Origin of the sequence: Methylotenera sp. (assembly GCF_029945705.1) — a bacterium.
Classification (GTDB): Bacteria; Pseudomonadota; Gammaproteobacteria; order Burkholderiales; family Methylophilaceae; genus Methylotenera.
The window spans coordinates 1-57,671 of record NZ_JAQSDC010000001.1 but is presented as its reverse complement, the minus strand read 5'-3'; the positions used below and the strand labels follow the sequence as shown (position 1 = coordinate 57,671).

General features: G+C 42.4%; 54 protein-coding genes (1 of these 54 running past the window's edge). 27 read left to right on the top strand and 27 right to left on the bottom strand.

From position 1 onward, the window contains the following. The 7 genes from PSU78_RS00270 to PSU78_RS00240 form a co-directional block, all read right to left on the bottom strand. Window positions 1–299 carry the beginning of an ABC transporter ATP-binding protein gene (locus PSU78_RS00270; protein WP_300382552.1) on the bottom strand. Its footprint begins 619 nt before the window's first position, so 299 of the gene's 918 nt are visible here — the first part of the coding sequence; its start codon is at window positions 297–299; its stop codon lies off the left edge, out of view. Window positions 300–493: 194 nt separating this feature from the next. Beyond that, window positions 494–814, bottom strand: coding sequence for an STAS domain-containing protein (locus PSU78_RS00265; protein WP_300382550.1), 321 nt, complete (start codon window positions 812–814; stop codon window positions 494–496). A 15-nt stretch (window positions 815–829) separates the two neighbouring features. Then, window positions 830–1,447, bottom strand: coding sequence for a phospholipid-binding protein MlaC (locus PSU78_RS00260; protein ID WP_300382548.1), 618 nt, complete (start codon window positions 1,445–1,447; stop codon window positions 830–832). A 77-nt stretch (window positions 1,448–1,524) separates the two neighbouring features. Further along, a complete protein-coding gene (gene mlaD, locus PSU78_RS00255; protein ID WP_300382546.1) occupies window positions 1,525–2,073 on the bottom strand; it encodes an outer membrane lipid asymmetry maintenance protein MlaD in 549 nt (182 codons plus the stop codon). Window positions 2,074–2,109: 36 nt separating this feature from the next. Then, a complete protein-coding gene (gene mlaE / locus PSU78_RS00250) occupies window positions 2,110–2,916 on the bottom strand; it encodes a lipid asymmetry maintenance ABC transporter permease subunit MlaE (protein ID WP_300382544.1) in 807 nt (268 codons plus the stop codon). A 51-nt stretch (window positions 2,917–2,967) separates the two neighbouring features. Continuing rightward, on the bottom strand, window positions 2,968–3,768 hold the full coding sequence (locus PSU78_RS00245; RefSeq protein WP_300382542.1) for an ABC transporter ATP-binding protein: 801 nt from the start codon (window positions 3,766–3,768) through the stop codon (window positions 2,968–2,970). Window positions 3,769–3,935: 167 nt separating this feature from the next. Continuing rightward, the gene (locus PSU78_RS00240) at window positions 3,936–4,586 is read right to left on the bottom strand and encodes a prepilin-type N-terminal cleavage/methylation domain-containing protein (RefSeq protein ID WP_300382540.1); all 651 of its coding nucleotides are present in this window, start codon (window positions 4,584–4,586) and stop codon (window positions 3,936–3,938) included. Window positions 4,587–4,865: 279 nt separating this feature from the next. Here PSU78_RS00240 and PSU78_RS00235 point away from each other — a divergent pair, with 279 nt between their 5' ends. Then, on the top strand, window positions 4,866–6,599 hold the full coding sequence (locus PSU78_RS00235) for an ATP-binding protein (RefSeq protein ID WP_300382538.1): 1,734 nt from the start codon (window positions 4,866–4,868) through the stop codon (window positions 6,597–6,599). An 84-nt stretch (window positions 6,600–6,683) separates the two neighbouring features. Here the strand turns inward: PSU78_RS00235 and PSU78_RS00230 are convergent, their stop codons facing one another. Beyond that, complete coding sequence (locus PSU78_RS00230; protein WP_300382535.1) at window positions 6,684–7,349, bottom strand: c-type cytochrome; 666 nt, start codon at window positions 7,347–7,349, stop codon at window positions 6,684–6,686. A gap of 273 nt (window positions 7,350–7,622) precedes the next feature. Between PSU78_RS00230 and yihA the strand changes: the two genes are divergently transcribed. Then, complete coding sequence (gene yihA / locus PSU78_RS00225) at window positions 7,623–8,291, top strand: ribosome biogenesis GTP-binding protein YihA/YsxC (RefSeq protein WP_300382533.1); 669 nt, start codon at window positions 7,623–7,625, stop codon at window positions 8,289–8,291. 105 nt (window positions 8,292–8,396) lie between these two features. Here the strand turns inward: yihA and trmB are convergent, their stop codons facing one another. Both trmB and PSU78_RS00215 read right to left on the bottom strand, forming a co-directional pair. Continuing rightward, complete coding sequence (gene trmB / locus PSU78_RS00220) at window positions 8,397–9,137, bottom strand: tRNA (guanosine(46)-N7)-methyltransferase TrmB (RefSeq protein ID WP_300382531.1); 741 nt, start codon at window positions 9,135–9,137, stop codon at window positions 8,397–8,399. Window positions 9,138–9,164: 27 nt separating this feature from the next. After that, window positions 9,165–10,331 carry an SAM-dependent methyltransferase gene (locus tag PSU78_RS00215; protein ID WP_300382529.1) on the bottom strand — a complete coding sequence of 389 codons (1,167 nt, stop codon included), beginning with the start codon at window positions 10,329–10,331 and terminating at the stop codon, window positions 9,165–9,167. A gap of 43 nt (window positions 10,332–10,374) precedes the next feature. On the opposite strand from PSU78_RS00215, the gene PSU78_RS00210 reads away from it, so the two are divergent. The 5 genes from PSU78_RS00210 (at window position 10,375) to topA (ending at window position 15,618) form a co-directional block, all read left to right on the top strand. Beyond that, window positions 10,375–11,127, top strand: a complete 753-nt coding sequence (locus PSU78_RS00210) for a pteridine reductase (protein WP_300382527.1) — start codon at window positions 10,375–10,377, stop codon at window positions 11,125–11,127. 212 nt (window positions 11,128–11,339) lie between these two features. Continuing rightward, window positions 11,340–11,564: an AbrB/MazE/SpoVT family DNA-binding domain-containing protein gene (locus PSU78_RS00205; RefSeq protein ID WP_300382525.1), complete on the top strand. Its 225-nt coding sequence runs from the start codon at window positions 11,340–11,342 to the stop codon at window positions 11,562–11,564. Next, window positions 11,561–11,962 carry a type II toxin-antitoxin system death-on-curing family toxin gene (locus PSU78_RS00200; protein ID WP_300382523.1) on the top strand — a complete coding sequence of 134 codons (402 nt, stop codon included), beginning with the start codon at window positions 11,561–11,563 and terminating at the stop codon, window positions 11,960–11,962. Before PSU78_RS00205 ends, PSU78_RS00200 begins: the two co-directional genes overlap by 4 nt. A gap of 15 nt (window positions 11,963–11,977) precedes the next feature. Further along, a complete protein-coding gene (gene ttcA, locus PSU78_RS00195; RefSeq protein ID WP_300382521.1) occupies window positions 11,978–12,883 on the top strand; it encodes a tRNA 2-thiocytidine(32) synthetase TtcA in 906 nt (301 codons plus the stop codon). A gap of 140 nt (window positions 12,884–13,023) precedes the next feature. Beyond that, the gene (gene topA / locus PSU78_RS00190) at window positions 13,024–15,618 is read left to right on the top strand and encodes a type I DNA topoisomerase (protein WP_300382519.1); all 2,595 of its coding nucleotides are present in this window, start codon (window positions 13,024–13,026) and stop codon (window positions 15,616–15,618) included. A 93-nt stretch (window positions 15,619–15,711) separates the two neighbouring features. On the opposite strand, the gene pbpG is transcribed toward topA, so the two are convergent. Further along, a complete protein-coding gene (pbpG, locus tag PSU78_RS00185) occupies window positions 15,712–16,743 on the bottom strand; it encodes a D-alanyl-D-alanine endopeptidase (protein ID WP_300382517.1) in 1,032 nt (343 codons plus the stop codon). 202 nt (window positions 16,744–16,945) lie between these two features. On the opposite strand from pbpG, the gene gcvH reads away from it, so the two are divergent. Then, window positions 16,946–17,332, top strand: coding sequence for a glycine cleavage system protein GcvH (gene gcvH, locus PSU78_RS00180; RefSeq protein ID WP_300382515.1), 387 nt, complete (start codon window positions 16,946–16,948; stop codon window positions 17,330–17,332). Window positions 17,333–17,362: 30 nt separating this feature from the next. Here gcvH and PSU78_RS00175 read toward each other — a convergent pair whose 3' ends face one another. The 3 genes from PSU78_RS00175 to PSU78_RS00165 are packed head-to-tail and all read right to left on the bottom strand — an operon-like array spanning window position 17,363 to window position 20,922. Next, a complete protein-coding gene (locus PSU78_RS00175) occupies window positions 17,363–18,937 on the bottom strand; it encodes a hypothetical protein (protein WP_300382513.1) in 1,575 nt (524 codons plus the stop codon). 57 nt (window positions 18,938–18,994) lie between these two features. Next, the gene (locus tag PSU78_RS00170; RefSeq protein WP_300382511.1) at window positions 18,995–19,417 is read right to left on the bottom strand and encodes a DNA polymerase III subunit chi; all 423 of its coding nucleotides are present in this window, start codon (window positions 19,415–19,417) and stop codon (window positions 18,995–18,997) included. Window positions 19,418–19,425: 8 nt separating this feature from the next. After that, a complete protein-coding gene (locus PSU78_RS00165) occupies window positions 19,426–20,922 on the bottom strand; it encodes a leucyl aminopeptidase (RefSeq protein WP_300382566.1) in 1,497 nt (498 codons plus the stop codon). A 104-nt stretch (window positions 20,923–21,026) separates the two neighbouring features. Between PSU78_RS00165 and lptF the strand changes: the two genes are divergently transcribed. Then, complete coding sequence (lptF, locus tag PSU78_RS00160) at window positions 21,027–22,142, top strand: LPS export ABC transporter permease LptF (protein ID WP_300382509.1); 1,116 nt, start codon at window positions 21,027–21,029, stop codon at window positions 22,140–22,142. Between the two features lie 30 nt (window positions 22,143–22,172). Next, a complete protein-coding gene (lptG, locus tag PSU78_RS00155) occupies window positions 22,173–23,243 on the top strand; it encodes an LPS export ABC transporter permease LptG (RefSeq protein ID WP_300382506.1) in 1,071 nt (356 codons plus the stop codon). Here the strand turns inward: lptG and PSU78_RS00150 are convergent. Genes PSU78_RS00150 through PSU78_RS00135 form a run of 4 tightly spaced genes read right to left on the bottom strand, consistent with a single transcriptional unit; the run spans window position 23,191 to window position 25,200 of the window. Further along, window positions 23,191–23,658, bottom strand: a complete 468-nt coding sequence (locus PSU78_RS00150; RefSeq protein ID WP_300382505.1) for an RDD family protein — start codon at window positions 23,656–23,658, stop codon at window positions 23,191–23,193. The two genes, lptG and PSU78_RS00150, sit on opposite strands and share 53 nt — an antisense overlap. 39 nt (window positions 23,659–23,697) lie before the next feature. Next, window positions 23,698–24,159 (bottom strand): DUF3106 domain-containing protein, encoded by a 462-nt coding sequence (locus PSU78_RS00145; RefSeq protein ID WP_300382503.1) that lies wholly within the window; start codon window positions 24,157–24,159, stop codon window positions 23,698–23,700. Continuing rightward, complete coding sequence (locus PSU78_RS00140; RefSeq protein WP_300382501.1) at window positions 24,135–24,563, bottom strand: DUF3619 family protein; 429 nt, start codon at window positions 24,561–24,563, stop codon at window positions 24,135–24,137. The genes PSU78_RS00145 and PSU78_RS00140 overlap by 25 nt, the downstream gene beginning before the upstream one ends. Window positions 24,564–24,573: 10 nt before the next feature. Then, on the bottom strand, window positions 24,574–25,200 hold the full coding sequence (locus PSU78_RS00135; RefSeq protein ID WP_300382564.1) for an RNA polymerase sigma factor: 627 nt from the start codon (window positions 25,198–25,200) through the stop codon (window positions 24,574–24,576). Window positions 25,201–25,307: 107 nt separating this feature from the next. Here PSU78_RS00135 and PSU78_RS00130 point away from each other — a divergent pair, with 107 nt between their 5' ends. From PSU78_RS00130 to PSU78_RS00120, 3 genes are read left to right on the top strand one after another with little or no spacing between them, the layout of a single operon-like run. Continuing rightward, complete coding sequence (locus PSU78_RS00130) at window positions 25,308–25,541, top strand: PP0621 family protein (RefSeq protein WP_300382499.1); 234 nt, start codon at window positions 25,308–25,310, stop codon at window positions 25,539–25,541. A 24-nt stretch (window positions 25,542–25,565) separates the two neighbouring features. Next, window positions 25,566–27,209: a PAS domain-containing sensor histidine kinase gene (locus PSU78_RS00125; RefSeq protein ID WP_300382497.1), complete on the top strand. Its 1,644-nt coding sequence runs from the start codon at window positions 25,566–25,568 to the stop codon at window positions 27,207–27,209. A gap of 6 nt (window positions 27,210–27,215) precedes the next feature. Then, the gene (locus tag PSU78_RS00120; RefSeq protein ID WP_300382496.1) at window positions 27,216–28,625 is read left to right on the top strand and encodes a sigma-54 dependent transcriptional regulator; all 1,410 of its coding nucleotides are present in this window, start codon (window positions 27,216–27,218) and stop codon (window positions 28,623–28,625) included. A gap of 82 nt (window positions 28,626–28,707) precedes the next feature. On the opposite strand, the gene PSU78_RS00115 is transcribed toward PSU78_RS00120, so the two are convergent. Beyond that, window positions 28,708–29,709 carry a sodium:calcium antiporter gene (locus PSU78_RS00115; RefSeq protein ID WP_300382494.1) on the bottom strand — a complete coding sequence of 334 codons (1,002 nt, stop codon included), beginning with the start codon at window positions 29,707–29,709 and terminating at the stop codon, window positions 28,708–28,710. Between the two features lie 106 nt (window positions 29,710–29,815). Between PSU78_RS00115 and ampD the strand changes: the two genes are divergently transcribed. The 3 genes from ampD to PSU78_RS00100 are packed head-to-tail and all read left to right on the top strand — an operon-like array spanning window position 29,816 to window position 34,690. Next, window positions 29,816–30,385 carry a 1,6-anhydro-N-acetylmuramyl-L-alanine amidase AmpD gene (ampD, locus tag PSU78_RS00110; protein WP_300382562.1) on the top strand — a complete coding sequence of 190 codons (570 nt, stop codon included), beginning with the start codon at window positions 29,816–29,818 and terminating at the stop codon, window positions 30,383–30,385. Between the two features lie 35 nt (window positions 30,386–30,420). Then, window positions 30,421–31,563 carry an efflux RND transporter periplasmic adaptor subunit gene (locus PSU78_RS00105; RefSeq protein ID WP_300382492.1) on the top strand — a complete coding sequence of 381 codons (1,143 nt, stop codon included), beginning with the start codon at window positions 30,421–30,423 and terminating at the stop codon, window positions 31,561–31,563. A gap of 25 nt (window positions 31,564–31,588) precedes the next feature. Beyond that, window positions 31,589–34,690 (top strand): efflux RND transporter permease subunit, encoded by a 3,102-nt coding sequence (locus tag PSU78_RS00100; protein ID WP_300382490.1) that lies wholly within the window; start codon window positions 31,589–31,591, stop codon window positions 34,688–34,690. Between the two features lie 7 nt (window positions 34,691–34,697). On the opposite strand, the gene PSU78_RS00095 is transcribed toward PSU78_RS00100, so the two are convergent. After that, the gene (locus tag PSU78_RS00095; protein ID WP_300382488.1) at window positions 34,698–35,243 is read right to left on the bottom strand and encodes a GNAT family N-acetyltransferase; all 546 of its coding nucleotides are present in this window, start codon (window positions 35,241–35,243) and stop codon (window positions 34,698–34,700) included. 167 nt (window positions 35,244–35,410) lie between these two features. Between PSU78_RS00095 and PSU78_RS00090 the strand changes: the two genes are divergently transcribed. The 3 genes from PSU78_RS00090 to PSU78_RS00080 all read left to right on the top strand — a co-directional run bounded on the left by PSU78_RS00090 (window position 35,411) and on the right by PSU78_RS00080 (window position 38,503). After that, window positions 35,411–36,724, top strand: coding sequence for a YjgN family protein (locus PSU78_RS00090; protein WP_300382486.1), 1,314 nt, complete (start codon window positions 35,411–35,413; stop codon window positions 36,722–36,724). Window positions 36,725–36,732: 8 nt separating this feature from the next. Next, window positions 36,733–37,782 carry a M48 family metallopeptidase gene (locus PSU78_RS00085; RefSeq protein ID WP_300382484.1) on the top strand — a complete coding sequence of 350 codons (1,050 nt, stop codon included), beginning with the start codon at window positions 36,733–36,735 and terminating at the stop codon, window positions 37,780–37,782. Between the two features lie 184 nt (window positions 37,783–37,966). Then, on the top strand, window positions 37,967–38,503 hold the full coding sequence (locus PSU78_RS00080) for a phosphatase PAP2 family protein (protein ID WP_300382482.1): 537 nt from the start codon (window positions 37,967–37,969) through the stop codon (window positions 38,501–38,503). 76 nt (window positions 38,504–38,579) lie between these two features. Here the strand turns inward: PSU78_RS00080 and PSU78_RS00075 are convergent, their stop codons facing one another. Then, the gene (locus PSU78_RS00075; RefSeq protein WP_300382480.1) at window positions 38,580–39,440 is read right to left on the bottom strand and encodes a zinc dependent phospholipase C family protein; all 861 of its coding nucleotides are present in this window, start codon (window positions 39,438–39,440) and stop codon (window positions 38,580–38,582) included. Between the two features lie 181 nt (window positions 39,441–39,621). Here PSU78_RS00075 and PSU78_RS00070 point away from each other — a divergent pair, with 181 nt between their 5' ends. Beyond that, a complete protein-coding gene (locus PSU78_RS00070) occupies window positions 39,622–40,827 on the top strand; it encodes a glycosyltransferase (protein WP_300382478.1) in 1,206 nt (401 codons plus the stop codon). A gap of 25 nt (window positions 40,828–40,852) precedes the next feature. On the opposite strand, the gene PSU78_RS00065 is transcribed toward PSU78_RS00070, so the two are convergent. The 5 genes from PSU78_RS00065 to purM all read right to left on the bottom strand — a co-directional run bounded on the left by PSU78_RS00065 (window position 40,853) and on the right by purM (window position 46,885). Continuing rightward, window positions 40,853–42,094, bottom strand: coding sequence for a dicarboxylate/amino acid:cation symporter (locus tag PSU78_RS00065; RefSeq protein WP_300382476.1), 1,242 nt, complete (start codon window positions 42,092–42,094; stop codon window positions 40,853–40,855). 5 nt (window positions 42,095–42,099) lie between these two features. Beyond that, window positions 42,100–43,713 carry an RsmB/NOP family class I SAM-dependent RNA methyltransferase gene (locus tag PSU78_RS00060; protein ID WP_300382474.1) on the bottom strand — a complete coding sequence of 538 codons (1,614 nt, stop codon included), beginning with the start codon at window positions 43,711–43,713 and terminating at the stop codon, window positions 42,100–42,102. Between the two features lie 216 nt (window positions 43,714–43,929). After that, on the bottom strand, window positions 43,930–45,021 hold the full coding sequence (locus tag PSU78_RS00055; RefSeq protein WP_300382472.1) for a DUF3108 domain-containing protein: 1,092 nt from the start codon (window positions 45,019–45,021) through the stop codon (window positions 43,930–43,932). Beyond that, window positions 45,011–45,748, bottom strand: a complete 738-nt coding sequence (locus PSU78_RS00050) for a DUF3108 domain-containing protein (RefSeq protein WP_300382470.1) — start codon at window positions 45,746–45,748, stop codon at window positions 45,011–45,013. Before PSU78_RS00050 ends, PSU78_RS00055 begins: the two co-directional genes overlap by 11 nt. Before the next feature lie 87 nt (window positions 45,749–45,835). Then, window positions 45,836–46,885 carry a phosphoribosylformylglycinamidine cyclo-ligase gene (gene purM / locus PSU78_RS00045; protein WP_300382468.1) on the bottom strand — a complete coding sequence of 350 codons (1,050 nt, stop codon included), beginning with the start codon at window positions 46,883–46,885 and terminating at the stop codon, window positions 45,836–45,838. 95 nt (window positions 46,886–46,980) lie between these two features. Between purM and PSU78_RS00040 the strand changes: the two genes are divergently transcribed. The 3 genes from PSU78_RS00040 to PSU78_RS00030 are packed head-to-tail and all read left to right on the top strand — an operon-like array spanning window position 46,981 to window position 50,064. Then, window positions 46,981–48,075, top strand: coding sequence for an AI-2E family transporter (locus PSU78_RS00040; protein WP_300382467.1), 1,095 nt, complete (start codon window positions 46,981–46,983; stop codon window positions 48,073–48,075). Between the two features lie 53 nt (window positions 48,076–48,128). Continuing rightward, entirely contained in the window at window positions 48,129–48,734 is a 606-nt protein-coding gene (locus tag PSU78_RS00035; protein ID WP_300382560.1) for a DnaA/Hda family protein, read from the top strand. Between the two features lie 7 nt (window positions 48,735–48,741). After that, a complete protein-coding gene (locus tag PSU78_RS00030; RefSeq protein WP_300382465.1) occupies window positions 48,742–50,064 on the top strand; it encodes a hemolysin family protein in 1,323 nt (440 codons plus the stop codon). Between the two features lie 5 nt (window positions 50,065–50,069). Here PSU78_RS00030 and nhaA read toward each other — a convergent pair whose 3' ends face one another. Next, window positions 50,070–51,257, bottom strand: a complete 1,188-nt coding sequence (gene nhaA / locus PSU78_RS00025) for a Na+/H+ antiporter NhaA (RefSeq protein WP_300382463.1) — start codon at window positions 51,255–51,257, stop codon at window positions 50,070–50,072. A 149-nt stretch (window positions 51,258–51,406) separates the two neighbouring features. On the opposite strand from nhaA, the gene PSU78_RS00020 reads away from it, so the two are divergent. Genes PSU78_RS00020 through PSU78_RS00005 form a run of 4 tightly spaced genes read left to right on the top strand, consistent with a single transcriptional unit; the run spans window position 51,407 to window position 57,560 of the window. After that, a complete protein-coding gene (locus PSU78_RS00020) occupies window positions 51,407–53,014 on the top strand; it encodes an NAD(P)/FAD-dependent oxidoreductase (protein WP_300382461.1) in 1,608 nt (535 codons plus the stop codon). 28 nt (window positions 53,015–53,042) lie between these two features. Continuing rightward, window positions 53,043–54,539, top strand: a complete 1,497-nt coding sequence (locus tag PSU78_RS00015; RefSeq protein WP_300382459.1) for a phosphatidylserine/phosphatidylglycerophosphate/cardiolipin synthase family protein — start codon at window positions 53,043–53,045, stop codon at window positions 54,537–54,539. A gap of 32 nt (window positions 54,540–54,571) precedes the next feature. Further along, window positions 54,572–56,956 carry a PAS domain S-box protein gene (locus PSU78_RS00010; RefSeq protein WP_300382457.1) on the top strand — a complete coding sequence of 795 codons (2,385 nt, stop codon included), beginning with the start codon at window positions 54,572–54,574 and terminating at the stop codon, window positions 56,954–56,956. Beyond that, on the top strand, window positions 56,940–57,560 hold the full coding sequence (locus PSU78_RS00005) for a response regulator (protein ID WP_300382455.1): 621 nt from the start codon (window positions 56,940–56,942) through the stop codon (window positions 57,558–57,560). The genes PSU78_RS00010 and PSU78_RS00005 overlap by 17 nt, the downstream gene beginning before the upstream one ends. Window positions 57,561–57,671: the final 111 nt, after the last annotated feature.

The following is a 57,671-nucleotide window of genomic DNA, read 5'->3' as shown; positions in this document are numbered from 1 at the left end:
AATCGCAACATTTCTCGCACATTAAAGAATGGATCAAACACCAGCTCTTGCGGCACAACACCTAGTAATTGACGGGCTTGCTGATATTGATTTACCACATCAAAACCCATGACAGAAATATTACCTGCGCTTGGTTTGATTAAACCCGCAAGAATACTGATTAAGGTTGATTTGCCTGCGCCATTTGGGCCAAGTAAGGCAAAGAACTCACCTTGAGCTATCGTTAAATCAACGCCCTTTAAGGCTTGCAAGCTGCCAAAGCTCTTATGTATGCCATTAATTTGAATTGCAGGTTTCATTTTTTGACTTGGATCACAACTTAATAAATTAGGTTAACTTTGAATTCAAATTTTTTTGAATTCAATTTTATAGCCATCACTTAAATGAATTACGGCTTGTTCATGAACAAGCCGTAATGATTAACTACTATATGGTGATACTTTTAAAAATTACAACAAGTAAGCATTTAACGTGGTGTTGAATAAGCGTAGTCTTAATGAAAACTTAATGGAATAAAATCTTGTATGCCGTATAAGTCTGCCAAACTAGATAAATTTTCAGGTAAGTTGGTAAATTTAATTTTGCAATTTTCCGTTATAGCACGACGTTGCCACTCTAACATTAAGCTCAAAGCTGACGTATCTACATTATCCACTCCAGAAAAATCGACTTCAATTTCACCGTTCATTTTAAATGTAGCGCTAAGTTTTAGTATCAGATTTGCGTTATCCACCAACACATCACCTGACACATGCCATTTATCAGCAAGCTCTGTAATGCGTGCGGCAACATTAGGTTCTACCAATTCAGCCATATTTAGACTTTAAGCTTACTTAAGACCAGCATTTTTATTTTTATCAGCCAACTTAGTATTCAAGCTATCAAGCCCATTTTGGCGAATTTCACTGCTGAATTGACTACGATAATTAGTCACCAAACTCACATTCTCAATCACAATATCGTAGACCTTCCATGTTGACCCACTTTTTACGAGACTATAATCCACAGCGATTGGTTGCCCGCCTGATTGCATAATCTGAGTTTTCACAGTCACGTTTTTTGCATCTGGCTCAGTGCGCATTGCTTTATATTCAATTACTTGGTCTTTGTATTTACCCAGCGCTACAGAGTAAGTACGTAACAATAAGCTACGAAACTCTTTCTGAAAACTCGCTTGTTGCTCAGGCGTTGCAGCTTTCCAATTTTTACCAAGCACCATGCGACATACTCGATCAAAATCAAAGTTAGGCAAAATCTTTTCTTCAGCCACTGCGTATAATTTTTGCTGATTACCAGCTTGAATCTCTTTATCATTTTTAATGATAGCCAATACATCATCTGCGGTTTGCTTCACGAGCGCATCTGGCGCAACATCCGCACTAGCTAAGCCAGAATATAAACTGGCAAGAAAACTGAACCCTACTAAAAGCTTTGAAACTGATTTCATTTGAATCCTTTTTTGATTCGATATTTAATTTAAATTATAACCTGATGCGCTTTAATAGAATATCTCAGCGCAGCTCATTAGAACGGCGCATCACCTAATTCGGTTGACTTAGCCGCTGCTGGCTTAACTTCTGGCTCACTTGCAGGAGCTGACTGTTTCGCATCCTTATCGGTTTCTGAAGCTTTACTAAACAAGAATTGGCTAATCATTTTTTCTAGCACGACCGCATCTTGTGTTTTGGCAATTTTATCATTATTTTTTAGCACATCTTCGTCGCCACCAGCCTCTAAACCAATATACTGCTCACCCAACAAACCTGCCGTATAAATATTGGCGAAGGTATCTTTAGGAAAACTGTATCGTTTATCGATTTTAATTGTGACAACGGCTTCGTAAGTTTTGCTGTCAAATACAATACTATCTACTCGCCCCACTGCAACGCCCGCACTTTTAACGGGCGCATGCGGTTTTAAGCTTCCTACATTTTCAAAAGCTGCTGTCACACTATAAGTTTCACCAATTTTCCCAGAGGTTAAATTGCCAACTTTCATAGCAAGACCTAACAAGGCAGCAACACCCAGCGCCACAAAAATCCCTACCCATAAATCAATTTTAGTTCTATCCACTTATCATCCCCTCAATTTTTAGCTACTCTTTAAGCGCTATATCACCAGCATAAAAGAGGTTAAAACAAAATCCAAACCCAATACGGTTAATGATGAAATCACCACGGTACGGGTTGTCGCCCTGCTCACACCTTCCGCCGTTGGTGGAGCATCAAAACCTTCAAACAAAGCAATCATAGTGCAAGCTACGCCAAACACCAGACTCTTAATCACTCCGTTCACAATATCCGATTGGAAATCCACATTGGCTTGCATTTGTGACCAGAACGCGCCTTCATCCACGCCGATGAGTGGCACCGCTACGATATAGCCGCCCAATATACCAACCATAGAAAACAAGGCCGCCAAAATAGGCATAGAAATCACACCAGCCCAAAATCTAGGTGCAACCACTCGTGCGATTGGATTAACTGCCATCATTTCCATCGCTGATAGCTGCTCAGTAGTCTTCATTAAACCAATTTCAGCTGTAATTGCTGTACCGGCGCGCCCTGCAAACAGCAAAGCTGTGACTACAGGCCCAAGTTCGCGCACCAACGCTAGAGAGACCAAAACCCCAATGGCTTCAGATGATCCGTACTTCTGCAAAGTATTGTAGCCTTGCAAAGCCAGCACCATGCCCACGAAAAATGCCGACACAATAATAATCAACAGCGACATGACACCTGTTGAGTAAATCTCACGCATGGTTAGGTGAAATCGTTTAAAACTTTCAGCTGAATAAACAATCGTTAGAAAGAATAATCTAGCACCAGCCCCTAAACGCCAAATGCGCTCAACCATGCGATGACCTATACCTTGCAAGGTTTTAATAATACTAATGAGAGGCTTTGATTTGATCATTTAATTTAAGTTTTGCTAGCAGGAATTTACCAAGGATTAATTTACTTAAGACTAACTTTGTTTCATCAACTCAGATTGATAGTTACCGGCTGGGTAATGAAATGGTACAGGACCATCTTTATCACCATGCACAAACTGATGTACGTACGGCAACGTTGATTTCATCAAATCATCTGGGGTGCCTTCAGCGGTAACCACGCCATTGGCCACAAAATACACGTAATCCGCAATTAAAAATGTTTCTTTAACATCATGCGACACGATAATAGAAGTGGCACCTAAGGCATCGTTTAAGCTACGAATCAAACTACAGATAACGCCCATAGAAATCGGATCTAAGCCTGCAAACGGTTCATCGTACATCATGATCGCAGGGTCTAAGGCAATGGCACGCGCCAAAGCCACACGCCTTGCCATTCCGCCCGAAAGCTCTGCAGGCATGAGTGTATGTGCACCTCGCAAGCCCACTGCATTTAGCTTCATCAACACTAAGTCGTGAATCATAGAATCTGGCAAATCCGTTAATTCACGCATAGGGAACGCGACGTTTTCATAGACAGATAAGTCGGTAAACAACGCACCCTGCTGAAATAACATACCCATCTTACGGCGCAATTTAAATATACCATCACGGTCTTGCTTATGTACAACATCGCCATGAACACGCACTTCACCTTTTGAGGGCTTAATTTGACCGCCAATAAGACGCAACAAAGTTGTTTTACCGCTACCGCTGCCGCCCATAATCGCCACCACTTTACCGCGTGGAAACACCATATTGATGCCTTTATGCAGCAATCGCCCTTTGTACCCAAAGGAAAGATTATCAATTTCTACGATATTATTGGTCATGTGCAGCTAAATGGTATGTCTATTTTTGTTGGATTTTTTTCGAAGCCACCATTCTAAAACAATTTGGCGTGTAAGTAAGCAGTTAAATTGCCTTGTCATTTACATGAGGCTAATTTGGGGCAGTAAAAAGCCCACCTAGGTGGGCTTTTTAGAATCGGCAAGTTAGACTAAAACGCCATACAGATGGTATAAGCGGTACCATCAACTATTGCAGCAGTAGCTACAGACACTGTTGCTGGAGGTATAACGGCCCTCAAAGATCCCGTTGCAGTGTTACCATCATCTAAATTTGCATCAATCTGCTTAACCAATCTTCCTGTAATATTTTCGCTACATACGACATACAATCCAGTCATAGGGCTGGGGTCAACAATTGTTGTGAATCCATTTAAACTTTGTACGCCTATACGTCCACTTTCAGCATTTCGTGGCAAATACGCTGCATCAGCTACCGCAGTAGGGCCAGTTGCAAATCCAGCCAAGCGCACATGTTGCCAGAATAAAAATGACTCATCACTTGCTGTTATAGAATTCCAAGCACCATTTATTTGAGCGTTATTAAGAGACCCAGCAGGAGTTGTTGCAGGCGTACCATTATTAATATGGGTTGCAACGTTAGCATCATCGCCTGGGATTGCACGAAATTTATCCTGATACCCATAAATAAAAATTTGTACGTTTTTAAGATCACTTGCAATATTCTTAGCTTTAGCGCTATTAATCAATTCCTGCCCCTTTAATACACCGCCTAGCAGTAGGCCGATGATCACAAGTACGATCGCCAGCTCAATTAAAGTGAAACCTGTTTGTTTTTTCATTTAGTTCCCCGAACTATTAAAGTTATGTAAGTCATTTTAATTAAAATAAAATGCTTATCAGTTAGTAAGATACATGCAAATAACATACCAACTGGATTTAGCCTACTTTACTAGCGTTTTAGCTAATTTCGGCTATATTTGTTTAAAAATCATCTATTGAGCGTCGAAAACCTAACATGTCCGTTCAATTTTTAACGCTTTTTTGGTTGATTAAATTATTAAAAATCAGCATACAATAATAGCAAGCTGGATAATTTCGATCAATCATTGAGCCATTATATGCAAATACCACTCAAACCAGGCCTCAAATTAGTACAACATCTATTTAACGACTCTGACCGGTTAATGGCATTAATGATTTTATCGTTACATGCCTTATTAATTTGGGGTGACTCCATAGACCTGCATAGAGCGCTATTTTTATGTCATTACGGCTGCTTTTTGATGTGGCAGCCGGTGATGCGGCAAACCAAAACTTTATCATGGCAAGCAGCTTTTCTTATTGTAGTAGGTGCTGCAGTGGGTATGTTTTTTATCAACTGGTGGGTGATTGCTTTTTGGATAGCCAGTTTATTTGCATTAATTGGTGGACGCATTTTTTCAGAAGAAACCTCACGCGATAGGTTGCCTAATATATTGGCATCCAGCTACTTACTCGCAATTTTACTGTTGTGGGTAGTGCCTAAACTACTTAAGTCTAATGATGATTTAGCTGCCGCAGCTTTCATGCTTACCTATTTTCTGCCATTACTACCAGTGGCGATTTTATTCTTAACGGCTAAACATAAATCCAAAGCACAATCCGCCAATATTGATTTTTTCTACACCTTATTGATTTTTTTACTCTCCTCTATCGTCATACTCGGCAGCTTTGCGATTGGTGTTATTTGGAAAATTCACTACATTAAATTATTAATTGTAGTAGTCATGGGCTTAGCCGCCACATTGGTTGTTTTAAGCTGGCTATGGAATCCAAGCTCATCTTTTTCCGGTCTAGAACTGCTGATGTCCCGTTATCTACTCAGTATTGGCCTTCCATTTGAGCATTGGATAAGACAAATCGCAAAATATGCTGAATATGAATCTACTGCCGAAAAGTTTTTAAAAGCTGCCATGCGTGAGCTGGTTGAACTTAACTGGGCTAGTGGTTTGATGTGGGAAGTCGAAGGCTCGAAAGATCAAATAGGCGAGCCTACAGCGTTTATATCTACGTTCAATTTTCATCAACTACATTTAACGCTTTATTCGCGCTGGCAACTTAGTCCGGCTATGTATCTTCATGTGCAATTACTTACTCAAATTTTGGGTGAGTTTTATGAGGCGAAGCGTCGTGAAGAAATGATTGTGCAAAATACTTATATGCAGTCGCTGTATGAAACTGGTTCTCGCTTGACGCATGACATTAAAAATATACTGCAATCTATGGGTACGTTATCTGCCGCCGCTCAGCAGAGTAGCGACGACGGTAGCGATGACGCGAGACTAATCGAATTAGTCAAAAAGCAAATACCGCGATTAAGCCTGCGTTTGGCAAGCACTTTGACTAAGCTTGAACTGCCAAGTACAGAGAAAAAGAGCCAAGAAAAAGTAGCTAATTGGTGGAATGGCTTTAAACAAATTAACGAGGGTTTGCAAATATCGTTTGAAGCGCCGATCAACATGCCAAAAACCGACATTGACCCTGATGTGTTAGATAGCGTGGTGGATAACTTACTGCATAATGCTTTGGAGAAAGCGAAACTAGAAGCTAATACCATCATTAAAGTAAGCTTAATGCCAAGTAACCATTTTTGTTTAGAAGTGTCAGATTCAGGTACTGCAGTGCCTAAAAATGTCGTTGAGCGTTTATTCAAATCACACATAAGCTCAAAGAATGGCTTAGGTGTGGGGCTGTTTCACGCAGCGCAACAGGCGAAAAATGCGGGTTACGAATTAAGCCTTGTGGACAATCAGGATGGTGAAGTACGTTTTAGATTAGAGATGGTGGGGGAAGATAAAACTTTCACCTCTTGATTTTCTGAGATTGAAACAAAAAAGGCTTCATCACTCTGATGAAGCCTTTTCTATGTCAACCCCTGTGGGGGAGAATGCTTTTAATTAACGTAAACCTTGAATATAATCAGCTACTGCAGCCATTTCCGCATCTGTCATTTTTGTGGCAATAGTCATCATCATCGGTGCATTTGCACGTTCGCCTGTTCTAAAAGTTCTTAGCTGCGTTAATACGTAATCTGTATGCTGCCCACCTAAACGCGGAAATTGTTTAGGCAAGCCTGAACCAGTTGCGCCATGACACGCTGCACAAGCTGGCACGCCAGTGGCCGCGATACCACCACGATAGATTTTTTCACCCAATGAACCAGCGCCATTAGTTTTAGCTGCACCTAATTTAATTTTTTGATTTGAAAAATAAGCTGCAAGATTTTTCATATCTTCATCACTCAATGCCGATGCCATACCTGACATCACTGCATTCGCACGCTTACCTGATTTAAATTCAGTCAATTGCTTAACTAAGTACTCTGGATGCTGACCCGCCAATTTAGGATTGGCAGTAATCACGCTGTTACCATCAGTACCATGACAAGCAGAACACACAGCGCCAACAATCTGTTCAGCAGTTTTTGTGGTCGCTGGCGCAGATTCTGCTGGCTTTTCTGCGGTAGCTGCCGCATGTGCAGATAAACTAAATAAAGCACTAACCATTAAACCAGTTAAATTAACTCTTACTGAATTTAAGCTTAAAACATGACGAAATTGCATTACCGCTCCCAATTATCAAAAATACTTACGCAAGACTTACTGCATGCCGCTCAGATTTCCATTGGAATTCTGCGACTAATCTAAATTATTCAATCAATTAACGCGCTATTTTAGCGAAAATCGCCTATTCGTGATAGCATTTTTCACTATTGTTTATCGCGTTGCTAAATATAACATTAAGCCTATCCTCACTAAATTCTAAATAGCGGGATATAAGCAGTGCTGTATTGACGAAGATGACGCTTAAGTTACACCCAAAAGAATTGGATTTTCATGCCCTTGTTTCAAAATGCTGCTTTTTTTATTTCAGCACACCATTTACGCGATCTACCCCCTGCCAGCGGCATTGAAGTGGCTTTTGCTGGCCGTTCAAATGCTGGTAAGTCCAGCGCTCTTAATACGCTTGCCAATCACAATCGCCTAGCCTTTGTCAGTAAGCAACCTGGTCGCACGCAACTTATCAACTTCTTCACATTAGGCAATGATAGGCATTTAGTCGATTTGCCGGGTTATGGTTACGCTAAAGTGCCAGAAGCCATGCGTGCGCACTGGCAAAACGTGTTAGCTCGCTATTTAGGCGAACGTTCAAGTTTAGGCGGCTTAGTACTAGTGATGGATAGCCGTCACCCACTTACGCCTTTGGACCGCCAAATGTTGAATTGGTTTTGCCCGAGTGGTAAGCCTGTGCATGTTTTATTAACTAAATCTGATAAATTATCGCGTGGCGAAGCCTCACTTACACTCAATAAAGTACGCAAAGAGCTTATTGAAACTTGGGGTAATCACTACCATAGCGAATGTACCATTCAGTTATTCTCAAGCCTGAAAAAGCAAGGTGTGGAAGAGGCTGAAACAGTCATTGGTAAGTGGCTGTTTGCAGAAACGCCAGAGGATTTAGTGCGTAAGTCGTTTAATCTTGTAGATGATAAAGACGCAGAGTAAGTTTCCTGTAGGAGCGACGTCCTCGTCGCGATTAGCATGATGGCTTCGCGACGAGGGCGTCGCTCCTACAGGTGTTAAGCGCTAAGCTTTCTAACTAGCGATGCGTTACTTGCGCTTAAACACCATATCCCAAACGCCATGCCCTAGCTTTATTCCACGATTTTCAAACTTGGTGAGCGGTCTATAACTAGGCTTTTCAGCATAAGCTTCTGCGGTCTTTTTTAATTGCGTCTCTGCATTTAATACCTCTAGCACCCATTCAGCATACTCTTGCCAATCGGTTGCCACATGTAAATAACCACCAACTTTAAGCTTGCTGCACAGTAACTTTACAAAACCAGCCTGAATCAAACGACGTTTATGATGGCGCGCTTTATGCCAAGGATCTGGGAAGAAAATATGCACGCCATCTAAGCTGGCATCACTTAACATATTTTGCAGCACATCGACCACATCATGCTGAATAATTCGTATGTTAGTAAGCGCTGACTCTTCAATTAACTTAAGCAGAGCGCCAACGCCTGGTGTATGGACTTCAGCAGCTAGAAAATCACATTCTGGTAAAGTTTGGGCGATCTTTGCCGTAGTTTCGCCCATACCAAAGCCGATTTCCAATATTTTTTTACTATCTGCGCGGTTAAATTTCGCGCTTAAGTCGATGATTTCTGGCGCGTAATCAATACCAAATCTTGGTCGGCCGACCTCTAAAGCGTGCGCCTGCCCTTTGGTCACGCGACCTTGGCGCAACACAAAGCTGCGAATGCGACGACCTTTTAAGGCTTCTTTATCTGCATCTAAAGCAGTATCTAGAACTGGAGATTCTTCGGGTTGGTTTAATTTTGTCATAGTGCGCATTATATCAATGCTCATTCATTAAAGTGTATGAGATTTATCCCCTGAAACAAAACCGATCAAAGGCTCATCAATATTTTTACTCAAGGCAATCACCTTAAATAAGTCACCCATTTCTGCGGGAGATAATAACTTCTGCGCGGCAGTTGCAAGTGGCGCATAGCGAGCCATGTCATGCGGCGACACTTGTGACATTAGCTCTAATATACCGCAGTTCATTAAAAACTGCGCTTGGCTACAAAAACCACTCACCGCCAAACCATGATTCACGCCTGCATGAGCAATGCTAGTGAAATCAACATGCGCCGTAATGTCTTGTAAACCTACATTGAATAAAGGCTCACTATGCGCATAGTGCTGATAATGGCACATAAGCGTGCCTTGATTGCGCTGCGGATGATAATACTCGCGGGCAGAAAATCCATAGTCAATCATCAAAATAATGCCTTGTTGCAAACAATCAGCAAGGCTAGCCATCAATCCGCTGGCAGCTGGGCAAACTTCAGTCACATAGCCCTCTGGCAAATTGAGCTTGCTGACAACATCTAACAAACTTGACTCACTCAAAAGTTTATCTTGCCAAGCGAACTCCTCAGACTCAATGGCTATGCCGCGCTCATAAATATCATCATCTTTCACATGCACAATATGTACTGAAATCGCATCTAGCACTTCGTTACCGACAATCACGCCATTAAAACTTGAAGGTAACTCCCTTAGCCATTTCACGCGCTGAACTAAATTTTCAGGTAATCTCTTTTGCAAGGTTTCCAGCTGCACTTGGCGTAAGTGGTCACTTACTTCTAGGATGAAATACTTCGCTGGCGCGGCGCTCCTCTCTGCCAATGTTAGCAAAACATCTGCGGCTAATTTGCCTGTGCCTGCACCTAGCTCCAATATATTGCCATGCGTTAAATTCAACACTTGTAAGATTTGATTAGCAAGCGTTTGCGCAAACAGCGGCGAAATTTCTGGTGCAGTAACAAAATCTCCTCCTCCGTTTTTGCTGTCGCCAAACTTTTGGCTGCCTGCGCTGTAATAGCCTAAGCTGGGTGCATAAAGCGCCAATTGCATAAACTCTGCAAAACTTATCCAACCTTTTTGTGCATTGATGGTCTCTTGAATCAGCGTGATAAGTTGTTGACTATGTTTTTGGGCTTCAACTGAAGGTGTGGGTAATGTATTCATAGACTTAGATTATAATAGCTAACAATCAAGATTGGATTAATGCGTGGCGTCAAACAACATAAATAAAGTGGTACTCATTACTGGCGGGGCAAAGCGCGTAGGCGCGGCCATCTGTCGCAGCTTGCATGCGGATGGCTTCAACTTGATGATTCATTATAAAAGCTCGATCAAAGAAGCTCGCGCCTTGCAAGCTGAATTAAGCTTACAACGCCCAAATTCCGTAGCGATTATTCAAGGCGACTTATTAAATATCGCAAGCTTACCTAATTTAATTAGCGAAACCATTAGCCACTTTGGGCGCTTAGATGTGCTTATCAATAATGCATCCACTTATTACCCAACTGAAATCGGCGAGATTGATGAAGCTAAATGGCAAGACTTAGTAGGGAGCAATCTAAAAGCCCCGCTGTTTTTATCGCAAGCAGCCGCGCCAGAATTACGCAAAAACCACGGCTGCATTGTGAACATTACCGATATGCACGTAGAGCGCCCGAAAAAAGGCTACATTGTTTACAGTGTTGCAAAAGCTGGTTTAGTCACGCTTACCAAGTCTTTAGCGCATGAATTAAGCCCTGAAGTACGTGTAAATGCAGTTGCGCCAGGGCCTGTACAATGGCCAGAAAACAATCCTCAATTTGATGAGGTTTATCGTCAGCGGGTCATCAACCAAACACTACTTAAACGTGTAGGCGAGGCTGAAGACGTAGCGAAAGCGGTGAAATTTTTAGTCACAGATGCACCTTTTATTACAGGTCATGTGTTGGCTGTAGATGGCGGCAGGAGCTTGAATTTATAAAGTTAGCTGTTTTCGGCATTCTTTTTAGCTTTGTTAAAATCGAACAAAACTTAAAAACAACGCCAGTAGCAATGACGGAGTAACCACTAAATAGCTGTAGCACCATCATCCTGATAAATAGTTAAGCCTGCATATTAAGCAAATCACAATTTGCAACTCTTTCATTTAAGCGTATTATAACAACCGTTATAACAGAACATGGATTAAGCATCATGACCACTTTAAAACTCACTCAAATTGGTAACTCACTTGGCGTTATTTTGCCTAAGGAGATTTTAGCTAAGCTTAAAGTAAGCAAAGGCGATGAGATTTTTGTGACTGAAACGCCTGATGGCTTTAACATTACGCCGCATGATGCAACGTTTGAAAAGCAGATGGAAGCTGCGCGTAAGCTGATGAAAGAAAACCGCGCAGTATTACGTGAGCTGGCTAAGTGACCCGCCAGCAAAACCAATACTGGGTTTGGTTGCCACAAGCCATTATTTTAGCAGTACACGATGAGCAGTTAGCCGAGCACGGTGGTTTGAGTGGTGTGCGCGATGAGGGTTTGTTAATTTCCGCATTGGCTCGACCAGAGCATCTTGCGGCTTATAGCACACCTGACTTTGCTGAGCTAGCCGCATCTTATGGCTATGGCATTGCACGAAACCATCCATTTATTGACGGCAATAAACGTACGGCTTTTGTGGCAACTTTGCTGTTTTTACATTTTAATGGTTTTTCATTAAAGGCTACCGATACTGACAAAGTGCTAACAATGCTTAAAGTAGCTGCAGGCGAGATCACTGAGAGTGACTTTGCAAGCTGGCTACGCAGTCATTCACACAAAATTTAAAGCTAAAATATCCATATGATTAACCACTTACCAGCAAACCATTCCAATAACTTTATCAAGCTACGCAATAGCCTGATTAGCGCCACTGGCAAAGCGATTGGCGATTACAACATGATAGAAGAAGGCGATACCGTGTTGGTGTGCATGAGCGGCGGCAAAGACTCTCACGCCATGTTAATGATTCTGCTAGCTTTGCAAGAACGTGCGCCGATTAACTTCAAACTCATTGCCATGAATTTGGATCAAAAACAGCCGGGCTTCCCTGCTGATATTCTGCCTGCCTACTTTGAAAAGCTTGGCATTGATTACCGTATTGTAGAAGCGGATACTTATTCGATTGTAAAAGAGAAGATTCCTGAAGGCGCAACCACTTGTAGTTTATGTTCACGCTTACGCCGCGGCATTATTTACACCACGGCAAAAAAACTGGGCGCCAATAAAATTGCACTTGGGCATCACCGTGATGACATTGTAGAAACCCTGTTTTTAAATATGTTCTTTGGCGCGAAATTAAAAGCCATGCCACCAAAACTTTCAACCAATGACAAACAAAATATCGTGATTCGCCCATTGGCGTATTGCAGTGAAAAAGATATTGCCAGCTACGCGCGCCAAATGGAGTTCCCAATCATTCCGTGTGACTTATGCGGTAGCCAAGAAAATCTACAACGCCAAAAAGTAAAAGATATGTTGCAAGTTTGGGAGCGCGAACAACCAGGTCGTATCAACAATATTTTCCGCGCGATTGGTAATGTTGAGCCTTCACATCTGGCAGATTTTAATTTATATGATTTTAAAGGCTTGAGCCAAGCCAAGCCCGAAGATGAGGATCCGCTTTTTGGTGACATTGCTAAAGAAAGTGAAGCATTAAGCTTAAATAGCACTGACGGCACACGAATCGAATTTATTCGAAACACATAATGTTACAAATTATTCGATAAATTTGCGTAGTATGTGCGGTAAGTTGTTGTCTTATAGCCATTTACCTTGCTATTATCCGAGTTGTTAGCTTAGCAATTCTATAATTTAGCCCATTTAATCACTCATTCTTCTAGGCATGCATGTCCAAACTGTTAATTGTTGAATCTCCTTCTAAAGCAAAAACGCTCAAGAAATATCTTGGAAGCGACTTTGAAGTGCTCGCCTCTTACGGACACGTGCGCGACTTGATTCCGAAAAATGGTGCGGTTGATACTGCCAATGATTTCGCCATGAAGTACGACATCATCGAACGCAATAGCAAACATGTAGACGCGATTGCCAAGGCTGTAAAAAGTGCTGATAGCATCTATCTCGCAACCGATCCAGACCGTGAAGGTGAAGCGATTTCTTGGCATATTGCCGAGATTTTAAAGTCGAAGAACTTACTTAAAAACAAAATTATGAAACGCGTGGTGTTTCATGAAATTACCAAAAGTGCTGTTGAACATGCAATTGCCGAGCCACGTGACATTTCTATGCCTATGGTCAATGCCCAACAAGCACGCCGTGCTTTAGATTACTTAGTCGGCTTTAATTTATCTCCTTTATTGTGGAAAAAAATCCGTCGTGGATTATCTGCAGGACGTGTACAAAGCCCTGCGCTACGCTTAATTGTTGAGCGTGAACTTGAAATTGAAGCGTTTAAATCTCAAGAATACTGGTCTATTCATTTAGACGCTTTAAAACATAGCCATGGTTTTACGGCAAAACTTATACAACTTAACAATCAAAAAGTTGAGCAATTCACGGTCATTAACCATGATCAACAGTCTGATATTGTTGGCAAATTATTACTCGCCAGCGCAGGTAAAACAACTGTTTCACGTGTTGAGAAAAAACAACGTAGTCGCAGCCCTGCAGCACCCTTCACAACCTCTACTCTGCAACAGGAAGCCGTACGTAAATTAGGCTTTACCACTTCACGTGCCATGCGCGTTGCGCAGCAACTCTATGAAGGTATGGATGTTGGTAGCGGCACAGTGGGTTTGATTACTTATATGCGTACCGACTCATTTAGCATTGCGGCTGAGGCAGTTACGCAAATACGTGACTACGTGAAAAAGAATTTTGATGCAGAATATTTACCTAAAGCTGCCATCCAATACAAAACCAAATCAAAAAGTGCGCAAGAAGCCCATGAGGCGATTCGCCCAACCGACATCAGCCGTACGCCTGCTAGCGTTCGCCAATATTTAACTGACGAGCAATTTAAACTGTATGAAATGATTTGGAAGCGCGCCTTGGCTTGTCAAATGGCACCTGCTAAATTTGATGCAGTTAGCGTAGATTTAAGTTTAGGCTCTGACGCCAACTTATTCCGTGCCTCTGGTCAAACCCTGGTGTTTCCGGGCTTTATCGCGGTTTATATGGAAGGCACAGATGATGAGGAAGAAGAAGGCGAAAGCAAACTACCGCATCTTGAAACTGGTGAAGTGCTGACGGTTGAAAAAATCTACGGTGACCAACACTTTACTGAACCGCCACCACGTTATGGTGAGGCTAGCTTAGTCAAGATCTTGGAAGAATACGGCATTGGCCGCCCTTCTACTTACGCCAGCATCATTAGTACACTGCAAGATCGCGAATATGTATTGTTAGACAAGAAGCGCTTTACGCCGACCGATGTTGGACGTGTGGTGAATAAGTTTCTCACCGAGCATTTCACCAAATATGTAGATTACGGCTTTACCTCCAACCTCGAAGACGCGCTTGATAGCGTTGCTGAGGGAGAGCGTGAGTGGTTACCGCTCATGGCAGAGTTTTGGCAAGGCTTCAACCAGCAATTGCTGAGCAAAGCCGATGTAGAGCGCCCAGGTAATGAGTTGATTGATGAAGCTTGTCCTAAATGTGGCAAGCCATTGCAAAAACAACTCAGCCGTTTTGGCACATTTATTGGCTGCACAGGTTATAACGACGAACCTAAATGTGACTACAAACGCAGCTTAAATGGCGCAGCACAAGTGGGTAGTGACCCAATCATTATTGGTAACGATGACGAATCAGGCAAAGAAATTATGCTGATGAATGGTCCATACGGCCCCTATTTACAGCTTGGTTTAGCCATTGAGGGTGACAAAAAGAAACCAAAACGTGTCAGCGTACCCAAAGAGATTTCACTTGCTGATATGAATTTAGAAACCGCTAAAATGGTGCTATCTTTACCACGCGACCTAGGCTTGCATCCAGTCACCAATAAAAAAATTGTGGCGAACATTGGTCGTTTCGGCCCATATGTGAATCATGACGCTAAATTTAAATCGATTCCGAAAACAGACAGTGTATTCACTATTGATTTAGTTGGCGCAGTTGCATTGTTAGCGGCAGCTCACACTGGCCCAGCGCCGTTAGCCACGTTAGGCAACCATCCGACAGAAGATGGCCAAATTGAAGTGTTTGCGGGCCGTTATGGGCCTTATGTGCAACATGGCAAGATTCGTGCAACGTTGCCAAAAAGCGTAGAGCCTGAATCACTTACTTTGGATGAAGCTTTGGAATTATTGATGGCTAAAGCGCAAAAAGAAGCGCCAGCTAAAAAAACGGCTACGAAAAAGCCAGCTGCGAAGAAACCACCAGTAAAGAAACCTGCTGCGGCTAAAAAACCAGCGACAACTAAGACTGCCACCAAGAAGCCTGCTGCCAAAAAGACGGCTCCAAAGAAAGTTAGTGTTCAATAATATATGAACTCAACAATCTAAACGTTAATTAACTCACGACAATAAAAAAGCGGCTTTTCAGCCGCTTTTTTATTGTCGTATCAAATGTTATATTTAGCCGCTAACATTCTCGCCCAATGATCCATTATCATTATATTCTATCCATTTACGTATTCTATTCGCATCGCCAATACGTGACTGTTTACCTGCTGAATCCAACAATACAATAATCATAGGCTGACCAGAGATTTCCGCTTGCATCACTAAACAACGCCCCGCTTCATTGATAAAACCAGTTTTAGACAAACCAATCACCCAGTCACTACCACGCACTAAGGAGTTGGTATTCACAAAATTGATTGGATTTTCACGACCATACAATGTTATTTCTTGTGAGGCAGTAGTAGTCACTTGGCGAATTTCAGGGTAGTGGTAGGCTGCATTCACCATTTTCACTAAATCTTCTGCAGTGGAAACATTATTACTATCTAAACCTGTCGCATCATAAAAGCGTGTAGATTTCATGCCCAACACTTCAGCTTTACGGTTCATCGCTACCATAAATGCACCAATACCACCTGGGTAATTACGTGATAATGCAGAAGCGGCACGATTCTCTGAGGACATCAGCGCAAGTTGCAAAAGCTCGCCACGGGTTAGCTGTGTGCCTACATTTAATCTAGAATGTGTACGTTTTAGATAGTCTACATCTTCATCACCGATAAACAATAAATCATCCATTGGCAAATGTGCATCTAACATTACCATTGCCGTCATCAACTTAGTAACAGAGGCAATCGGTGTAGATTGACTGGTATTCTTTGCATAAATAACTTCACCAGTAAGCTGGTTAATCACTAGTGCTTTAGATGAAGCTAGCTCTAATGGTCCGCTTCCATCATAGGCACGTGGCACCACCATGTTCACTTTTTGAACATGTACTCTTGATTTTTTAACACCAGCAACATTTCTATTCAGCTTATATTTTGCAAGGTCATAATTAGCAGCCTTGTTTTTTTGATATTTGGTATTAGAGACTTTAATGTGCGATACCACATGTTTATGCGATTTTTTGGCAGCCGCATACGAAAGCATGGGCGACAGGCTTAGCGCTAAGGCGGTATAAAGTAGTATAAGTTTGCGCATAAATAAATTAGTTTCTTTTACGTCATAGAGTTACGAGATAATTCTATATAAAAACTTTAGCTTTGTCATTAAAAATTTTCATCTTTAATAATACGCTTATTTAACTGTTCATTATGCATGAATTTCATTTTCACAAATCGATTATTAGCAATATAATCACAGGCTTATTCATCATTTAGCAATTATACTCAGAGCACCCAAAATGCAAATCCCAAAGACTATTCTATACAGCAACGAACATTTATGGACTAAAGCATCGGCTGATGGCGCATGGGAGGCTGGCATAACAGACTACGCACAGGATTTACTAGGTGATATTGTGTTTATAGAAGCCCCTGCAATTGGCACTAAGCTTGCGGCTGGAAAGCCTTGCGGTCTGGTTGAGTCAGTCAAAACTGGTTCCGATTTACATGCGTTGGTTGATGGAGAAGTCATTGAAATCAATCAAGAGTTGATTAACTCACCAGAGTTAATCAATGAGAAACCATATCAAGCATGGATATTTAAATATAGGCCAACTTACGATGACGTGAGCAAAACACTTTTATCGGCTGAGGCATATCAAGCTTTACTTGACGGCGTTGCCTAGTTCTTTTAGTTAATGCCAGTCACCAAAAGTCTATTTACTGAAAATAAGACGCACCGAATCTAATAACTTTTCTATTTCAGCCTTAATATTTGCACTGACTTGCTGCTCTATTCTTGGCACTTCAACGCTCAGTATTTCCTGAACTTTATTGGCTAACGCTTGCTCGACTTCAGGCAGTTCTGCATTCAATGTTTGTTTGAAATCTTGCTTGCTTGCATCTGCCATCTCGACCAAATCTTGTTTTAAACTTGCAGTTAAATCACTTGTTAAACCTTGATATAGCAATGGGAACGCTTCGCTGACTTCTTTATCTAGTTGCTGCTTAGACCTCAGTTGCAACGCATCCAAATAAACCGTTAACTCAGTATGCGACTGTGCGGTCAAGCCTTGGTAAATCGTAGACAACTCGTGCGCCAGATTATTCTGATGCTCAGTTAAAATATCTTCGTGCAGACGAGTTATTTTATCTTGTAATGCATGGCTGGCATCTTCTACCGTTTTGGTTTCTAACCCAGATAAAGTAATCTGCAATTTTTCCGTTAGTGAGTCTTGCAACATAGGCAAGGCACCGATGAGTTTAGCTTGCACTTCAGCAATACCCTGCGCCTGCATTTGCACTAAAGCACTATGTAAATCAGATTTCACGCTAGTTGCTGCCTGAGTCGCATGTTCAGTCGTTGCGACCTCTATACTTTTTAAAGTTTCTTGTACCTGACTCGTCAGCACCTGCTCCATAGCTGGCAATGATGCAGCAAGCTTACTCTGCACTTCAGCAATACCATCTGCATGCATCTCAACCAATGCGCTTTCCAAATCAGATTTTGCTAGGTTAGCACTTGCTTGCAACACCTGAGTCGCGCTTTCAAGTGCATTGCTTTCTAAATGCGCTAAATTTATTTCAAATTGCTTAGTAACCGCTTGCTCCATCAATGGCATAGCTTGGTTAAGTTTAGTTTGAACTTCATCCAGGCTTCTAGCCTGCATTTCACTTAAGATACTGGCTAAGTCTGCTTTGATAATGTCGGCATTGGTATGCATCATTTTAGGAATTTCTGTGGCTAAATCAGCTCTGACTTTATGCACATATACCGCACTATTGTCCATTACAGCCTGCTGTGCACTTGCGACGGCTTGGCTAACTTCCTGCGCTACAGTATCTTTAATTTGTTCAACCGAAATTTGCTGCGCTTGAACAATGGCCGTATGAATTGTTTCCATCAAACTGGCATGACTAGCTTGCTGCGAGGTATTAAGCTCTTCGTTGATATGCTGTATTAGTCTAGCACTTGCCAACTCTTGAATCGCATTAGATTTATTGTCTAATTGCTGCGATTGCAGTTCATACTGCTCTTTGAGCGCATCAGCAAGAAAATTCTGACTCGTTTTTTGTATCTCTGCTGACTCATTCAAAAAATCATCATGCATACGTTTTTTAAACTTATGCATGATAGATTGTTCAATCTCCTCCTCAAGCTGCAGCTTTAATTGCGGTCTAATTTGAGCAGTTAGCTCTGCAATCAAATCAGCGGTGATATTGATCGATTTAATAGATTGTGCAGATTTGACGTGCACTTCTGTTAATAAGGGAATATCTTCTTCTTGCATAATTAAGCCTAATGAAAATTAGATTGAGCACTCATCAACGATTAACGAAACCACAGCTTAAACAGCTGCCGCATCCGTTGATTTTACATCATAGCCACGATCTTTATAAAATCTAAAACGCGCTCTTGCCGCAGCTTTATCGGCCTCATCGCTACCGACTAACTCGACCAAATATCTAAATCGACTAAAAAAAAGTGGTTGTGCCGTTTGCAGATTAATTAACACATCATCTTGTAATAAGTTTTCACCCTGAGCATCAATCACAATAGGCGAAAATTGACTATGTGCTTCACTCACATGGCTGTTTGCCAAAAAACTGCTGGATGAATGTGTCCATAGTAAATTCTGCATCTCACTACTCATGGCGTCGTTTTGCGTATAAATTGTCAGTTGACGACCTTTCGCAAGCGCCTTTTCACAGAGCTCTACAGTTTTTGCAAACTTACTAGAAACATTAAAATAGAATTCAACACGAGTCATGGTTGATGCTATTTTTTAGAGCTGTTTGCTCTATTCACTAAAAATGCAGTTAACAGCGGTACAGGACGACCTGTACCGCCCTTTTCTTTACCAGACTTCCAAGCAGTGCCCGCAATATCCAAGTGCGCCCAATCATACTTCTTAGCAAATCGTGATAAGAAACAAGCTGCGGTAATACTACCTGCCGCACGACCGCCAATATTAGCCATGTCGGCAAAATTACTATCAAGCAAAGGTTGATAATCATCCCACATCGGCATGTGCCATGCACGATCCAGCGCGGTTTCACCCGCTTGCAATAGCTCGCTTGCCAAGTCATCATTGTTACTGAACAAACCACTTGCATGGTGACCTAGAGCAATGACGCAAGCACCTGTCAATGTTGCAACATCAATCACTGCACTTGGTTCAAAACGTTCAACATAGGTCAATGCATCGCATAAAATCAAACGGCCTTCAGCATCGGTATTCAACACCTCAATGGTTAGACCAGACATACTGGTTAATACATCACCAGGCCTTGTTGCACGGCCATCTGGCATATTTTCACAAGTAGGAATAACGCCAATTACATTCAATGGTAAATCCATTTCTGCAATGGTTTTGAATGTACCCAGCACGCTTGCTGCGCCGCACATATCATACTTCATCTCATCCATTTCAGAGCCTGGTTTCAATGAAATACCGCCAGTATCAAAAGTAATACCTTTGCCCACTAGCACGACAGGCTTTTGATCTTTTTTGCCCTTTAAGTGCTGCATGATAATAAACTTAGGTGGCTCTTCACTGCCTTGCGACACGGCTAAAAATGAACCCATGCCTAATTTTTTAAGTTCATCGCGCTCTAGCACTTTAACTTTGAAATCATGCTTCTTACCCAACGACTGCGCTTGTTCTGCCAAGTAGCTCGGGGTGCAAACATTTGGCGGCAAGTTGCCTAAGTCTTTCGCAAAACTCACGCCAGAAGCCAACGCCAAGCCATTCGCTAGACCAGCTTTTGCCTCTTTCACATCATCAGCGGCGACATGAATGTTTAGCGTCACCAAGCCTTTTTTTGACTCGTCTTTTTTCTTTTTAATCGCATCAAACTTATAAGTGGCGTCAAGACTCACTTCAACCAAAAGTGCAGTTTTTTGCCTAGTAGTTAATTGTTTTACAGACAGCTCGGCTAAGAAAGTAATCGCTTTGCTCGCGCCGCTATTAGCCAAAGCTTTCATGGAAGCACGTGCCGCTTTGCAATATTGCTTTTCAGCAAAGTCAGACTCTTTGCCTAAACCGACCAACAAAACGCGCTCACTCTCTGTACCAGGCACGTTATGCAGCATTAGAGTGGTGTCAGTTTTACCTTCAAAATCACCACGTTTTAGAATACTTGAAAGGTAGCCTGCCGACGCTGTATCAACAGATTGAGCAGCATCTGACAGTTTTTTATCTTCATAAACGCCTATAATGACGCAATCGCTCTGCAGCTTTAGCGGATTGTCATTTTTTATGCTAAATTCCATGGTGCTGGATTTCATCGCTTCTACCTTTTTATATTATTAAGTTAAATTATCGCGTGTTTTACACGCAATTCATAGTTGTAAATATATAGTTAACCATAAATCATATGCTTTTTAGGCGTTCACTCTTACAAGAACTTATAGCTACTGCCAGTGGTACTTTTCTTATTCTAATAGGGATTGTCATCGCGCAACGCGCAGGATATCTAGTTCAACTAGCAGCAAAAGGCGTATTGCCTAACGATGCTATCACCACCATACTAGGTTTCAACATCATTCGGTTTATGCCTTTATTGCTATCTCTAAGTCTGTTTTTAGCGATACTGCTGACGCTATCTCGATGGTATAGAGACTCCGAAATGGTCATTTGGTTTAGTGCTGGGCTTAGCATTACTAGCTGGATACGTCCTGTACTGACATTTACCCTGCCTATCGTCATCATTATTGCCGTTTTAAGCTTATTTGTAACCCCTTGGGCAACCAACAAAGTAGAAGATTTCCGTTTGCAGCTTGAAAGCCGCGATGACTTAGCTGCCATTAGTCCTGGCGTGTTTAAAGAGTCTGCACATGCAGATCGTGTATTTTTTATTGAGAGCTTTGATGAATTAGGTAATATTGTTAAAAACATTTTTGTTCAATCCATACAACATCAAAAATTAGGCATCATTGTTGCAGCACAAGGGAGCAGATTTGCTGAAAAAAATGGCGACAATTTTTTGCTAATGGAACACGGGCATCGCTATGAAGGCGCTCGCGGCACTGCGGAATACTCAACAACAGAATTTGAAAAGTACGCCATTCGTGTTGAAGCTGGCGAAGCAAAACGTGAGCCACCTTCTACACAATCAATTTCCAGTCGTGATTTAATCATGAATAAAAGTAATAATAATATTGCTGAATTACAGTGGCGCCTTGCTATGCCCGTTTCTGCGCTGATACTCGCACTGCTCGCCATTCCTTTAAGTGCATTAGACCCTCGTGCAGGACGCTCAGCAAATTTTGCACTCGCAATCGTGATTTATATTATCTACAACAATCTGCTCAACATCATTCAAGCTTGGACTGCACAAGGTAAAGTAAGTGGAATCATAGGACTTTGGCCTATACATTTAGTCTTTGGCGCATTGGTTTTTTATATGTTTTATAGACGCGCCTTACAGTTGCCAATTTTACCTAGCATTCCTCGACCTTCATGGTTAAAGCTGCCTATGAAGGCTAAATGATAGATCCTCAAATAGCGATCTAAATTTCATATGAAAATTCTAAATAAATATCTACTCAAAGAAATTGTTAGTAATGTGCTTATGGTCATGCTGGCACTTATCGCGATGTTCTCTTTCTTCGATTTGATTCAAGAGCTAGATGCTTTAGGCAAAGGCAGCTATGGCCTTGGTAAAATCTTACTATTCGTACTACTCAGCGCACCCGGTCACGTTTACGATGTTATGCCAGTAGCAGTATTGGTGGGCTGCATGTACAGCTTAGGGCAGCTGGCGCGCTACTCTGAGTTAGTAGTGTTAAGAGTGAGCGGGTTATCTATTTTTGATATTGCTGTTTTACTCTTAAAAATTGGCGCTATATTTACCATCATTACTTTTTTAATAGGTGAACTTGTCACGCCATATAGTGAAAAAACGGCACAGCGCATGCGTATCAAAGCCACCGACTCTGTTGTTGCTCAAGAATTCAGGTCTGGTCTTTGGGTAAAAGATGGTAATAGCTTTATCAACGTTGAAGAGGTGTTGCCAGACGCAACATTGCTGAACGTCCACATCTTCGACTTTGATAAAAATGCAAAACTGATTGCTACGCGTAATGCTAAATCGGGTGAGTTTAAACATGAGTCTTGGAAGCTCAAGGATGTTTCAGACACTAGCTTCAGCCAAGACTCTGTGAAAGTAAGCCAATCTGTAGAGGCTACATGGCACTCTTTGATTCGCCCAGAGCTGCTTAATGTATTGCTCATCATGCCAGAAAAAATGTCTGCTTGGAATTTATACACTTACATCAATCACTTAAGCATCAACAAACAAAAAACGACACGTTACGAAGTCGCCCTTTGGGCCAAAATGATTTACCCCTTAGCTTGCATGGTCATGGTGGTGTTAGCGCTGCCGTTTGGCTTTGTACAACAGCGGGCTGCTGGTGCTAGTACCAAGATTTTTGTGGGAATTATGCTAGGAGTCATGTATCAAATACTCAACCGCGTATTTTCACATTTGGGATTGCTCAACGACTGGCCGCCATTATTTAGCGCCATCATGCCTACCATTATGTTTTTGATGGCAGGTTTGGCGATGCTGTTTTACGTGGAGCGTAGATAATTTTATTTTTGAGTAGCCTATCATGCAAAAATAGCCTGTCACGGTCTACAATAATCCACAGAAAGCCTAAGCCGAATAGCATCAAGCTAAGACTGGCTAGCGCATATCTGACAATCGCCGCTTTTAATGGCAACAGCTGTGCATCTTGATTAAGCAGCTTCAACTGCCATGTTTGCATAGCAAGCGTTTGTCCTTTTCTCTGCCAGCACCAAACAAAATATACGCCCGTAGCCAGCCATAAAAACAGCTGTAGTAAGTATCGCTTAATGCCAGTTGTCGCTTCACCTAGCAATATAACAAAAACGGCTGTGGCCGCTAATGATAGTGCAATCACGACTAACGCCTCGTAAATAAGACAAGCCCCAAGTTTAAAGAAACTTGGGGCTGTTGTTTGTGTTACTTGCTCAATTTGCATAGGGAATCATTTGTATCGCTAATTCAGTTAACTTATCAATTAATTTAAATCTGCATCCTTATACGTATCTGGTGAGTCAGCGCGCAACCTAGCTCTTTCTGACTCTGGCAATTTTTGATACTCCAGCCATTTTTGTCGCAATTCATTTTTTTTATCCGCAGATAGAGACTGAAACTGCTGATGGTTTTTTCTTGCATTTTCGCGTTCATATGGTGTCATGCGGCTCCAATTGGTAAGCCGCTTTTGTACTAAATCTTGCTTGCTCGGACTCATTTTTGGGTAATCACGCGCTATATCCAGCATTTTCTCACGCTGCCAAGGCCGTAGAGTATCCCATTCAGAAGCTAAAGGATTTAATATTTGTCGCTGCCCATCATTCAATTGCGCCCAAGTAACATTAGTATTCTCCGCTAAGGCAGCATGGTTAAACATCAATCCACTGACTAAGAGCACAGCTGAAAATACTGCGACGAGTTTTAATCTCGCTTGGAAACTAACCATGTATCAAACCCCTTATCTGCAAATGCTTCTGGCGGTAATTCAGACGCCAACAGGAATGCATCACTATTTTCTAAATTATTATCTGCATTAAATTTTTGTGCGGCAAAAAATGTAAGTAACATAGCACCAACAATAATGGCGGCTGACATCAAACGATGCTGCTCAAAATAGCTGCCGAAACCATGCCCTACCCATTGTAAGACGTTGCCACTTTGATTGACACCTTGGCTGATCTCTAATTTATTGACTGCGAAACCACGCGCTTCTGACAAACGTTGCAAAGTAACGGCATTCAAATGTTGCGCGCTATCATTCAGCAAATTGACTGCTAGTTTAGCGACCTGCTCATCCCCAATCAGGTCGTTATTTATTTTACTGTTTTGCATCTCTTTTTGAGTATCCATAGCTCACCTCCTAGCCTTTTGAGCCTTCGTTGGTTAACATTAAACTTGATAGGCCTAATTTTTCTAGACCTTGTTTCTTCAATTCTATCGCCAATGAGTGAACGGCCCGAGAACAGTGCGTTTTAACGCTTCCGTCTGAGCAACCCATGACTTTTGCCGTTTCAGCAACATCCATCTCCTCCCAATAACGCAGCACAAAGGCTTCTCGTTGACGTGCTGGGAGTTTTTCTAAAGCCGCTTCTATTAACTTAATGGTCTGGCTACGCTCGAGCTGCGCAGCAGGCTCATCACTATCATCTTCTACATCTATCGTTTCTAATGGGTCGCGCTCTTCGCCATCTTCACCGCCACCAAAGGAAGATAATAAAGTCGTCCATAAATTTCTAACCTTTTGCCTGCGCCAAAAGTCTCGCATAGTATTTTGCAAAATACGCTGAAACAACATCGGCAATTCTGCTGCAGGTTTATCACCATACTTTTCCGCAAGCTTCATCATCGCGTCTTGCACAATGTCTAGCGCGGCATGATCATCGCGCACAGCATACGCCGTTTGCTTAAAAGCGCGGCGCTCAACCGACTCAAGAAAATCTGAAAGTTCTCTAGCAGTTGCCATTGCGCTTGTGGTTGAATGATTTATTATAAATTGTTAACACAGTCATTATCGAAAGTATATCAGGTTTACATTTTGAACTAGGCCAAGCTTTGGTTACAATCATATCAATTATTTAACAGGTGCAAAATCTTATGTGGCGACTGATTTTTTTTGGGATTATCATTTATTTACTGATCGTTGCGTATAAACGCAGCAGCGCTGGCGCAAAAAATGATGATAAAAATATGAAGAAAGACTCGCCCGCAAAAGAGCCGGAAATAGAAAATATGGTGCAATGCGCTTCATGTGCAGTGCATTTACCGAGATCTGAGGCTTTTATGGTCAATAGTGATTTTTACTGTAGCAAAGCACACATTCCTAAATAACGCCCAACAGTGTTGCTATCAAAATTGAAACCTAACGAATTAAATATAGAAACGCTAAATACTAAGGTCAAACAAAGTCTTGCAGACTCTATTGATCTATCGCTACAGCGCCATGCAATCAATATACTCAATGTATTTCGCTTTGTTTTAAGTATAGTTTTTATCGTTTCCTACCTTTACTTGGGTAAGGACTCCATATGGCAGGGCAGCTACGCCATACTCACCTTCAAGCTGTCGATTGCTTATTTCATCTTTAGCATCTTTATTTTGTTCATAAGCCCACTAAAGTCTGATGTCTATCGACTATCGCTTCCACTTCAAATCACGGCTGATATTGTTTTTATTATTTTGTTCATGTTTGCTGCTGGTGGTATCACTAGTGGTTTAGGGCTATTACTCGTCATCATTATTGTCATCGCGAGTTTGGTCAGCAATGGTCGATTAGCTTTATTCTATGCAGCCATCGCTACGATTGGCTTATTGCTTGAACAAAGCTATCGAACTCTCTTAGAAAACTTATCTGCGACTACCTACACACAACCAGTGATGCTAAGTTTAAGTTGTTTTGCAACGGCTTGGCTGGCCTATAGTTTGGCGAAACGCATACAGCATAGTGAAGCACTAGCTTCTGCACGCGGTATTGATATTGAAAATCTGTCACAAGTAAATGGTCTTATTACGCAAGAGATGCAAGATGGCATTATTGTGGTAGATGAAAACTTAAATATTCGCCATAGTAATTTGCAAGCCACAACACTGCTTTCCTTGGCTAAAAATAGCGAAACCAACTTCACCTTAACCAAGCAAGCGCCTGAGATTGCAGCAATTTTTAACGCTTGGGTTAATGGCGCAGATGAGAAAAATAATTCGAATATTTCTATTGGTAATCGTGAATTAAAACTTAGATTTATGCCTATCAATCAGCAGCAGGATTCGCCTTTATCAGACAGAAGCGCTGGCGCGGTCATCTTCGTTCAAGATTTGAGCCAGCTTCAAACGGCCGCACAACAAGCTAAATTAGCGGCGCTAGGCAGGTTAACCGCCAATATTGCACATGAAATTCGCAACCCATTAAGCGCAATTAGTCATGCCAATCAATTGCTTCAAGAAGATGAAAGTAACTCTAAATCGACGGAGCGACTACTAGAAATTGTGGCAGATAATATTGGGCGTATCGACCAAATTATCAAAGATGTACTTGAGTTGAATAGACGTGATCGCACACAGCAAGAAATCTTTGAAGTAAGCGACTTTCTCAACAGTTTTTATGCGCAATTTTGCGCAGTGGAGAAAGTTCCTAACACACATTTTCAGCTGGATAATCTGTCACAAAAATCCGTGTCTTTTGACAAGCGTCATCTAACACAGATTTTATGGAATTTATGCAAAAATGGCTGGGAACATAGCCAAAAACAAGCAGGTAGCTTAAAAATCATTTGTTCTGAATTCAACAGATCAGATTTAAGCATTCAAATTATCGATGACGGTGATGGTGTAGCCGACCAGGATCAATCCAGATTATTCGAGCCGTTTTTCACTACTAAAAATACAGGAAACGGCTTAGGGCTTTATATTTCGCGTGAGCTAGCTGAAGCCAATGGCGCAAAACTAAAATACCAAGCACTCGCTAACGGCAGTGTCTTTATTTTGCAACTAAAAAAGGCATAATAGCGCATGACTCAAAAACTTACCTGCTTAATCGTCGATGATGAAACTGATATTCGTGAATTACTCACAATGACGCTAGAGCGCATGGATATTGATACTTATAGCGCGAGCAATATACAAGAAGCCAAATCTTTACTCACACAGCGCCAATACGCACTGTGCTTAACCGACATGCAAATGCCCGGCGGAACTGGGCTGGATTTAGTCAACTATATTAGTGAGTTTCATCCTGGCTTACCTGTGGCGGTTATCACAGCCCATGCCAGCGCCGAAAATGCGGTATCTGCACTTAAAGCTGGTGCTTTTGATTACTTGAGCAAACCTATCTCTCTCAAGCAATTACGCCCAGTCATAGAATTTGCACTCAAACTTACCTCGCAAGCTGATACGAGCAAAGGTGATGCGCTTGAAATGATAGGTGATTCTGAACCTATGGTGCAAGTGCGCGCGATGATTACTAAGCTTGCACGTAGCCAAGCACCTGTTTACATCAGCGGCGAGTCTGGTAGCGGGAAAGAACTTGCCGCCAAACTCATCCACAAAAACAGCTCTAGGGTCGACGGCGCTTTTATCGCAGTGAACTGCGGAGCGATTCCAGAAAATTTGATGGAAAGTGAGTTCTTTGGCTATAAAAAAGGTTCCTTTACTGGCGCAAACCAAGATAAAGAAGGCATGTTTCAAGCAGCGAATGGCGGAACCTTATTTTTAGATGAGGTGGCTGATTTACCGCTTGCAATGCAAGTCAAACTTTTGCGCGCGATTCAAGAGAAAAAAGTACGTATGGTCGGCGGCACTAGTGAAGAAGCCGTGGATGTGCGCATCATTAGCGCCACCCACAAAAATCTGGCCCAAATGATGGATGCAGGCTTGTTCAGGCAGGATTTGTATTATCGTCTAAACGTCATTCAACTTAAAATGCCTTCTTTGCGTGACCGCCCAAGTGACATTCCCTTGCTCGCGAATTTACTACTCGCAAAGTTATGCGCCTACCTAAAAATTAGCATGCCAGCACTAGATAGTGATGCGCTGGCATACCTCTCAAGAATGCAGTTTCCTGGCAATGTACGGGAATTAGAGAATATGCTGGAACGCGCTTTGGCCATGAGTGATGGCCAAATGATTACGATTGAAGATTTGAGTTATGAAAATAACTATAGCGCTACGGCTTCTGGATTGAGCACGCAGAAAAGTTCAACGTTTAATGCGGAGAAACCATTAGACCTCAACTTATCTGACTACCTTGAAGATGTTGAGAAGAAAGCGATTGTTAAGGCCTTAGAGAAAACCAATAATAACAAGACAGCCGCAGCTAAGTTGCTCGGCGTTAGCTTTCGCACCTTACGCTACAGATTAGCTAAGCTTGGTTTAGCCAAAGAAAGTGATTTAGATCCAGACTTTGAAAACGATGAAACCTAATTGCATGAGGCCTAGCTATATGAAGCTTAGTTAAATAGTCTAACTAAGCTTCGTATTTAATAAGCAGTTTATGCTAATAATATTAACTTAACACTAACACCAAATAAGTCACATACATCGCGCCATTCACCAGCAAATGCCAAACTCGGATGCCGCCTTTTGCAACTAAATAACGTAGCCAGATTGACGCCAGCAAGGTCATGGCAATACCTAACACTACCTCTTTACGCGGCTCCCAAGGCGTTAACATAATACCAATCGCTGGTAACAACGTACCTTGAAACACCATGGCACCAGTAATATTGCCGAATGCCAAAGTGTCTTTGCCTTTGCGTATCCATAAAATACTGTTCACTTTTTCAGGCAATTCAGTAGCAATAGGAATAATCAGTAAAGATAATAGCAACGCCGAAATGCCTAGAATGTGAGAAGCGGCCTCAACACCATGAATAAAGCCTTTAGCGCCTGCAATCAACAAGCCTAAACCCAACACCAGTTGAATCACAATCACCACCATATTATTTGGCAAACCAGTTTTACATAAGAACATTTCGCCGCCCGCTTCTGTAGCGTGACCGCCTTCCACCAAGGCTTTTGAAGCATTAATCGTCATCATCACATAAATAACATAAATCAATACCATGCAAGCACCCAAGCCATAACGTACGGTTGTTAATGTGTGAGGCACATACATGGCAACTGCTGCAAAAGTAAATGCGGCAATAAAAAAGTTCAGGTCACGTGTGAGGCCTGTGCGCTCTGGTCTTAAGTGACCTTGCGTGCCGCGACGCTTCCAAACCGAAATCGCCATAAGCGAAATGGATAAGGTAGCTAACATCAAGGGTGCGCCTAAAATTGAGCCAACGCCAATTTCTTCGTTGGTCGCAACATTTTGTGTACCCGCTAACAAAGCAAGTAATGGCACCATGGTTTCGGGCAAGGCCGTACCAACCGCAGCAAAGATTGAACCAGTGACGCCTTCAGAAATACCAAGCTTTTCGCCCAAGTGCTCTAGTGCGTTGGTAAACACTTCTGCCGCGATTAAAATCACGATCAACATCGCGAATAACTCTAAAAATACCATCTGATTCTTCCCAAATTATTGCAAAATTGAAGTAAATAATTGTTTATGCCGTCATTTTATCGGAATACTAGAATTTCTAACTAAATTTCGCATAAAATTAACCATGATGAAATCTTATGCAATCAATGAAGCTGGCATGGCGACTAACGCGCAATATATCGCATCGCCTAACTTTGACACTCGACCTGCAAGCGTGCCTGAAAATAGACCTGAAAATGAAATCAGCTTAGTTGTCATTCACAACATTAGCCTGCCGCCCAGCCAGTATGGTGGTAGCGGCATTATTGAGCTATTCACCAATCAACTTAACCCTGACGAGCATCCTTATTATGCTGAAATCCATACGCGCAAAGTTTCATCTCATTTTCTCATTCGACGTGATGGCGCGCTCATACAGTTTGTGTCTTGCCTACACCGCGCATGGCACGCAGGTGCATCAAATTGGAATGGTCGGGAACGTTGCAACGATTTCTCGGTCGGAATAGAGCTCGAAGGCTCAGACTTTGAAGCATTTGAACCAACGCAGTACCATAAGCTTAAAGAATTGATTGCAAGCCTGACTAGCACTTACCCAATTCAGGATATAGTGGGGCATTCTGATATTGCACCTATTCGCAAAACGGATCCTGGGCCATATTTTGACTGGTCTCAAATAGATAAAATACATAAAAATTAAAATCTAAAATTAAGAAACGATTAACCTCTAAAAATATGCAAAAAAACCTCCGATTTTTCTTGATTGTATTAATTTCTAGCTTAATGATGGCTTGTGGTGCTAAAGATGCTGCTGACAAATCTCAAGCCGATAAAAAAAGCGCAAAACCAACGCTGGTGACGGTCACACAAGTGAAAAACCAAGCCGTTGAAACAAGTGAAGAAGCCATTGGTACGTTGGAAGGATTAACTAACCCAACACTTTCAGCTGAGGTCGCCGCCCGTGTCGTTAGAATTCATGTGAACACAGGCGAGGCGGTCAAACAAGGTCAGCTTGTTGCTACGTTAGATGCATCAGATTTCGGTATGCAACGTAACGAGGCACAAGCTGAGGTGGCGCGCATTGAAGCATTGCTGGCAAACCAAGTCAAAACCGTTGAGCGTAACCAAGCGTTGGTGAATAAGAAATTTATCTCACAAAATGCGGTTGATAATGACGTGGCCCAGCAGAACGTGTTGAAAGAGCAATTAGTCGGCGCTAAAGCTCGTGTCGGCAGTATTAATCACAGCAGTAGTAAAACCAAAATCTATGCACCAGCCAGCGGCAATGTTGAAAAAAAATTGGTGGATGACGGTGAATTTTTGAAAGTGGGTGACCCCATCATTATGATTGTTTCTAAGCAGCATCTGCGTGCGCACCTGCCTTTTCCTGAATACATCGCAGCAAAACTCAAACCTGGTTTAGAAGTACACCTCACCTCCCCAACCAGTGACACTATTGTTAAAAGTACAATTCACGATTTAAAACCCATGATTGTTGAAGGCAGTCGTACCGTGGATGTGATTGCAGACATAATAGGTTCACAAGATTGGCAACCTGGCGCCAGTGTGACGGGAACCGTTATTCTAGGTGAGCAAGCTGCCGCAATGATGGTGCCAGAGCAGAGCGTGGTGTTGCGACCTGCTGGTGAAGTTGTTTATGTAGTGCGCAATAACAAAGCCTATCAGGCCGTAGTGAAAACAGGCGCTCATCAAAATGGCATGGTTGAGCTGCTCAGTGGTGTCAATGAAAATGACACCATCGTGGTGGATGGTGCTGGGTTTTTAACTGACGATACTGCCATTAAAATTGCAGATACCTCAGCAGGTGCAAATACCGACAAAGCAGCCAATACACATAGCAAAAAAATCGCACAGTAACCCTTAAAGCCAAAGTAAACAGCACATGACATTGCCTGAACTATCCATTAAACGCCACGTTCTAGCTTGGATGGTATCTGGTGTGATTATTTTATTTGGCATCATCGCCTACCAGCGCATCGGTGTAGATCGCGTGCCATCGATTGACTTTCCAGTTATCACGGTCAATACTACTTTACGTGGCGCTAACCCTGACGTGGTTGATACTAGCATTACCAGCATCATTGAATCTGCGATTAATACTACGCCAGGTATTGAACATATTCAGTCGGCCTCGTCACCAGGCGTGTCAAGCATCAGCATCACCTTTGCGCTAAGTAAAAATATTGACGTGGCTTATAACGAGGTGCAGTCCAAAGTGAATCAAGTTGTACGCCGCTTACCGACGGACACTGACCCACCTGTAGTTCAGAAAGTAGATTCCAACGCATCGCCTGTTATTTGGCTGGCATTAAGTGGTGATCGCACCATCCAGCAACTCAATCTGTATGCGAGTAATGTACTAAAAAAGAAATTTGAAACCATCGATGGCGTGGGTGAAGTCACACTAGGTGGGCGCAGAGATCGCGTGATCCGCGTTTACATTCAACCTGAACGCATGGCAGCTTACAAGCTCACCGCCAATGATTTAATCACCGCATTTAATCGTGAGCATGTACAGCTTCCAGGCGGATTTTTAGTTAGCTCTCAAGCGGAACAATTACTAAAACTAGATCTTGAGTTTCACAAAATTACCGACCTAGCCAATATGGTCATTGTCGATAAAGCGGGTGTCCCTATACGCTTAAAAGATGTTGCAACGGTGGAGGATGGCATTTCAGATAGCCGCCAGATAGCTCGCTACAATGGCAAGCCAACGGTTGGAATTGGTATGATTAAAATTGCCAATGCCAATACTGTTGAGATTATTAAAGAAGTTGAACGTAGATTGGAAACTGATGTTCGTCCCAACTTACCAGCGGGCATGGCGCTGGAGATTTCTACTAATGATGGTATCTTCATCAATCAATTAGTCGCTTCGCTAAAAGAGCACTTGGTTGAAGGCACATTGTTTGCCGCGCTTATTGTTTTAATTTTCATGCGCTCGTTTAGCTCTACTTTAATGATTTGTTTAGAAATCCCCGTATCACTTTTAGGCGCAATTGCTGTGATGTATTTTGCGGGCTACACCTTTAACAGCATGACCTTGCTTGCATTACTCTTACTGATTGGTGTGGTGGTCGACGATGCCATTGTGGTGAGAGAGAGTATATTGCGCCATATGGAAGGCGAAGTAGGCGATGGCATTAGCGCAGCCGATTTAAAAAACCCGCTAGCCGTTGCGGCATTTCGCACCAAAACCACTATTCTAGGCAGTAATGAAGTGGTATTTGCCGTGCTCGCCTCCTCCGCCTCACTCGTCTGCATATTCGCACCTGTGATTTTTATGGATGGCATTATCGGCATGTTCTTTAAATCTTTTGCTGTGGTCGTTACGTTCGGTGTATTGGTATCGCTGCTGGTTTCCCTCACGCTCACGCCTATGTTGTGTTCGCGCTACCTAAGCGTCACTCACAATGAAAATGCGATTTACAGAGCTGCTGGTCGCGTATTAGGTCGCCTAGATGCGGTCTATAAAAAGTTACTTTATTCATCACTCAACCATCGTGGCTTAGTGTTATTAATCACGCTGATTTTTGTCGCTGTAAGCGGATTTTTCTCTCTTAAATATGTAGAAAAAGATTTTGTACCAGAAACTGATGAAGGCAGTTTCAGTATCAATATTAAAACACCACTAGGTTCAAGCTTAGATTACACCGACTCACGCTTAAAATTAGTAGAAGCAACGCTCGCGACTCATAAAAGTGAAGTCGAAAGCTACTTTGCCACAATAGGTGCGGGCTCACGTGGGCAAGTAAATCAAGGTAACGTAAATGTACGTTTAAAACCCAAAGAAGAACGCGCTAAAAGCCAACAAACACTCATTAAAGAGTTAAAGAAAGAACTAGATCAACTTCCTGGCGTACGTGCTATTCCCTCGCCTAGCTCTATCACGCGTGGTCAACGCTCCGAAAAACTGCAATTCAATCTTACTGGCGTGAATTTACAAGAAATCGGCCGTATTTCGCAATCATTACAACGGGAGTTAGGCGCCAATAGCGACATTGGCAAGGTCGATGTAGATGTACAGTTAGATTTGCCACAGCTCAATATGCAGATTGATCGTACGAGAGCGTCGGCACTTGGCATTAGTGCCAATGACATCGCTACGGCGGTTTCTCTCTATGCTGGTGGTATTAACATAGCCAAATATAATGAATTGAATGGCGATGGTCAGCGTTATGACATCCGCCTCAAGACCAATGACTCCGACTTAGAAAATGTCGCTGATTTAAACAAAATATACCTACGCAGCAGCACTGGTGAATTAGTCAGAATCGATGCAGTGGCAAGCTTCAACAAAGAGTTAGGCGCAGCTGTAATTGGTCGTTACGACTTGCAATATGCCGTTAATTTTTACGCTAACCCTGCTGTTCCTTTAGGTGAGGCAGTTGACATAGTAAAAGCTACTGCCGCAAAAATTGTGCCACCTGATTACACTCTCAAACTTACAGGACAGGCAGAAGAGTTTGGCAAAACCATGAAAAACATCAAGTTTGTATTCGCTCTTGGTTTTCTTTTACTCTATATGGTACTCGCCAGCCAGTTCAACTCATTCATACAGCCACTATTTATCATGCTGGCACAGCCGCTCGCCATCATCGGCGGTTTAATTGCGCTACTCATGACGGGTAACACTTTAAACATTTACTCAATGATCGGCTTGGTATTGCTGATAGGTTTAGTGGCTAAAAACTCTATTTTGCTGGTCGATCTCACCAATCAACTCGTAGAGAAAGGTGCCAGTATTGACGATGCCCTTAAAGAAGCTTGCCCTATTCGTCTGCGCCCAGTGGTAATGACTTCACTCACCATTATTCTAGCGCTGTTACCCGCAGCGTTAGGCTTAGGCGCAGGTTCTGAAACCAACAAGCCGCTATCAGTCGCAATTATTGGCGGAATGATCTCTTCAACCTTGTTAACTTTGGTTGTAGTGCCAGCAGCATATTCGTTGGTAATGGGTGGGCTTAAAAAACTGAAACTCTAAGGCCAAACTACTGGATCATAAGCACTGATTTTTCTAGTGTTTCCAATTGAAGGTCTGATAGTTTTGGCTGCCAAACGGCAGGGTTGACTGGAAACTCACTCAAAATACCAGTCCTCAAATAGCCCCGCCGTTCATAAAATGCAATTAACTCGTGTCTCAAAGTAATGACATGCATTTGAAATTTATCGGCTGCCCACGTTTCTTGTGCTAGCTTTTCCGCCTCGGCAAGCAAGTTCTTACCTAGCCCCTTTGCCTGCAGAGTTGGCTTCACAACAAACATGCCAATATGCACAATGGCAGGCATTTTTTCTTGCTTTGCCTCTTGTTCAAGGCAGATTGACCCAAGCAACTCACCATCATTTAAGCACAACAAAATAATGCTGTTTTCAGATGCAGTTAGGCGTTTAACTTCATTTACTGAAGTGCGTAAACCATCAAGAATATCTGCTTCAGTGGTCCAACCTGCGCGGCTAGTCTCGCCACGATAAGCCATATTGACTAGTTTCACGATGGCCTCAACATCGGTTAAAACCGCTTTTCTAAAATGTTGCATAGTTCAATTATCTTCTGTCGAAATGATGAAAAAATTAGCCAATTGGTACTATTTTGGCTTGTGTTGGACAAAGCACATACTGATGCTAATATCTCACATCTGCTTGACTGCAGGTATGCTTCAGATATGCCTTACTTGAAAAAAATAAATAATATTAAGGGGAAAATATGTCAGAGAATCAAACACCCGTCGTCTTTACGGGAAAAGCGGGGGAGTATTTTGGTATTTGGATTGTGAATTTACTGCTTTCCATTGTCACTTTAGGTATTTATTCAGCTTGGGCAAAAGTGCGTCGTAAAAAATATTTTTACAACAATACGCTGGTGGATGGCGTTGGTTTTGATTATCACGCGAACCCTATCAACATTCTAAAAGGCCGCATCATCGCCTTTGTTTTATTTGTCATTTACAGCGTGGTTTCTGGTATGAACCCAGCATTTGGCCTTTTGATGGCATTTATATTATTTCTTGCACTACCTTGGATTATTGTTCGTGGCATGATGTTTAACGCCCGTAACTCTAGCTACCGTGGCTTGCGTTTTGATTTTAATGGAACATACGGTCAGGCTATCAAAGTGTTTATCGGCTATACATTGTTAATCATCGTCACATTAGGTTTAGCCATTCCATTTGTAGCACAACGTACCCATAAATTTGTGATAACTGGCCATAAATTTGGAGTGAGCAATTTTAAAATGGAAGCTTTAGTGAGAAGTTTCTACAAGATTTACCTTATTATCTTTCTGATTCCTTTTATCGGCTTGCTCTTAGGCGGTATATTGAAAGGTCAGGAACTAATCAATAATGCCAAAATGAAAGCGAGCCACGTTAGCGTGTACCAAACGCAACAACGCTCTCACGCCGCAAATGATATGGATGTAGGTGGCTTCATTAAGGTAGCTGACGTGACCACGACTGAACCTGCAACAGTTGATCCCGCAATGTCTGAAGAAGATTATCTCAAAAGCTTAACACCTGAAGAGCGTGCCGAGTATAACAAGTTAATTAAAGGCGCTGAGGCGAGTAATCCTGAAATAGGCATGACAACGCCTAAAAAAGATCCACTAGCAGGTGTATTTACTGGCCTAATTGGTAAATGGGGTATTGCAGCAGCAATACTAGCCGGTTTCATTGGCATATTGCTCTATCTAGCAGTCATTTTTTCATTCGCAGCTTATATGAAGTCACGTATTCATAATCTCGTTTTTAACAACACCTCACTTGAGCATATCGGCTTCTTGAGCAACCAACGTATGCGTGATTTAGTCTTACTCTACATCACCAATACCATTGCTTTAGTCTGCACATTGGGTCTTGCAACACCTTGGGTACAAGTGCGCATGGCGAGATACACTGCGAATCATTTAGCACTCACAGGTGAAGCCGATTGGGATAAATTTGTAGGTGAGAAAAAAGATGCATCACGCGCACTAGGTGAAGAAATTGCCGATATGTTCGACGTTGATATTTCATTCGGTTAATCAGTTACGTGCAATTTGCAGCAGAATATTACGATGGCATCAGCCCCCGCGCCAAGCGGGTGCTGGTGGATATTGTAGACGACCACTTTACTTTCACGGTATCGGTCACCAATGCTGATGAAACTATCAGTCATCAGCCAATTAAAGTATTAATTAACGATTGTCACGTACAGGCCAGACTTGGCAGTGGCAAACGACTGATAGATTTACCTGACGATAGCCATTTAGAAACAGACTTTAAAGACTTAGAGCGCTGTTTACCTGCAAAACCAGCAAATAGGTTTTGGCAAGGGGTACATTACGCCGAAACACATAAACTAGTAATTCTTGTTGCCTTTGTTGGCATTGCATTGGCAAGCGCAGTCTTACTTAAATATGGCGTGCCTGTCATTGCTAAATATGCAGCATTAGCAACCCCTGTCAGCATGGAGAAAGACTTAGGTAAACAAACACTAGCTTCGCTAGATAGTGAAAAACTTGGCTATTTTGAAGCCTCAAAAATACCAGTGACAAAACAAAAAGACATCATGGATGCACTCGCGGCCATGTGCGCCAAAGCCAATAATTGCCCTGCCTACCAATTAAATTTCAGAAAAAGCCCTGTCATTGGCGCTAATGCTTTCGCCTTGCCTGGCGGCTATATGGTCATCACGGATGAGTTGATTAACTTAGCTAAAAATAATGATGTGATTGTTGCGGTATTAGCGCATGAATTAGGCCATGTAAGAGGCCGTCATGCCTTACGCCAAACCATGCAAGGCACAGTTTCGGGGTTGATTATCATCGCCATTACAGGCGACGTAAGCAGCGTAGCGTCTGGCTTACCTGCGTTAATGATGAATATGAGTTACTCTCGTGAGCTAGAAACTGAGGCGGACAACTACTCGTTGCAGTCACTCAAAGCAGCATGTATTCCAACCAAATCGTTCGCTACATTGTTATTAAGATTAGAAAAAAGTCATGGCGGTGGTGGCTCAATACCAGAAATGATTTCATCACACCCTGATACCAAAGCGCGGATTGTTCCATTTTTAAAAGACCATAGTCACTGCAACTAAGCTAGAACTACGCTAGTTAACAAACATTAATGTTGTAGTTCAGGGGCTAATCTAAATTTAACCGCAACCTAATTTCCAGTTCACATTCAACAAACTTTCATATTGCATTCATCAATCCTTCACATTTCAATGACATTCTAACCTTCATACTAAAAGGAAAAAATAATAGAAACAGGGGGTTATGATGTCACTCAAGATGCGTTTTTATATCAGTCGTATGCACCAACTCGATAGTTTTCTATGTATTGCGGTCAACCACACTAGCCAATACAGGTTGATACGTGATTTTTTTAGAATAGCCAGCAGACTAGGCGATGGCATATTCTGGTACGCCTTAATGGTCGGCATTTTGATATTGCATGGCGCTGAAGGTTTAACGCCAGTGATACATATGACATTGGCAGGCTTAAGCGGCACATTACTCTACAAATGGTTAAAAGGTAAAACCTTAAGACCTCGTCCATACGAAGTGCATCAGGACATTTGGCTGACTGGCACGCCGCTTGATAAATTCAGCTTTCCATCAGGTCATACTTTGCACGCAGTTGTGTTTAGCTTAGTGGCAATTGGCTACTACCCACAAATCGCCATCATTGTTGTGCCGTTTGCAGTGCTGGTGGGCTTATCCCGCGTAGTATTAGGTTTGCATTACCCTAGCGACGTGATTGCTGGCGCAGTGATTGGTGCGACGATTGCTAGATTGTCATTTTTGCTAGTTTAGTCGTCTGCTAGTCTAGCCATTTAATGGACTAGCCATTTGATACTTAGGTGACGCACTACTCTAGTAAGCTAGTATTTTAGTGAAAAGCATCTTCCACCAAAGTCTTTTGATAATATTGAATCGGTGTTGAGTGCACAATATACAAGTGCTTTAAACATTGCTCACGCCAAACATCTAGCTGATCCACACTAAGATTTTTCAGTTCGGGCTCTAGTAATGGATTCTTGCCATTGAGCACCTCACCAATATCCGCCACAGCCACTTGCGTTTTAGCCACATAGTAAACAAAGTGCTTAAACACACGCTTATCAACCACTTGAACAGCTTTATAAATCAGCGTTGGCAATTTGACTGCGCGTAACACACCATCCCAGAATGCCAGACGTTTTAAAGCCTTAGTGGTGACATCTACAGGACACTCAAATTGAATAGAAATAAATGCAGCAATCACGGCTTGGTGTCTACTTAGTAGCTGTGTTACTGATGTATCTAACAATGGCGCCAAATGACCATCCATCGCCCATTCAGAAGCAATGTGCGTGAATACCTCATTTTTATGCCACATCGCCTCATGCGCTGGAACAAAATGATTATGTGCGATCACATCAATATATAAGTGGCTGATATAGCCAATGGCAATCGCCGTTTCTTCTTCTGTACGCGCGGATTGCATCAGTTGATGCCCATTCTCCCAAAGATGAGTCTTGCGATAGTGTGGACTCACAATCGCCAAATCAGGCAAGCAAGCGCCAGCCATCACAAGCTCAGGAAAGTTTCTAATTGCGCGTTGTAAGCGTGGGTCTAACAATGGCATTGCCCAAAGAAGTGACTGCGCAAAATAGAGATGCGTCACCAGCCCCCAAGCATTCGCATCCACTGAATATAGGCAACATGGCAGCCACCAACAATAATATTGAATGAATTTTGGTATTCGCATAGCGTGTAATTTGCCATGCGCTGATTAAGAATTAGTGACAGTTATATGACTATTTAGTGAAAATTCCAAAGATTTAGTAAGACGTTAAAATAAATTCATTAAATCGTCATATTGACTCGCTATCGTTCAGTTTAGCAACGGGCTAACTAACCACTTGATTTAATTGAATGAACTCTAAACTATGAAAATATTATTTATCTCAGATGTCTATTTTCCAAGGATTAATGGCGTATCCACTTCTATAAGAACATTTGTTTTGCAAATGCAGAACTTAGGTCATGAAGTACATTTAATCGCACCAGATTATGATGTGGCCACAGAAGATGAAGCTTGGATTAAGCGTATTCCAGCACGTAGCATCTATTTTGACCCAGAAGATAAACTCATGAAATACGGCGAGGCACTACAATTACTGCCAGAGCTAGAAAAAGAAAAGTATGACATTATCCACGTGCATACACCCTTTGTGGCGCATTACTTAGGGCTTAAGCTTGCAGCTCAACTGAATATTCCATGTATCGAAACTTACCACACCTTCTTTGAAGATTATTTGCATCACTACTTACCGTGGATGCCGAAATCCATTGCACGTGGTATTGCCAGAATGATTTCCAAACGCCAATGTAATGCAGTAGATGCAATTGTCGCGCCATCAAACCCCATGTTAGATGTATTACGTAAATATGGCGTTAACGTGCTATCTGAAGTAATTCCAACAGGTTTACAGGAGAGTAGTTTTACCGATGCAGATGGCCAAGCTTTTCGATTGAAATATGGTATTGCTATCGATAGACCTATGTTGTTGTATGTTGGCCGTGTTGCATTTGAAAAAAATATCGATTTCTTATTAGAGATGACTAAACTACTCATAGAGAAACGACCCGATGTTTTATTGGTAGTCACTGGTGAAGGCCCAGCCGAGGCGAGTTTACATAAACTTGCCAAAACATTAGGCATAGAAAAAAACGTTCAATTTATCGGTTATTTAGACCGCAACAAAGAACTTAACGCTTGCTATGAATCCGCAGATATTTTTGTGTTCGCTTCTAAAAGTGAAACTCAAGGCTTGGTGCTACTAGAAGCCATGGCGCAAGCCACGCCAGTAGTCGCGATTGCTGAACTTGGTACAGCTTCTATTTTAATTGAAGGAAAAGGCGCGTTGATTGCGCCAGATGACACCGCTAAATTTGCAGATAGAGTAGACCAGTTACTGCTTAACCCAGAGCATCGATTTGAACTAGGTAAACGTGCGAAAAGCTATGCATTAGATAAATGGACCGCAACATTGCAAGCGCAACGAATGATTAAATTCTATGAGGAAATTATTCTTAGTCCATCAACACGTCAATCTTATGCAAAGACGCACCCTGACCCTATAAAAAGCTAATGGCGAGATAAGTAAAATTATCTACTTAAGTTGACTTTTGCATCACTAATTTCTGCACAACCAAGCTACCAACCATGTCGCCCTCTACGTTCACAGCGGTGCGCAAGGTATCAAGCAGCCTATCAACAGGCAGCAGAATAGCAATAGCTTCGGCAGGCAAGCCTACTGACTGCAGCACCATCACCATAGTCACCATGCCCGCACTAGGGATGCCTGGTGCGCCCATGGCGGCTATCATTGCGGTAAATAATACAATGAGTTGCTGTGCTAGGCTTAGCTCTATGCCAACCAAATTAGCAATGAATATTGCAGCTGCAGCTTCGTACAATGCCGTGCCATCCATATTGATGGTAGCCCCTAGTGGTATCACAAAGCCTGCAATTTCAGGCTTAACGTGCAAGTGTTGAGTGACGCATCGCAAGGTGACTGGCAGCGTGGCTGAACTTGAGCTGGTAGCAAATGCGGTAATGAGAGACTCACGTGCGCCGCGCCAAAACCATATAGGCGATCTGCCTGTAAATAAATACAAAATCAACGGCAATAAAATGACGCCGTGGACTAACAGTGATCCAACAATTACGGCTACAAACTTAGCTAATGTACTCAGCATTGCTGCGTCTTGTACGGCAATTAACTTAACCAAAAGCGCCATAATACCCAGTGGCGCTAATCGCATCACCCAACTCACAATGTGCATAGTCACATCTAAGCCTTCTTGCAATAGGAGAAGTATGTTTTTGAAACGCTCGCCGCCCATCACTAAGGTAATGCCTAAAATCAGTGCGAATGTGACCACCGCCAGCACATTCCCTTGTGACAGAGCTGTAAAAGGATTGAGAAACAAGCCATGAAGAAATCGGGCAAAAAATTCTGGCAAAGGTAATTGCTTAGCTTCAAAATTTTGCATGGCATCTTGAAACATTGCCAAATGTAAGCCTGCCCCTGGCTTAAAGTAATTACTCGCGACGAGCGCAAGAGTAATCGCGATGACCATACTACTGATAAAAAATAGTAAAGTAGTCACCCAAACATGGTGCATTTGCTGATGTTGCCGCAAATTAGCAATACCTACGCTAATCGAGCAAAACACCAGAGGAATCAAAATCATTTTGAGCAAGTCAATAAACAGCGTGCCGACTAGCCCTGAGGCATAAAGGCCTGTCTGAACTATGTGATTATTAGTACCCAGCGAATGAAAATACAAACCAAGCCCAACGCCAAACAATGCACCTAATAATATTTGGACGTTAAGGCTAGGGAGCTTCATGATGCTTACTCTTTAACAGCTTTAGGCTTAACAACTTTTTCTTTAACAACCTTCTCTTTCACAGTTTTTGCTTTGATTAAGCTCTCTTTTACAGCCTTTACCTTAACTACTTTTGGTTTAGCTACTTTTTCTTTAATCTCGACTTCATTTACTACTGCTTCTTTAGCATCAGCCTCCTCAACTGCAATCTTCTCAACCGCAGCCTCTTTCTTGGCTTTCGGTTTAGCGACCGCTTTAGGTTTTGCTGCTGCCTTTTTTGCTTTTGGCTCTGTCGCAGCGAATTCTGGCACAGTTTCCTCTGCAGCAACTACAGGTGCTGCTACTTTCGCGGGCTTACTTGTGCCATCGGTTTTTTCAAACACGGCAGCAAAAAAGCCATCGGTATTATGTAAATGCGGCAGTAATTTTAAATAGTCGCCAGTATCTAAATTAATTTGTTGTTGCCTTAAAATTTCAGCGGCGTTGAGTAATTTAAAATCTGGATGTGCTGCCAAAAAGTTTTCTGCGATTTGCTCATTCTCATCACGCAACAAACTGCATGTTGAGTAAATCAAGCGGCCACCTGCTTTAGTCAGCTTAGATGCTCGCGCTAAAATGTTCCCTTGCTTCACTGTCAGCTCAGCCAAGTCTTGCGGCGTTTGACGCCATTTAAGATCTGGGTTGCGGCGCAAAGTACCTAATCCAGTGCATGGTGCATCAACCAGTACACGATCAAACTTACCATTCAAGCGCTTAAGTTTAGGGTCGGTTTCACCGCTAATACTTTGCGCATTGAGATTACTCAAGCCTGAGCGTTTTAGTCGTTGACCTAAGCTGTGTAAACGCTTTTCTGAAATATCAAAGGCATACAAACGACCAGTGTTGCGCATTAAAGCCCCCATGGCTAAAGTTTTACCGCCTGCACCTGCGCAAAAGTCTGCCACCATCATGCCTCGTTTAGGTGCGACTAAATGCGCTAAAATTTGGCTACCTTCATCTTGCACTTCAATTTGGCCTTCAGTAAACAATACATGGCGGCTAATATTCAACCGTAATGGCATACGCAAACCAATCGGCGAATAAGGTGTTTTAGTCACATTACTTTCACCCGAAGTATTTTCCGCAATAAATTTCGCCATAACCTCATCACGTGTACCTTTAATAGTGTTCACACGTAAATCTAGGGTAGCAGCATCATGCATACTACGGGCAATAGTGAGCGCTTCCTTTTCACCATACTGTGCAACTAGCTTCTCCCACAACCAATCACGCACATCGGCTTGAACAGCCAGCGGTAAATTCTCAGTGGATTTGGCTTTAATGGTATGCGCCCACTCGATTTGCTGCTCAGTCAGCATCGATTCAATTTTCTGTATGCTCATCCCTTGTATGCGCAGCATCCAAGCGAGCACCAATTTACGCGCATCATCAGGATCATTGTCATCATTAGCAGTCACCGCGCTTAAAAAACGTAAGCGACGCAAAACGCCATAGACACTTTCCGCTACAAAAGCACGCTCTTTGGTACCGAGGTCACGATTATTGCGAAAGAATTCGCTTAGCTTAGCATCAGCAGGGCTGTTGAATTCAAGCAAGTTAGATAACATTACAGCGGCTTGCCGTATTAGGTTGGGTGTCATTTGGTTCTCTTTAATATATATGCTGGCTATGAATTAAGCCATAAATCTTAACCCGAATGTTTCATAAACTCGCGTGATTGTCGCGCAGGATCTTGTTTTGTAGGGGAATTTTGTGAAAGAGTGGCGTAGTTATTCATACGCCCGACTGAACAAAATTTTCATACGGAACAAAAGACTAGCGAGAATATGCGTTAGTTTATGAAACATTCGGGTTAATTACGGTAACGGCAAAGGCTCTAGTCTGGCATCCAAACTAGTAATCACTAGCTCGTACATTTTACCCTCACCGTTAGTTTCACGTATTTTAACAGGTACATGCTGATAATTTAAGGCTAACCACAATTCTGTTTTCTTTTCGCCTTCTGACGCCATTCTAGAGATATGAACAGTTTGAATATCGCCAAGTTTAGTCGTAAGCGTTTCTTCACCTTCAAAAGTGTAATCGTACACACCAAGCTTTTTTCCGTTTGTAATATTCAGCTGCATATTTTGCAAAGGTGGCATAAACATAAACTGATACATAAAGCTCAATAAATCTTGTGTGCCATCTTGTAAATCAAAGGTTTGATCACCTTTTTGGCTATGCAAAGTGAGCTTTTTGGATCTCCAATTAAAATCTGCACTAAAAGTTTTATCTTTTTTATTACCAAACTGATATAAATAATGTGATGGTTGCAAACCAAACTCATCAAAATAACCCTCACTCGTTTGCAACAAGTCTGGTATGACTAGAGAAATCAATCCGTTAGCTTGTATCAAGCTTTTAATTTGATACTGCTCTCCATTTGGCATGCGCTGATAAATCACTTTAGCCCTTCCAGCTACGGATCTATTCGCCACATCCTCTTTATCTGTATATACATCAAATTCGGATCCAATATATTGATAGGGCTTAGGTTTAGCGATTAAATCTGTTTCTTCTACTTGATTTTCAACAACTGGTTGCACAACTTCAGTTTGCTCTATTGGTGTTGGTTCTGCTGACGTCGGTGGCTGCAAATCAGGTGGGGCTAGTGGTTCAACTGGCTTATCTTCTTTTGGCTCTATAGGCTTAATAAGCTCTGCTACTTTCGCAGCAGGCTTTTTTACTACAGGTGGAGTTAGCACGGGGCTAGGCAAAACTTTTGGCAATACTAACCGAACGTCAATCAAATTGTGCCGCTCATTTAAGTTTGGCAGATTAAAGCTGAACTTACCGATTAAAAATAGATGCAGCAAGAACGAAAAACCCAATGCCAGCGCTAGCTTTCTATAGCTAACATCTTGGCATAATGACTTTAATTGAATCCAGTAAGACCTAATCCACATGTAACTCAGTAAGTGTTTGTTCTAGTTTTGCACCATCAGAATCTACCATTAAAAAGCGTACCAATATGAAACTTTGCTCAGCTGCTAACCAAAGCTCTTTGGTTTCTGATTGGCTTTTATCTAAATCGGCAGGTACTAAATGCACCGTTTTATATTGGCTGCCAGCGACGTTTAGCTGCTCAAGTTCTGGTTTAACTTTATATTGATACTGATTGAGTTTTTTACCTGTAGTCAGCGTCACCGTAATATCATTTTTAAAAGGTCTAGGTAAAAACATAAATTGATAGGCAAAACTTGTTAAGTCTTGAGTGCCAGCAGCAAGCGGGACGGCTTGAGGCTCTCCTTTGCCTTGCATGCGCAAGGTGTTAGTCGCCCAGTCAAAATCTGCAAACAAAGCCTTATTCGGGTTGCTGCCCTGATGTAACTCAAAGTGAGTTGGGACCAAACCTTTACGTGTCACTTTACCTGCGCTAGTCAACTTTCGTAGACCTAGCAAGGCGTATATTCCTATGCCTTTAGTCGTACTTTCTACTTTATAAGTATTACCTGTCACCACATACTGCTCGCGGACGTTAGCGAAAGGTGTACCGTCTTTGGTCACCACATAGTTGGCTTGAATACGTTTAGGCAAGTTCACCTGCTGTGCGGCAAAAGCAGACGAAGTGGTGAAAACAAACACTAGGCTTAATACGCTAACAGCTCTAAAAACTCTAATTTGACTCAGCACGAAAACTCCTCAATATGACTTTGCAAAAAAGTCTCACCAGCACTTAACGCATCAAGTTAGCTTTTAGATACAGGTCGCTAAAAATATTTAGACTACTACTGTTGGCGCCTCGCCTGCTTGTTGCGCGCGGATATGACCAATCTCAAATACAGTTTCACCTGCATCTTGCAATAATTTTTGCGCTGCCGCAGCCTGTTCTTTAGCCACAATCACTGCCATACCAATGCCACAATTGAATGTTTTATACATTTCCAAATCTGCCACATTGCCTTGCGCTTGCAGCCATGTGAATAATGGTGGCATCGTCCAGCTACCCTTTTTAATCTCAGCGGTTAAACCTGTAGGCAATACACGTGGAATATTTTCAGTAATGCCGCCACCAGTGATGTGCGCCATGCCTTTAACTGGCATTGCTGCGATTAAAGCTAACAATGGTTTCACGTAGATGCGCGTTGGTGCCATGACGACATCTTTGAATTTTCTACCATGAAAATCTGATTCAAAATCGATGCCTGATTTATCAATCAATTTACGAATCAATGAGTAGCCATTTGAATGCGCGCCGCTTGAAGCCAAACCTAAAACCACATCACCCGCAGCAATCGTAGTGCCGTTGATAATACTTTCTTTATCCACACAACCTACTGCAAAACCTGCTAAATCGTATTCGCCAGCTGGGTACATACCTGGCATTTCAGCTGTTTCGCCACCTACTAAAGCACAGCCAGATTGCTCACAACCTTCGGCAATACCTTTAATTACTTGCGCCGCGGTTCCTACTTCTAACTTACCGCATGCAAAATAGTCCAAGAAAAACAGTGGTTCAGCACCTTGCACGAGAATATCATTCACGCTCATAGCAACCAAATCAATACCCACTGTATCGTGCTTATTGAGCTCAAATGCTAGTTTAAGTTTAGTACCCACGCCATCTGTCCCTGAAACCAGCACAGGATTTTTAAACTTCTTCGGCATTTCGAACAATGATCCAAAGCCACCAATGCCAGCCAATACTTCTGGGCGCATAGTGCGCTTCGCAAATGGCTTAATTTGCTCAACCAGCGCGTCGCCAGCTTCCATATCCACGCCCGCGTCGCGGTAGCTAATTGATGGTGTGTTTGAAGAATTAGTGGTCAAAACGGCTCTCGCTTAGTAATAATATTTAATTAAAATAAAGGTTTTTGAATGCTTTTAAGTGAGTATTCAATATATTAAGTATAATTTTAACCTATATGACGACTGAACCCAAAAAAACAGCAGCAAAAAATCTATTTATCGATAATCTTTGGCTAATTATTGCTGCGATTCTTCTATTTATTATTTATTTACTACTGCCTGTACTCTCACCATTCTTAATTGCTGCAATATTGGCTTACATTTGCGACCCGCTAGTCGATAGGCTGTGTCTACTCGGCATCGGTAAATTTAAGATTGGTCGCACACTTGCTACGGCAATAGTCATGGCGGGCATTTTTGGCGTGATTACTTTATTACTGCTTATTCTAATACCACTATTGCAACAAGAGTCTCTGTTAATTGCAGAGCGCTTACCAGGCACTATTAACCATATCCGCACCAACGTTGAGCCATGGTTGCAAAACAAATTTGGTATTAGTTTTGCAATTGATAGCACACAGATTCAAAGCATTATCAGCAAAAATTGGAAAACTGCAGGGGGCCTCCTTGGTGATGTATTAATGATGGCTGGCAATAATGGCATGGCGCTGGTCGGTATTATTGCGAATATATTACTTTTACCAGTGGTGCTATTTTATTTACTACGTGATTGGGATGTTTTTGTTGCGCGCATAGGTCAGCTGATTCCACGTCAATGGCATGATAAAACCGTCACCGTCGCCACTGAGATTGATCAAGTAATAGCAGAGTTCTTACGCGGACAACTCTCAGTCATGCTCGCCATGAGCGCTTTCTATGCGATAGGTTTATGGTTTGCCGGCTTAGACATGGCTTTGCCGATTGGCCTAGTGGCTGGCCTATTAGGCTTTGTGCCTTATTTAGGATTTGCCCTAGGCGTTGTGTTAGCGCTAGTGGTTGCAGCACTGCAATTCACCAGTTTTGGTCAATTGGTTCCCGTGTTCATTGTATTTGGCCTAGGTCAGCTGCTAGAAAGCATGGTGTTGACGCCGACATTAGTGGGTGACCGTATTGGGCTACACCCTGTGGTTGTCATTTTCGCCTTGCTCGCTGGCGGCCAATTATTTGGCTTTACTGGCATATTGCTGGCTTTACCAGTGAGCGCAGCAATCGCCGTTGGTCTGCGTCACAGCAAAGATAATTATCTGCACAGTGACACCTATCTTAATTAACCGCTCTCAAATAACGACAGCCTAAGTCCACCATCGCGACCAATATTGTGCAAATGAAACAATTGCTACTCGACATCAAGCCTGCGGCGCCGGCCACGCTCCTTAATTTTATGGCTGGGCGTAATGACGAAGCACTAGCCAGCTTAAATGCGGTCGCTACCAATACTGCGCAGTCAACATTTATCTACTTATGGGGTGAAGCTGGAAGTGGCAAAAGCCATTTACTATCGGCCTGTGAGTCTATAGGTATGCGCGTAGTCGACAACGTGCACTTGCTGAATAATGAAGCGCAAATTGACTTATTCAACACTTATAATCAACTTAAAGAAAGTGGCGGAACGCTTATTACCTCTGGTTTACATGCGCCAACGCAAATGGGGCTTAGGGACGACTTAGCTACCCGCTTGGCTTGGGGCTTGGTTTATCAACTACACCCACTTAACGATGCGGAAAAAGCATTGGCGCTACAAAATCATGCGGCGGAACGTGGTATCCGCTTGCCTACTGAAGTGGTGGATTACTGCTTACGTTACCTCAGACGCGATTTATCGACATTAATGGCCACTTTAGACGCCTTGGATGAGTGGTCACTTACCACTAAAAAGCCCGTGACGGTTCCGATGTTACGACAATTGCTACAACTGAATTTAGAAGTCTAAGACATACATGAGCGCACATTTTTTATTAATTTTTATCGCATTTCTATTAGTATTACTGAATGGTTTTTTTGTAGCTGCAGAATTTAGCTTAGTTAAACTTCGCAGTACGCGCGTGCGCACAATTGCAAAAACCTTGGGCTGGCGTGGCAGGATGTTGGCCAAAGTTCATGCCAATCTAGACACCTATTTATCGGCCTGTCAGCTAGGTATCACATTATCTTCACTCGGGCTAGGCTGGATAGGTGAACCTGCTTTTGCAGCACTCATCGAACCTTTACTTGCGCATGTTGGCGTTTCTAGTCAAAAGCTAATTCACAGCATTGCCTTCATCTTTGCTTTTTTTACCATTTCATATTTGCACATTGTGCTTGGCGAACTGGCGCCAAAATCATTGGCGATTAGAATGTCTGAAAGAGTCGGCATTTGGACAGCGCCTGCGTTATATGCCTTTTATTGGCTGATGTTTCCACTTATTTGGCTACTCAACCAAAGCTCAAATATTGTGATTAGCACACTAAAATTAAAAACTAAAGCAGGTCACGATTCACATTACTCTTCAGAAGAGTTGAAATTAATTTTGCGTAGCTCACGTGCCAGTGATGAATTTAGCGATGATGAGTGGAAAGTGCTTGCGCAAGCGATCGACTTTAGAGAGTTAGAAGTATCCGATTTAATGCATCCATTTAGCGACGCAGTAGCGCTTTTTGAAGAAGATTCGTTTGACGCAAATATGGATCGCATCTTACAACATCGTTATAGCCGTTATCCATTGGTCAATGGCGATGGCATCGTGACTGGCATTATCCACATTAAGGACATTTTTGTCGCTTTACGTAAAGATGCTGACTTTACCGAGATTAAAAGCCTCGCACGGCCCATTGAACAAGTGCCGCCAAGCACGCATGCCATGACATTATTCAGAAAACTGCAAAAAGGTGCACCACATTTCACGGTGGTCGGCTATGAAGATGCAGCGCCAATTGGCTATATCACCTTAGATAACTTATTGTCCGCATTAGTTGGAGATATTCGTGATGAATTCAGGCAATCACAAAGTGAATGGGCTAAATTAGACGATGGCTCGCTGCTAGGCAAAGGCTCTTTGCCGCTTAATACCTTAGAGCGCACTTTGGGCATTGATATTGAATCAGAAGATGCAGATACCATCGCAGGACTTGTGCTTTGGGCACTTGGGGACATTCCTAAAGAAGGTCAGCGTGTAGCGTTCACGGCTTTTGATGTCGTAGTGAAAAAAATGATTGGACCTCGTATTTTATTGGTTAGAGTTTATCCAAAAAATCAGATACACGAGCAACCTGCTCATCACTAAAACACTTAATCGCTAACAGCAGCGGTTTTCGTCAATAATTTAAACCAAATAAAACCTAGCAAACCAGCTGACAGTGAAGCTAATAAAATCGCCATCTTAGCTGCATTGATGGTTTCAACACTCGCAGGAAAAGCAAGGTTGGTGATAAAAATTGACATGGTAAATCCTATGCCACCGAGTATGCCTGCCCCAATTATATGCAGCCATTTTAAGTCGCTTGGCAAGCGACAAATACCTGCCATAACCGCTAAGAAGCAAAATAAACCCACCCCTAATGGCTTACCAACTATCAAGCCCAGCCCGATGCCTAGGCTATTCGTACTCATCAATTCGTTCATCCAACCTGCTTCTATGGTAATACCAGTGTTTGCCAAAGCAAATATCGGCAAAATAATAAACGCCACTGGCTTGTGTAAAAAATGCTCTAGCTTGTGCGAAGGTGATTGTTGATCGTCATCTTTCACAGAAAATGGAATGGCGAAGGCCAGCATAATGCCAGCCACTGTGGCATGTATGCCTGATTTAAGCATCAAGAACCACATCACAATGCCGCCAATCATGTAAGGCAGTAAAGACATCACTCGAAAACGTCGATTGAGCAAAATTAACACGGCCCAAACCAATAAAGCCGCCAACAAGTAATTAAGAGAAAATTGAGCCGTATAGAAAATCGCGATAAGTACGATTGCGCCTAAATCGTCTATCACGGCAAAAGCCACAACAAATACTTTTAACGAGGCTGGAATTCGGCTTCCTAAAAGCGCTAACACGCCTAGCGCAAACGCAATATCCGTTGCCATAGGAATGCCAATGCCGTTTTGTGTCGGGCTTGCTTGGTTAAGTGAATAGTGAATGAGCGCTGGGGCTAGCATGCCGCCCACCGCAGCGAAAATTGGCAGTAATGCATTTTTGAAATTAGATAACTCGCCGACATAAATCTCGCGCTCTAGCTCTAAACCAATCAGCAGAAAGAATATCGTCATCAAGCCATCGTTAATCCAATGTTCTAGACTTAAACCTGCCACATGGACTTGCCAAAGACCTAAATACGCGTGCCCAATGGCTGAGTTAGCGAGCAGAATTGAAACCAGCGTAAAGACTATCAGCAAAATGCCACTGGATTTTTCTGAATCGAAAAACCGATTGAAGGTGTTTGACAGTTTAATTGGCAGTGTGATTGAGGCTTTATTCATCAGGCACTCTTTAAAATTTTAATGTTTGGAAGCAATCTTTTATAACATCAGTTATCATTCGACAACTAGTCTATTACACATATTTCTATTCAGATATTTAAAGTTATTAGCACTATCTAAACATACCAATCAGGTCAAATCAAATAAACATGCTTAGAATCACTGAAATCAAATTACCGCTTGACCATCAACCCAGCGAAATCAACGCCGCCATTGTTAAAAAACTGGCGATTAATAAGGCTGATTTAATCGAATATACCATCTTCAAACGTGGTATAGATGCACGCAAAGCCAATGCGATTTTATTAGTCTATTCGCTTGATGTCACGGTGAACGGCGAGGCTAAAGTGTTAGCCAAGTTAGGTAAAGACCCTCACGTAAAACTTGCACCAGATACTTCTTATCAATTTGTCGCACAAGCACCTGGAACACTGACAGAAAGACCTGTGATTGTTGGCCTAGGCCCTGCTGGCCTTTTTGCAGCGCTCATCTTGGCACAATCTGGCTTTAAACCTATCGTGCTAGAACGCGGCAAAGCCGTGCGCGAACGCACCAAAGATACGTGGGATTTATGGCGTAAGTCTAAGCTTAATCCAGAGTCTAACGTGCAGTTCGGCGAAGGCGGCGCGGGGACTTTCTCTGATGGTAAGTTATATAGTCAGATTAAAGACCCAAATCATTATGGTCGCAAAGTGTTACATGAATTCGTTAAAGCAGGTGCGCCAGAAGAAATTTTATACGTCAGCCATCCGCACATTGGTACGTTCCGATTAGTCGGCATGGTAGAAGATATGCGAAATAATATAATCGCCCTCGGCGGTGAAATACGCTTTCAAAGCAAGGTCGAAGATATTGAAATTTCAGACAACCAAGTGCAAGCGGTGGTGCTGGCTAGCGGTGAGCGCATTGCTACAAACCATCTGATTCTAGCAGTTGGTCACAGCGCGCGTGACACTTTTGAAATGATACATAAACGCGGTATTTATATTGAAGCTAAGCCTTTTTCTATCGGCTTTCGCATCGAGCATCCGCAATCGCTCATTGATGCGGCACGTCATGGCCCAAACGCCCAGCACCCAATTTTAGGTGCCGCAGATTACAAATTAGTACACCACGCAAGTAACGGTCGCAGTGTTTATAGCTTCTGTATGTGCCCAGGCGGCACCGTAGTAGCTGCCGCGTCTGAAGAGGGGCGCGTGGTCACCAACGGCATGAGCCAATATTCACGCAACGAGCGCAATGCCAATGCGGGTATCGTAGTGGGCATTACACCAGAAGTCGATTATCCAGGTCATCCACTCGCGGGTATGGAGTTACAACGTAAATGGGAAAGCCAAGCTTATTTATTGGGCGGAAGTAGCTACCAAGCGCCAGGACAATTAGTCGGTGACTTTTTAGCCAATCAACCCTCAACTCAATTTGGTGAAGTCACGCCTTCATACACACCTGGCGTGCATCTGACAAACTTAGAGACCGTTTTACCTGAATACGTGATTACGGCAATTCGTGAAGCAATACCGCAATTTGCCAAACAAATTAAAGGCTTCGATATGGCAGATGCCATACTGACAGGTGTTGAAACACGCACCTCATCGCCGATTCGTATTAAACGCAACGACGACAATATGCAAAGCATCAATACTAAAGGCTTATACCCTACAGGCGAAGGCGCTGGTTATGCTGGCGGCATTCTCTCCGCTGGTGTTGATGGCATTAAAGCGGCTGAAGCTGTGGCTCTAAGCATGGCAGGTCGTTAAGTCTTAGAAATAAAATAAGGAGCATCAATTGACTCACTTTAAGTTAGCGCTAAAAACACTAGCGGTTTCGTTTATTTGCTTTGCGCAAATCGCTATCGCTTCACCTGAGCTGACTTATATTGACAATCAAATTACCTTACACCCCAATCTAAGCGGCATCTATGTGCTTGATAAAGGTGAAGATGCGCTACTCGCCCGCGCTTGGCTGGCTGATCACGCAGAGAAAACCATTGAAGTGCAATACTTCATCTGGAGTACCGATAACATTGGCATATTAGCCTCAGAAGCGCTACTTCGCGCGGCTGATAGAGGTGTGAAAGTACGCGTGATTGTGGATGATTTATTAATAGATGCGCCTGATAAATCTTTACTGGCACTTGCTAAACATCCAAACGTTGAAATCCACATTTACAACCCACAACACTCAGTAGGCACGCCTTTTTACAAACGTTTGATGAATATCGCCGTCAATTTTCGCGGGGTTAATCAGCGTATGCACGATAAAACCTTTATCGTCGATGGCAAGCTTGCCATTACGGGCGGTCGCAATATGGCGGCTGAATATTTTGACTATAACCAAAAATATAACTTTCGTGACCGCGATGCTTTATTACTTGGCGATGTGGCAAAAGATATGCAAGCCAGCTTCGAAAAGTTTTGGCATAGCCCACTTAGCGCGCCTGTTGAAGATTTGTATGATGGCTTAGGACTCATGCAGAAGCACGTCACCGTAAAAGATGATGAAATTCAAAAAATCTACAGCGACCTTCACGATTACGCTAACTCAGCTGAAAACTTCACCCCCGAAAATCACAAGGCAATTACTGAGATGCCCAAAGCTTTTGCTCAGCTTGCCGAGAAAATCATTTGGACACCCATTGAGTTTATTAGCGATACACCAGGTAAAAACAATTACAAATACATCATGGGCGGCGGTGGCGTTACCACACAAAAATTAGCGCAGTTAGTTGAAAACGCGCAAACGCAAATCGTGATTCAATCGCCTTATCTAGTCATGTCTAGCCAAGCGAAAAAACTGTTTAAAGACGCGCTTAAACGTGGTGTTAAAGTCCGTATCAATACCAACTCAATGGCTTCTACAGACAATTTAGAAGCCTTTAGCGGTTACAGAAATCAACGCGATCAACTCATCAAAATGGGTATTGAAGTATATGAATATAAACCTGACCCACAAGTTAAACAAAAACTGGTGCAACGTGTTTTACCTAAAGATGCCAAGCCGCCTGTATTCGCGATTCACGCCAAAACGATGGTGGTTGACGCTAAAACAGTCTTTATTGGCACCTTTAATTTTGACCCGCGCTCACAAAATCTAAACACCGAGGTTGGTGTGATTGTGCACAATGAAACCTTAGCCCAAAGTGTGCAAAGCGCTATTGAAACCGACATGCAGCCAGAAAACAGCTGGAGCGCCACTACTGACAATCCCGACCAATTTGCGACAGGGGCCAAACGCAGAAAAGTGATGGCTTTGCAATTAACGCCGATTAAACCTTTGCTTTAATACGACTTAAATCCCCATTTGAATTGCTTATTGTGAAAACACCTACAGCTCCTGAATATGAGACTCAAGGGCTAGCCCCACTCAATCTCGTTAAAATTGTAGATACGCTCCCACAAGAAATATTTGATGACTTAACGAAACTGGCGTCACAGATATGCGGCACGCCCATAGCAGTGATGACACTCATCGATGAAAACCGCCAATGTTTAAAAAGTCATGTTGGGCTAAAAGTATTTGACGCAGACCTCAATAAATTATTTTGTAATGATGCCTTTTTGACTAAAGCGTTATTTGAAGTCACAAATGCACAAGAAGATGAGCGCTTTAAACTTCACCCATTAGTGATTGCTAACCCAAATATTCGTTTCTATGCTGGCGCTCCACTCATCACACATCATGGGTTTTGTCTAGGTATGCTATGTGTTATAGATTCGAAACCACGCCATTTAAGTCCCAATCAGCGAGAATCTTTGCAAATGCTCGGAAGGCAAGCAGTCTCTCAAATTGAATTTCAATTGCAATCATCGGCGTTGAAAAACCTAAATCAAGCGCTGTCAAAGAAAGCTTTGTTTTATGATGCTTTAATTCAAAGTGCAGATGAATCCATCATTTCTACCAATGTTGATGGGCTTATTACCAGCTTTAGCTTGGGTGCTGAAAAAATGCTTGGATATAAAGCAGAGGCGTTAATCGGTAGGGAGACCCCATTAATATGGCATGACACTCACGAGATGGAAATGCGCGCCGCCGAGTTCAGCAACACTTTAGGCGTTAATATTAAACTTGGCTTTGAAGTTTTTGTAATCAACGCTAAAAATGGTCAGTCCAATGCACATGAATGGACGCTCATTAGTAAAGATGGAAGACGCATTCCAACCAGCCTTACAGTAACTGCCATCTATGATAATAATGAAACATTGGTTGGTTATTTAGGAATTGCACGTGACATCACTGCGAGTAAGCAACTTGAGTTGTCGCTCGCTAAGACAGCAGACATCTTGCAACGCACTAATGAAATGGCAAATATTGGTGGCTGGGAGTTAAATCTTCAGACCATGCAGGCCGAATGGACGAGTGAGGTTTTCCGAATTCATGAAATAGAACCCTCGAATCTTCCTGAGCTAGAAAAATTGATAGATTTTTATTCCCCAGAGGCAAGACCAACCATGATTTCGGCCATTGAAAAATGTGCAACTTATGGCACTCCATGGGATTTAGAATTGCCTTTTACAACAGCAAAAGGTAGAAAAATCTGGGTTCGCACCCAAGGCTGTGCTGTGATTGAAAACGGAGAGGCCGTTAGATTAGTAGGTGCATTTCAGGAAATCACAGCAATAAAACAAAATCAGATAGACCGTGATTTACTCAATCATGAAATTAGTAAAGCAAACGATTTACTCACGCATATCACCAACGCAATGCCCGCTTTGGTGGCCTATTGGCATGCTGATTTAAGTTGCAAGTTTGCTAACAAGGCCTATATTGAGTGGTTTGGCAAGGATCCAAAAGAGATTATTGGTACTCACGTTCGTGATTTACTAGGCGAACAATTATTTACGCTGAATGAGCCCTATATCCGCGGAGCTATCGCAGGTGAAAAGCAAGCTTTCGAACGCACTTTAACCAAGGCTAATGGAGCTGGCAGTTACACTTTAACCAGTTACATTCCAGATATTAATATTAATGGTGAAGTGGATGGTTTTTATGTCACCGTGGTTGATATTACTGAGCTCAAATTACAAGAGCAAAAGCGACTAGCTGATGAAATAGCCCAAAGAGAGTTGTTGGTAAGCGAAGTTCACCATCGCATTAAAAACAACTTGCAAGGCGTTGCTGGGCTGTTAAGAGTTTCTACAATTGATTATCCTGAGTTGAGTGGTTTGATCGACGAGGTCGTTAGCCAAGTCAATACCATTTCAATCATCCATGGTTTACAAGGCAGGGCTTCAGTTTCTACAGTGCGACTTTGTGAATTGGTGGCGGAAATTGCAGCAAGCAATAAATCTCTCTATAGAACACCAATTCTGATCGATATTCCCAAGTTTTGGAAACCTTGCCGCATTGCTGAGTCTGAGGCGGTACCGACGGCATTGGTGTTAAATGAATTGATTTCAAATGCAATTAAATATGGTGACCCCACTATAGGTGTTAACATCTCATTGAGTTTAGAACCAATCACTAGTAGCGTGCTGATAACAATTTCTAATAATGGGCAATTGCCTGCGGATTTCAATGCTTTAAGCTTTGCTGTGATAGGAAAAGGTTTGCAACTAGTCGCTTCACTACTCCCCAAAAAGGGAGCATTATTGGTTTGGGAGCAGTGTGGTGAGCTTGTTTGTGTGAAATTTAAATTGGAATCACCTATTGTCGTCTTAGAAAATGAGGAATTAGAGAATTATGATGTCTTTAAAATCTGATAGTCTTTATCACACGCGTACGATATTGCTAGTAGATGATGATCGGTTGGTACTTTCTACCTTGTCTAGCGGGCTTACGCGAGCAGGTTACCAAGTGGTTGCCGTTGAATCTGTTGATGAAGCGGAAACTTGGCTGGATGAAAATGAACGACCAGACATGGTCATTTTAGATGTGAGAATGCCAAATCGAAATGGGCTAGAGTTAACCAAGCGCCTAGCGGAGTTAAATCAAATACCGTTCATGTTGTTAACGGCCTACAGTGAGCAGGAAATAATTGCGCAAGCTTCTGCTGCGGATGCTGTGGGTTATCTTGTTAAGCCTGTCGATATTTCTCAATTGATACCTGCCGTTGAAACTGCAATTTCAAGTGCCAATAATATTCAGTCATTACGCAACGCGCAGCAGCAATTACAAACCGCATTAGATGCTGACCGTGCAGTCAGTGTGGCTGTGGGCATTGTGATGGATCAGCACAATATGAACCATGATGATGCTTTAGCGCTGTTACGAAATACCTCGCGCAGCAAACACCTTAAATTAATTGATGTTGCATCTAGTGTTGTAAATGCGCGTGAAACTTTAAATCTTAGAAGTGGCATATAAAAGCACTTCATCTTCACCTCTTCAAATATTTCATTCACATTACACTTGTATTTAATTAAGGGGCTGTCCTAGATAACTAGCCCATATGTTTCTTAACCCATTGTTTTATTT

Coding starts and splice junctions, on each gene's coding strand:
- PSU78_RS00265 (WP_300382550.1), bottom strand. CDS start 814: ATGGCTGAATTGGTAGAACCTAATGTTGCCGCACGCATTACAGAGCTT.
- PSU78_RS00260 (WP_300382548.1), bottom strand. CDS start 1,447: ATGAAATCAGTTTCAAAGCTTTTAGTAGGGTTCAGTTTTCTTGCCAGT.
- mlaE (WP_300382544.1), bottom strand. CDS start 2,916: ATGATCAAATCAAAGCCTCTCATTAGTATTATTAAAACCTTGCAAGGT.
- PSU78_RS00245 (WP_300382542.1), bottom strand. CDS start 3,768: ATGACCAATAATATCGTAGAAATTGATAATCTTTCCTTTGGGTACAAA.
- PSU78_RS00240 (WP_300382540.1), bottom strand. CDS start 4,586: ATGAAAAAACAAACAGGTTTCACTTTAATTGAGCTGGCGATCGTACTT.
- PSU78_RS00235 (WP_300382538.1), top strand. CDS start 4,866: ATGCAAATACCACTCAAACCAGGCCTCAAATTAGTACAACATCTATTT.
- PSU78_RS00230 (WP_300382535.1), bottom strand. CDS start 7,349: ATGCAATTTCGTCATGTTTTAAGCTTAAATTCAGTAAGAGTTAATTTA.
- yihA (WP_300382533.1), top strand. CDS start 7,623: ATGCCCTTGTTTCAAAATGCTGCTTTTTTTATTTCAGCACACCATTTA.
- trmB (WP_300382531.1), bottom strand. CDS start 9,137: ATGACAAAATTAAACCAACCCGAAGAATCTCCAGTTCTAGATACTGCT.
- PSU78_RS00215 (WP_300382529.1), bottom strand. CDS start 10,331: ATGAATACATTACCCACACCTTCAGTTGAAGCCCAAAAACATAGTCAA.
- PSU78_RS00205 (WP_300382525.1), top strand. CDS start 11,340: ATGACCACTTTAAAACTCACTCAAATTGGTAACTCACTTGGCGTTATT.
- ttcA (WP_300382521.1), top strand. CDS start 11,978: ATGATTAACCACTTACCAGCAAACCATTCCAATAACTTTATCAAGCTA.
- topA (WP_300382519.1), top strand. CDS start 13,024: ATGTCCAAACTGTTAATTGTTGAATCTCCTTCTAAAGCAAAAACGCTC.
- pbpG (WP_300382517.1), bottom strand. CDS start 16,743: ATGCGCAAACTTATACTACTTTATACCGCCTTAGCGCTAAGCCTGTCG.
- gcvH (WP_300382515.1), top strand. CDS start 16,946: ATGCAAATCCCAAAGACTATTCTATACAGCAACGAACATTTATGGACT.
- PSU78_RS00175 (WP_300382513.1), bottom strand. CDS start 18,937: ATGCAAGAAGAAGATATTCCCTTATTAACAGAAGTGCACGTCAAATCT.
- PSU78_RS00170 (WP_300382511.1), bottom strand. CDS start 19,417: ATGACTCGTGTTGAATTCTATTTTAATGTTTCTAGTAAGTTTGCAAAA.
- PSU78_RS00165 (WP_300382566.1), bottom strand. CDS start 20,922: ATGGAATTTAGCATAAAAAATGACAATCCGCTAAAGCTGCAGAGCGAT.
- lptF (WP_300382509.1), top strand. CDS start 21,027: ATGCTTTTTAGGCGTTCACTCTTACAAGAACTTATAGCTACTGCCAGT.
- lptG (WP_300382506.1), top strand. CDS start 22,173: ATGAAAATTCTAAATAAATATCTACTCAAAGAAATTGTTAGTAATGTG.
- PSU78_RS00150 (WP_300382505.1), bottom strand. CDS start 23,658: ATGCAAATTGAGCAAGTAACACAAACAACAGCCCCAAGTTTCTTTAAA.
- PSU78_RS00145 (WP_300382503.1), bottom strand. CDS start 24,159: ATGGTTAGTTTCCAAGCGAGATTAAAACTCGTCGCAGTATTTTCAGCT.
- PSU78_RS00140 (WP_300382501.1), bottom strand. CDS start 24,563: ATGGATACTCAAAAAGAGATGCAAAACAGTAAAATAAATAACGACCTG.
- PSU78_RS00130 (WP_300382499.1), top strand. CDS start 25,308: ATGTGGCGACTGATTTTTTTTGGGATTATCATTTATTTACTGATCGTT.
- PSU78_RS00120 (WP_300382496.1), top strand. CDS start 27,216: ATGACTCAAAAACTTACCTGCTTAATCGTCGATGATGAAACTGATATT.
- PSU78_RS00115 (WP_300382494.1), bottom strand. CDS start 29,709: ATGGTATTTTTAGAGTTATTCGCGATGTTGATCGTGATTTTAATCGCG.
- ampD (WP_300382562.1), top strand. CDS start 29,816: ATGAAATCTTATGCAATCAATGAAGCTGGCATGGCGACTAACGCGCAA.
- PSU78_RS00105 (WP_300382492.1), top strand. CDS start 30,421: ATGCAAAAAAACCTCCGATTTTTCTTGATTGTATTAATTTCTAGCTTA.
- PSU78_RS00100 (WP_300382490.1), top strand. CDS start 31,589: ATGACATTGCCTGAACTATCCATTAAACGCCACGTTCTAGCTTGGATG.
- PSU78_RS00095 (WP_300382488.1), bottom strand. CDS start 35,243: ATGCAACATTTTAGAAAAGCGGTTTTAACCGATGTTGAGGCCATCGTG.
- PSU78_RS00090 (WP_300382486.1), top strand. CDS start 35,411: ATGTCAGAGAATCAAACACCCGTCGTCTTTACGGGAAAAGCGGGGGAG.
- PSU78_RS00080 (WP_300382482.1), top strand. CDS start 37,967: ATGTCACTCAAGATGCGTTTTTATATCAGTCGTATGCACCAACTCGAT.
- PSU78_RS00075 (WP_300382480.1), bottom strand. CDS start 39,440: ATGCGAATACCAAAATTCATTCAATATTATTGTTGGTGGCTGCCATGT.
- PSU78_RS00070 (WP_300382478.1), top strand. CDS start 39,622: ATGAAAATATTATTTATCTCAGATGTCTATTTTCCAAGGATTAATGGC.
- PSU78_RS00065 (WP_300382476.1), bottom strand. CDS start 42,094: ATGAAGCTCCCTAGCCTTAACGTCCAAATATTATTAGGTGCATTGTTT.
- PSU78_RS00060 (WP_300382474.1), bottom strand. CDS start 43,713: ATGACACCCAACCTAATACGGCAAGCCGCTGTAATGTTATCTAACTTG.
- PSU78_RS00055 (WP_300382472.1), bottom strand. CDS start 45,021: ATGTGGATTAGGTCTTACTGGATTCAATTAAAGTCATTATGCCAAGAT.
- PSU78_RS00040 (WP_300382467.1), top strand. CDS start 46,981: ATGACGACTGAACCCAAAAAAACAGCAGCAAAAAATCTATTTATCGAT.
- PSU78_RS00035 (WP_300382560.1), top strand. CDS start 48,129: ATGAAACAATTGCTACTCGACATCAAGCCTGCGGCGCCGGCCACGCTC.
- PSU78_RS00030 (WP_300382465.1), top strand. CDS start 48,742: ATGAGCGCACATTTTTTATTAATTTTTATCGCATTTCTATTAGTATTA.
- nhaA (WP_300382463.1), bottom strand. CDS start 51,257: ATGAATAAAGCCTCAATCACACTGCCAATTAAACTGTCAAACACCTTC.
- PSU78_RS00020 (WP_300382461.1), top strand. CDS start 51,407: ATGCTTAGAATCACTGAAATCAAATTACCGCTTGACCATCAACCCAGC.
- PSU78_RS00005 (WP_300382455.1), top strand. CDS start 56,940: ATGTCTTTAAAATCTGATAGTCTTTATCACACGCGTACGATATTGCTA.